A 57,671-nucleotide genomic window follows, 5' to 3' on the forward strand; every position below is an offset into this window, starting at 1 on the left:
ACAATTACCATATACCGTTACGTAACGTTAGGTTCAAGTAAAAAGATCTAATACACTAAATTAGATAAAAGAGTGAGTAGTAAAAACCTTGCTAGCACAAGTCTTTTACTACTCACGCTTTTACATGGAAACTATAATTTTTTACTTAATATTTCTCCGGGCAATCCGTCTATTTCACAAACAATTTCAGATATGAAACCTTGATTACTTAATATTTTTCTAGAAGCAACGTTTTCTGGATCAATGATAGCTTGTATTTTCTCTAACCCTAGTAGGCTTGCTATCTCAATTAATTGATTTGCTACACCAGTTCCATAACCTCTTCCCCAATATTTTGGAAGTATCATATAGCCTATTTCTGCTTCATTAGGTTGTTTTTCATTCAAAGTTTAATGAGCAAGTCCAATAAATTTTTGATCTAAATCCATAGATATTTTGTATGAACCATAATCGTTATTTTTTTTATTATAGGTTACTAATTTTTGGAAATTTGTTTTGGCTTCTTCATAGGGAATAGCTCTTTCAGTGATTTGAGACATAACACGATCATTTGAAACAAGTTGATAATAATAGTCAAAATCATCTTCCTTAAACTTCAATAGATTTAATTTCATTAGGACCTCCAATTGAATTCAATAGTTACTCATTTATTTATTGTTATTATATCTCAGAAGTAAGTAATTAATACTCTATAATTTTACACCTACGATACATGAAATTGGATAAAATCCTGTATCGATAATCCTATCTCTATAGGGTTCCTTTTTTATTTCGCCCACCAATATATGATTTTGCATCATAATAAACAGAATCCTGTATCGATTTTGCGAAAGGAGAGGGTTCTTAAATGGGGTTGACGTCCAACCATTAAGAAGACAACAAGAAATAAAAAAAATATTATTCTGTTTAAGGCGCAATAAAAACGTGAATCGAGATTTTTTTCTATTTTTTTTAGAGGCATGAATAGAGTTCTTCTAATAAATTGTAAAAAATAGGCGTTATCCAAATGAACTGCATAAATAATCGTTTTTTTCTTGACACAGATAGCCGTTTCGTTGTATGATATTTTTGTTGCTGAAAACCAGCAATTGATTTTTGGAGGGGTAGCGAAGTGGCTAAACGCGGCGGACTGTAAATCCGCTCCTTCGGGTTCGGCAGTTCGAATCTGCCCCCCTCCATTATTTATGGGCTGTAGCCAAGCGGTAAGGCAAGGGACTTTGACTCCCTCATGCGTTGGTTCGAATCCAGCTAGCCCAGTTGTAAATTAACCTATGTGTGGTTTTGATGGCAAGAAGGACACACCTGTTCCCATGCCGAACACAGCAGTTAAGCTTCTTAGCGCCGAAGGTAGTGAAGGGTTTCCCTTTGTGAGACTAGGACGAAGCCATGCTAGTTTAATTTACGAGTCATTAGCTCAGTTGGTAGAGCATCTGACTTTTAATCAGAGGGTCGCAGGTTCGAATCCTGCATGACTCATTATAGTGAGACGGAACCATCAATCAGGAAAATAACTGATTGGTGTTTTTTTTTGTGATAGCGGAAAAGCAGTCCTGCCGCGAGGGAAGCACGTCTAAAGAGTGGAAGTAAAGGTAGTTTATCTTATTTGCGTAACGTTTTCTGAACCTTTTTTTCAAATAGTAACGTAAAATAGCATTGCGTGCTTTTATGGATTCAATTTTAGATAATAGGGAATGTAATTTACTCTTGCGTGACATTTTAGCAGAATAATGGTTCATTAAGGTACACAAAGGTTACCGGATGAATTTATTTTATTGTTTTTCCAGCTGTTCACCCTCATTTACAGGAAAAAAATGAATGAGAAAAAGATCTCAGGTCGTACAATGAAATAGCGTCATTCAAATTAATTTATGCTATAATATGGACTGAGTGACAATTTTACCCTTTTGGAGGTGTCCACATGTCAATAGATTGGTCACTACTTTTTACATGGCGCTCGTTTGTCAATTTAATAGATATCCTGATTGTTGCATTTTTCATTTATCAGCTCATTATTGTAGTTAGAGGAACAAGAGCTGTTCAGTTGTTAAAAGGAATTTCCATTATTGTACTTATAAAAATTGGAAGTTACTTCTTCCAGCTTCAAACGGTAGAATGGATTGTGGATTTAGTGATTCAGTGGGCTGTATTGGCTTTGATCATTATTTTCCAGCCTGAAATGCGCAGAGGTTTAGAGCATCTAGGAAGAGGTTCTTTATTCAATCGTATGAAAAAGAAAAAAGATCCTGGCGAAGAACTTGTATCAAGTATACTAAAGTCTGTTCAATACATGAGTAAACGCCGAATAGGTGCGTTAATGGCTATTGAAATGGAAACAGGGCTAGAAGAATATATTAACACGGGGATTCCTTTGAGTGCAGATATCTCTGGGGAGTTATTGATCAATATATTTATCCCGAATACTCCGTTACATGATGGAGCAGTTATCATTCAAGATTTTAAAATTGCTTCAGCAGCAAGCTATTTACCACTATCGGAAAGCTCGTTGATTTCTAAAGAGTTAGGAACTCGCCATAGAGCAGCCATTGGGTTGAGCGAAGTATCTGACGCCTTGACCATTATTGTTTCTGAAGAAACTGGCGGGGTGAGTATTACACAAAACGGCAACTTGTACCGTGACTTATCGAAAGAAGATTTTGAGGTATTCTTAACAAAAGCCTTAGTAACGAATGATGAAGAACAAACAAGCAACCCTATTCAAACTTTCTTTAATAGTTTTAAAAAGGGGGCTTCTAAAAAATGATTGAAAAAGTAACGAATTCTCCTTGGTTCCTACGGATTGTAGCACTAGCATTTGCGATATTATTGTTTGCGTATGTAAATAATGAAAACAACAGACAGTTTAGTACAAACAATCGATCAGGAGGAGCTACGGTAAATAGTTCTGAAATGATCACCGATTTGCCTGTTATTGTGAATATTGATCAAGAAAAGTATTTTGTAACAGGTGTACCTGAATCAGTGTCTATTTTGTTAGAAGGATCTACTGCGATCTTATTAAACACATTGACTACTGAAAGTTTTGATATTGTAACACCCGATTTAAATGAATTAGGTGAGGGAACTTTCACGATAGAGTTGATACCATCTGGCTTATCTGATGAACTGGAATACACGCTTTATCCTTCAGAGGTGACGATCAATATCGAAGAACGTGCCAGCGATAACTATGATGTATCTGTTTTATTTGATGAGGAATCTTTAGCAAGAGGATATGAAGCTGGGACTCCAATTGTGGATACAGAGACAGTTCTTGTTGAAGGAGCAGCTTCTACATTAGAACAGATCGCAAATGTCCAAGTCAGACTTTCAGAGGAAGAAAACATCAATTCCGACATCAGTGAAACACTGCCGGTTATTGTGACAGATGCTGAGGGAAATCAACTAGATGTTGAAGTGACACCTAGTGAAGTCAATGTAACGATTCCAGTCTCTTCAAATAATAAGGACTTGCCTATGTCACTAATCCAAACCGGTACGCCCGTAGAAGGTTATACGTATGAGCTGGAATTTGCTGAAGGCACGGAAACGATAGCAAACCTTGTGGCGGAAGACAGTGTTTTGGAGGCCTTAACAGATCTGGAAGTACCCGTGGATATTACAGGCATAACTGAGACGTCTACTGTAGAAATCGCAGTACCTATACCGAATAATGCGACATCAGTGTTGCCGGAGACGATAGAAGTAGATGTTACGGTAACTGTTGATGAAGAAGCAGGGAATTCTGATCCGATTGATGAACCAGATCCGCCAACGAATGAGACTTCAGGTTCTACATCCGAAAGTAGTGCTGAATCTGAAAACAGTGCCGAGAGCAGTGCAGAGTCTGAAAGCAGTGAAACTACGGAAAGCTCCGGCAGCTCAGAAAGTTCAGCATCTTCTGATCAAAGTACAGAAGAGAGTACAGAAGAAGACAACAGTGAATAACGAAAAAAGTGTTTGAGTGAATAGTGATTAAAATGATGATTCAATACAAAAATAAGCAATCGATTCAATTACTGAAAAGGAGCTTTTGAAAAATGGGAAAATATTTTGGAACTGATGGAGTAAGAGGGGTTGCAAACTCAGAACTTACACCAGAACTAGCATTTAAACTTGGAAGATACGGTGGCTATGTGCTATCACAACATACAGAGGGAGACGAACAACCTCGTGTTTTGGTGGGTAGAGATACACGCATGTCCGGACAATTATTGGAGTATGCATTGATTTCTGGGTTGATGTCTGTAGGAATCGAAGTTCTTAAGCTAGGCGTTATCAGTACGCCGGGAGTAGCTTATTTAACAAGAGTACAAGGAGCAGCAGCTGGAGTAATGATCTCAGCGTCTCATAATCCGGCTCCAGATAATGGTATCAAATTCTTTGGTTCAGATGGATTCAAATTATCAGATGATCAAGAAGATGAAATTGAAGTATTTTTAGACCAAGATGAAGACGAACTACCACGTCCAAGCGCAGCAGGACTGGGAAGTGTTGAAGATTACAAAGAAGGTTCTCAAAAGTACACACAATTCTTACAACAAACCATTGCAGGTGATTTGAATGGATTGCAAGTTTGTCTAGATGGAGCAAATGGCGCTACAAGCCCATTGATCAATCGTTTGTTTGCTGATTTAGAAACTGAATTTGACGTTATGGGTATTTCTCCCAATGGACTGAATATCAATGACGGAGTAGGGTCCACACACCCTCAAAAATTAGCTGAAATGGTTGTCGAAAAAGGTGCAGATGCTGGCTTAGCATTTGACGGCGATGGCGACCGGATTATTGCTGTAGACGAATTAGGAAATATTGTTGATGGCGATAAAATCATGTATATTTGCGGTAAACACATGAAAGACAAAGGTCATTTGAAAAAAGATACAATTGTTTCAACAGTCATGAGTAATTTAGGATTCCACAAAGCTGTGGAATCTGCTGGAATGAAAGCCTTGAAAACTAAGGTTGGAGACCGCTATGTAGTAGAAGAAATGCGTAAAAACGACTACAATTTAGGTGGGGAACAATCAGGACATATGGTATTCTTAGATTACCATACAACGGGTGATGGCTTACTTTCTGCGGTTCAATTATTGAACGTTATGAAAGAAACCGGAAAAAAATTATCTGAATTGGCTGAAGAAGTTACAGAGTATCCTCAAAAGCTGGTAAATATAAGAGTCAGCGATAAAAATGGCGCTATGGAAGTTCCAGCTATCAAGAAAGCTATTGAAGAAGTAGAAGCTGAAATGGCAGGCAATGGGCGCGTATTGGTTCGTCCGAGCGGAACAGAACCCTTATTGCGTGTAATGGCTGAAGCACCGTCTGAAGAAAAAGTAAACAACTATGTTGATCGTATCGCAGCGGTTGTTAGAGAAGAAATTGGTTTAGACTAAGCTAAACAGAAAGAGCAGAAATCCGCGTAATGGGGTTTCTGCTCTTTCTGTTATAGGAAAGGATGTAGTAGAATGAATCAATCAGAACGTAAAGTAGTATTGAATATTGCTTGCAGTTTGGACGGATATATCGCTACTGAAGAAGAAAGCCTGGATTGGCTTTTTAAGATAGAAGGGCAAGAGGAAGCAAACAAAGGAATAGCAGAGTTTGACCAGACAGTAGACACCGTTATTATGGGCAGAAGAACGTTTGACTGGGTAATGAAAGAAACGAAAGGCGAGAATCCATATAAAGATAAAATGACGTATGTGTATTCTTACACAGCCAACGAGTCGTTTGAAAATGTTCATTATACAAAAGAAGAACCAAAGCGCCTAATTGAAGTCATGAAGAGCCAAAAAGGAAAAAATATTTGGTTAATGGGCGGCGGAGTAGTCATCCGTGATTTTTTAGAAGCGGATTTAGTAGATGAATTAATTATTACAATCGCACCTGTACTGTTAGGTGAGGGAATATCTTTATTTAACAATGGGAATTATCATTCAGAGTGGACGTTAAAAAGAACACGCCAGATGGGCCAATTTGCTGAATTAAATTTAACAAGAAAATAAAAGGACCTCACTGATTAAAGAAAGCGACTTTCATTTTTTAATCAATCTGATGAACAAATCTATGGCAAAAAGCAGAAGACAAGTTTAACTGTCTTCTGCTTTTTTACTATAGAACCGTTGCTTGTTATTTATTGTCAAAACGTTCGGGATTCCATCCTGTACGCTCGTTTTTGTTTAAGGCATTGATTTTATGCATATCTTCTTCAGTTAGTTCGAAATCAAAAATAGCTGCATTTTGTTGAATGCGTTCTTGATGAACGGACTTAGGTATCGTTACCACGCCGATTTGCATATCCCAACGTAAAATGATTTGGGCTACTGTTTTGTTGTATTTATCTGCAATTTCTTTGAGGTCCTGGTTGTCTAAGATTTTACCGCTGCCTAGTGGAGAATAAGCTTCCACTACAATATCATTTTCGGCGCAATATGTGCGCAAAGATTCTTGGTTTAATAGCGGATGCAATTCGATTTGGTTCACCATAGGCTTGATGCGAGCGGTACGCATTAATTTTTCAAAATGGTGCTTGTGGAAGTTACATACACCAATGGCGCGTATCTTTTTGCTTTCGTATAATTCTTCCATAGCTTTCCAAGTATCATTAAATGAATCAGCTACCGGCCAATGGATCAAATACAAATCAATGTAATCCAAACCTAATTTATTCAAACTGGTTTCAAAAGCTTCTAATGTAGTTTCATATCCTTGATCTGAATTGGCTACTTTAGTAGTAACGAAAATGTCCTCTCGTTTTACGCCCGCTTCTTTGATGGCTTGGCCTACACCTGTTTCATTACCATACCCAGCAGCGGTATCTATCATAATGTAACCTGTGTCTAAAGCCGTTTTTACAGATTGGACAACCTCTTGACCATCCTCAACTTGCCACACTCCTAAACCTAATCTGGGCATTTCTACCCCATTTGCTAGTGTTACAGTTTCTTTGATATTCACATGACTAACCTCCTGAGAAAGAATAAGTTAAGTATATACTTCTTTGAGTAAAAAAAGTATATACTTCTGCTTTTTTATTGAAAATAAAATTTGAGCTAGAACGCCTTGTTCCACTCTCTTAGACGAGTTGCACAAGGCAACTCTCACTACCAAAATAGAAACGACGAAAGTTAGGTAAAGTGAACACCTAACTTTCGTCGTTTCTATTTTGTCCGGAGAGCTAAACGCCTTGTTCCACTCTCTTATTCTTAGTGTGTTTCGAACCAGTTTAGAACAGCTTTCAATCGTTGGATTCTTAAATTTGGTAGTCCATTGCGTGACAACCCATGGCTGGATTTAGGGAAGGTCATGAATTGAGTATCGACGTCTTGACGTTTCATGGCGACATAGAATTGTTCGCCTTGTTCTTTTGGACAACGCAGATCTTCGTCACTGTGCATCACTAAAATAGGTGTTTTAGCTTTATGTGCATGAGCTAGAGGAGACATTTCCCATAATTTTTCCACATCATCTAATTCATGCTGCAATTGGAATTTGACAAAGAAGGGCCCAATGTCGCTGGTTCCATAGAAGCTGATCCAGTTAGAAATGGAGCGTTGGGTCACGGCTGCTTTGAAACGGTCGGTATGTCCAACGATCCAGTTGGTCATAAAACCACCGTAACTTCCTCCAGCTACATAAACTTCCTCTTGATTGATCTCTGGATGGGCATCCAGCACAGCGTCTGTTCCCAGCATCAAGTCTTCAAAATCTTTATTCCCATAATCGCCTAAAATAGAAGCCACAAATTGCTGTCCATAGCCATTTCCGCCACGAGGATTTAACATAATGACTCCATATCCTTTAGCAGCCAGTGTTTGCATTTCATGGAAGAATGTTTCACCATAACTCACTTGAGGTCCACCGTGAATGTATAAAACAGCTGGATGAGAAGCTGCTTTTTCTAAAGGAGCTAAGTACCAACCTTGAATATCCCAATCATCAGCACCTTTGTACCAAAACATTTCAGGCTCCACAATGGTGTGTTCTTTTTCAAAGGATTCATTTGGGTTGTATACAGCTTCGAGATTGCCTGTTTCTAGATCAATGAATCCTAATCCGCTTGGTTTAGTGGTGGTAGAATAGGTTACTACTATTGTTTGGCTATTTGGAATCAAACTTCCATCCGTTAAATGCATCGGCTCGTCAAAAAGAGTCGAAGTTTCTGCTGACCGGTTTCCTTTGTACAGCTTGATTTTACCGTGTTCAGTAGTTGAAAACAGGTATTCTTCCTCGTTCAGCCAAATAGGATCGATACCAGCAGCTTGTTGTTGAAAATCACCAACTAGTACATCGCCAATCTCAATATCTTGTTTGGCTGTTAGACAGGTCAATTGATGTGAAATAAGGTCGTATCCATATAATTTATTCTGTGTGACAAAAGCATATTCAAAATCATTTCCGACTAATAGCAGGTAATCCTCTTTTGGTGACATCGCTCCGAAACCAAAACTGCCTTGAGGAATGGATGTAGTCAATGAATGACTTTCTTTTGTAGCTATATCGTACCAATAGACGGTTGCTCCATAATCCCATTCATCATCTGGATCTAATTCATCGGCATAAATCAGATAACTTTCATCTTTAGCGACATAATTCAAAGCGAAACTTTCTTTTCTTGTCAGAATAGTATGGCTGTTTTTAGTAGCTATATCGACCTTTTTGACATGGTATTGCTGATTTTCCGGCAATAATCCAGCACCATCTAGTTTATAGGTCAAGTTGGTGATGATGGTAGCCTCTGGTAATTTATCCGATTCTTCCTTTTTGCTGTCCTTTTTATCTCCGCTCAATTCCTCTTCTAATTCTAGTTCAGCAGAAGTTTGATAATAGATACTTGAACCAGTACTAGACCAATAATAAGTTGAAACCCCTTCTTTTTCTTCCGTCAATTGAATAGGGCTTCCACCATCTAAAGGCATGACCATAAGTTGCATCTTTTTATCTGTGGTTCCGTTAGATAAGTAAGACAACCATTTGTTATTCGGAGAAATTTTGATAGCCGTATTCACTGAACCAGTATCTCCCCAGTTTAGTCGTTGTTTCGTTAAATGATTTAAACTTTTGATCCCAGTTCGGTATAGATTTTCTTTTTTATCGATTTGTGTCTCCAAATAAAAAATAGTATCCTTCCAAACGACAGGTTGAGAGACATTTTTCAACTCAAATAAACTTTCCGTAGTGATTTTTTTCATCTTTATCCTCCTATATGTAATAAAAGAAGTATTGAATTAAAATCTCAATATATTCTAATGATTATCTTAGTGTATTATCATTATTATCCTTCTTCTAGTTCTATATTTCAAGAGGAAATCTAATGAGTAGTTAAATTATCCTATTGGCTAATGCGACAATAAAATGATAAATTAATGTCAAACAACTTGGAGTCTTTTTAGAATTTTTTTGAAATATAAGATACTTGTTGGACAAATTAAGGGAGGAAAGTTGAAATGAGTATTGTAGAAATTAAAGGACTAACCAAAAAGTTTGGGAAATTTATAGCGTTGAATAATATTGACTTGATCATGAACGAAGGCGAAATTTACGGATTTATTGGACCAAACGGGGCTGGAAAATCTACGACTATCCGTGTGTTATTAGGACTATTGAAGCCTACTGAAGGACAAGTAACTATCTTTGGAAAAGATGCTTGGCGCGATTCAGTCGAGATACATAAACGGATTGCCTATGTGCCAGGAGATGCCAATTTATGGCCCAATTTGACTGGAGGACAAGTAATTGATTTGTTCTTGAAGATGCGTGGGAGGGAAATTAATCCAACTAAACGAGATAGATTAATCCAACACTTTGACTTGGACCCCTCTAAAAAATGCCGCACCTATTCAAAAGGAAATCGCCAAAAAATTGCTCTTATTTCTGCTTTTGCATCAGATGCAGATTTATATATTTTAGATGAACCTACTTCTGGACTAGATCCATTAATGGAACGCATCTTTCAAGAATACGTTTTAGAAGCTAAGGAGCAAGGAAAAAGTGTCTTACTATCAAGTCATATCTTATCTGAAGTAGAAACATTATGCGACCGAGTCGCTATTATTCGGGAAGGTGAAATGATAGAAAAAGGCACTTTAACCGAATTACGTCATCTTACACGTACGAAATTTACAGTTGAAACAGCAAAAGAATTGACAGGGTTAACTGAACTGAAAGGCATCCATGATGTGTATCAAAATGAAACGGGTTGGCATTTCCAAGTAGATACAGAACAAATGGCAGAGACAATAGAGTACATCAGTAATTTTGGTGTCTTAAAGTTAGAAAGTACTGCACCAACACTAGAAGATTTATTTATGCGTCATTATGAAGGGGAATCTTCCGCACAAGAACTTAAAGGTGGAGGTGTTCATTAATGGGAAAGCAGTTGTTTAAAGAAACCCGAAAGATAACAAAATTGCTGCTGCGCCAGAATCAATTCAAAATTTTTCTTTGGTTAATAGGGGTGGTAGGGATTACATTAACTGTAGCGAATGTGTATCCTACAGTTTATGTAACTCAAGAAGACATTATGGGATTTGCTTTAACTATGGAGAATCCGGCAATGAATGCAATGTTAGGTCCTAATTATGCTATAGAGGATTACAATATTGGGGCGGTTTTTGCAAATGAGATGTTATTATTTACAGTTATTGCTGTTGGTGTCATGAATATTTTATTGGTCAGTTCTAGTACACGAGATGACGAAGAAGAAGGACGCTTAGAAATGGTTCGAGCTTTGCCAGTTGGCCGTTTAGCATACTTAACTGCTTCTGGAATAATGATTGCTATTGTGGATGGGATTCTCTTTCTTTTAACGGCTGTTGGGTTAGGCTTTGTTTCTGCATCAGGAATGATCTGGGAAGCTTCTTTTCTCTATGGTACTTTATTAGGAGTAACTGGTCTATTCTTTGCTGCTTTGACAGCATTATGTGCCCAATTAGCAGAAACTTCTAAAGGAGCAACCGCTTTGTCATTAGGCGTTTTAATTGCAGCATACGTTATTCGCGCAATTGGAGATGTAAATAGTGAAGGGTTAGCTTTGCTTTCTCCACTAGGTTGGGTTGTTCGTACAGAAGTTTTCGTGAATAACAACTGGTGGCCAATAGGAGCTTTGTTGTCTAGCACAATAGTACTGCTAATAGCAGCTCTCTACTTGAATCTAAAAAGAGATATCAATACAGGATTGCTTCCTGATCGCAAAGGTAAAGTACATGCATCTAGATTTTTAAAAACACCTATTGGTTTAACATGGCATTTAGAAAAAACGAATTTAATTGCTTGGACGGTAGTCTTGTTTTTGTTAAGTGCAGCTTTCGGTGCCATATTAGGAGAGTTAGAAGTCTATTTTTCAGATATGGATATTATTCAAGCTTACTTTTCTGAAGAATCGGGGATTTCTTTAACAGAACAGTTTATAGCGTTACTGATAAGTATTATGTCTGTCTTTACCGCAGTACCAGTTATGTCGATTATTTTGAAACTAAAAAAAGAAGAAAAACAGGGCCGTGTAGAAAATTATTACAGTCGTGCAGTATCGCGGAATACAATCTTATCTAGTTACTATATGATTTCATTGGTCTCTGTAATTGTGATGCAAGTTATGACAGGGCTAGGGTTGTATTTAACGGCGAATCAAGTTTTAGAAGAAGGTCTTGAATTGAGTATGATTATGAAAACCACACTTGTCTATGTACCAGCAATTTGGCTTGTCATAGGACTGGCTACACTGTTGGTCGGTGTTTTCCCAAAAGGAGGCAGTTTGGCTTGGTTCTATATTATATTTTCGTTCATTGTGATTTATATAGGCGATTTAGTTGATTTTCCAGATTGGGTGATTAATTTTTCAGCTTTTACTCATGTTCCTCAAATTCCAATTGAAGAGATGGATTGGAAAGCTTTAAGTAGTTTAAGTGGTATTGCAGTTGTATTAACTCTAATTGGACTTATAGGATATAACAAACGAGATATTCAAAACCAATGATCCATTTGCTCAAATAGGAGTGAGAGAGAAAGACAACCAATTCTCCAACTTAGATTAAACAATCAACTGTGTTCAATTAATAGAAAGTGAACTTTTTGTTTGTGATGAGAATGCCTTAGAGTACTGGTATTTTTTAAGTGAGATATGCACCAGACAAGCATCACTTGGTGAAATGCAGTTGATCTATAATTAGGATGAATTCTTGATTGGTATAACTATAGAACCTCATCATTGTCAGGAAAGGCACACTTTTAAAATAGACTCATAACGAACAGCAATATTTTTTCTTTGGTTAATATCGACGATGTGGATGTTAACTGGATTTAAACGATATAAAAAAGCGAGAAGCCACTTACAAAGTGGTCTCTCGCTTTTTGCTTCCTAGAAGCTTTGTTCCGTTCTTCTCTCTAGTCATTTCGTCTGCCGCCTCCGAATAGGAGAACGAGTCTTAGAACTTGCAAGAAAGAGGCGACTGCAGCAGCAACATATGTTAAGGCTGCGGCACGTAGAACATGTCTGGCTTGGTCTAATTCCTCAGGAGTTAAAATTTGTTGGCTGTCTAATATGGCGATAGCGCGATTTGATGCATCAAATTCAACGGGTAAAGTAACCAATTGGAATACTAAAGTCAACGAGAAAAATAGGATCCCAATATTGATCAGTGATTGATTTCCGCCGAAGATAACTCCTGCTAGAATCAATGGGAATGAGATTCCTTGACCAAAGTTGGCTACAGGAACCAAAGTACTTCTTAATTTAAGTGGAAAATAACTTACCTGGTCTTGAATAGCATGACCAGTCTCATGAGCGGCTACACCGATCGCTGCTACAGAAGTTGAGTTGTAAGTAGCATCTGATAAACGCAAAATATTGTTTTGAGAATCGTAATGGTCGGTCAAGTCGCCTTGAACACGATCTAAGGCCACGTCTTGTAAACCTGCATTATCTAAAATATTTCGAGAAACTTCCCATGCAGTAAGTCCTCTGGAATTTCCTATATCTGAATATTTATTGTACGTGCTGCGCACATAACTGCTTGCAATACCGGAAATCACTAATCCAATGAGAATAAAAATCATCGTTGGGTCCCAAAAAAAGTAAAATGGCATAATATTCTCCTTTCATTCCAATCATTCTGTCTTATTATATGTTTATCTTACCATGAAAAGTATAAAAGTAAATTTAACAAAAAGAATAAAGTCTTAAATACAGACTCACTGATAGACAGTATACCAGTCATATGTGAAACTTTTGTAACGTCAATTTGAAATATTAAATTTTTTTAAAAAAAGGCCGATAAGATAAACAACTAGATGTTAAAAAAACTCTTTAACTCAGAAGATAAAGCTGCTGAGTTAAAGAGAGAAATTGTATCGGTTTAAACATAAAATAGAATGGAGAGAAACATTAACCCGGTTCCTAATAAAACAAACAGGTGCCATACTACATGCATGTACTTAACATTTCGTAAACTGTAAAAAATCGTTCCAATGATATAAGCGGCTCCACCAGCAACCAATAAATACAAACCGTTTGTTCCCAGGCCTTCATATAAAGGTTTAAACGTAAAGACACAGAGCAATCCCATTCCAATATAAACTAGGGTAGAAACATTTGGGAATTTTTCCACAGCCACGCTCTTGAAAATGATACCAGATAGAGCAATGACCCAAACGATACTAAACATTGTCCATCCTAAAGTTCCGCCGATGGTTACTAAGTAATAAGGGGTATACGTTCCTGCGATCAACACATAAATACTGCTGTGGTCAAATATTTTGAATAACCTTCTGACACGGGTAAAACTCAAACTATGATACAAGGTAGAACATAAATACAACAGAATGAGACTTGATCCATAAACAATGTAAGAGGCAAGTTCTATTGTGGAACCACTTTGAGAACCTTTCATAAGTAACAATACCAGACCAGCTATGCTCAACAAGACTCCGATTCCATGAGTAACCGCATTTAAAACCTCATTGCGAATCAAGTATTTTTTTGTAAATGTGGGTGTCTTGACCAAAGTAAATAACCTCCTTAAGAAAAATAAAACGGTACAAGAACTACGATAACCTGTCATGAACTTAATTATAGTAAAATAGTTGTACTCGTTCAACAAATTCATTTTAACACACGGTTATAGATGTGTCACTATCTAGTTATCGAAACTAGATAAAAATTTTAGCAGGATATTGTTTTTTGTTTCTTTGAATACGTAGTAAACTAAAGATACTTTAAAGATAACGAAAGCAATGGTAAAGCGAGCAACAAAAATAACGAAAATACTCATCGAACAATGTCAGCACCGTTCTAAAGTATTTTCGTTTCCGGGGGTATATTCATAAGAAATGCTCTACTTTCTATATTTTAAGTAATGTAACAGCCTTATAAATTTACATTAAGGCATATCTGTCTTAGGATGCAAGAATGCCCATCACTTTTCCGAACGAACAACAATTTTTGAATATTCATAAGGTATAAATCATTTAACGTTAAATCGTTTTTTCTTAAAATTTTTTCTAAAGGAATATCTACTTCTCCATCAGCGTTTAAAATAAAGTCTTCCTGATCGATCTCTAATTCAATTTCAGCATCGCATTTGATTAAGACATAGGCATACCGGACATTTATTTTGTTTTTTACTGTATCCATGACCATTCACTCCTTTAGTACATAAAGGCAACTTTGTTCTTCACATTTGAACTTAGCTGTTTTTAAAGATTTAAATATTGTCATATAAGACAAGAAATAACCAATGGATCACAAAAAATACAAAAGAGGAGTAGATTAGGATAAAGGGTTCGAATACAATTCGTGAGGGTTGTAGGTTCACAAATGACAGAAACTCCTCTTTTGCATTTATTTATTCGACTGACTAGAATAGGGCTGGAAGTAATGCGTATGTTCCATAAACAACAGGAGGAGCGCCAACGGTAACAAGAACACCTAAGATATTAAAGAAATTCTTTTTGATAAATTTTTTCATCAATACCACCTAGCCTTTCTTAAGATAAATTTAGTGTACTACAAAAAAATGAAAAAAGTATATATGTGTCATATAAAGGAAAGTGAGGAACAAGTCTATGGAAAAAAATTATGGCCAAGTACTAAGACGAATGCGCGAAGAAAAAGGGTACTCCTTACGACAAGTTTCTAATGGGATCTTATCGACTTCTTTTTTATCCAAGTTCGAACGCGGCGAATCGAATATTTCGCTGAGTCATTTTGTTAACGTTATTGAACGAATGAACATTTCTCTAGATGAATTTATTTTTTCTGCCAATGAGTATAAACCCAATGAATTGGATAGTTTAATGTCTGAAATTGCGTCAGCCTATCAACGCAACAATACATCAAAATTAAAAATGATCACCAATAAAGAGTATCAAAAATGGGAAGAGTACGGTTTAGATGCCTATCTGTGCAATTCCATTATGGCAGAAGCAAAAATGTTGAATTTACAAAGAAAAGAAATCGACAAGAAAAAAAGGGAGTACTTAGCGAATTACTTATTCAATGTAGAATTGTGGGGAAATTATGAATTGGTGATTTATGCCAATGCTTTGACTGTTTTCCCGCCTGAAACCGTTATTGCGCTTTCTAAAGAAGTGGTTAAAAAGACCTCTATGTATAAATTAGTGAATAAAAATTTCGTGCAGACATTAGGGATTCTGATCAATACAACGATTGTCTGTTTAGAATCAAACCTGCTTAATGATGCTTTGTATTTTATTTTAACGTTGGAGAATATGCACATGGCTGAAAATTTATTTTATGAACGTACTCTTCTGGTTTTCTTTAAAGGAATTTATGAAATTAAAAAAGGCAACATAGAAGCTGGAGAAGAGCTCTCTCGAAAAGCCATCACGACAATGTATACGATTGGTTCAGAGGATTTAGCTATTAGCTACGAAGAATATTTAGAAAGTATGCTGATCCTTCAAATCAAAGAAACACCTATTTAAAAATAAACAACACTTAAATTCCACTATATGACAAAATTCGGTTTAGTAGTGCTTTAAATAATATGGTATCATGTGAGTGAATCAAGAATAAGGATTTTTATTTTGAAAAGAGAATAATTAAGGAGAACGTATCATGTTGTGGATGTGGATATTTGTAGGTATTTTACTCGTGGCTATTGCCGCACTAGTGTATTTTAACGAAGGTGGGCCGGCAACAATCGAGATCTTTGTAATGATTGGTTTATTTGTATTGTTTATGGTGTTGGATTTATGGCAGATCAGTGCAGTTATTGTGCTGGTTTGGGGATATCGTCAATATTTAAAAAACAAACGAAAAAATAAATGACTTAAAAAGAGCCTAGTGAAGACTAGTACAGCTGTATTTAGAGTTGGCTTATAGGACGCGAAAAAGCAGAAGAAAAGATAATTTATTCTTCTGCTTTTTATTTCGGCTTTGTTTCAACCTTTTTTAACAAGGATGAATCATTTAGGAAGAAAAAATATTTCCGCTAATGGGTAGAGAAATAAAGCATGGGGGTTAAAATAAGAAAGATGTTGTCGCCTATTTAAAACGGTGCAACATCTTTTTTTAATGAAAAGATGATAAAATAATTAGGTTAAACTCATTTTTAAAACAGCTACATAAAAGGGTTTTGAAGGTTTTAAATTAAAATAAGACTAAAATGATGTTAGAAAACATAACATTAGATGTTATGTTCTAATTGATTTATAATAAACCTGTATCTATAATTTGGTTTTAAGTAAAAAAACTTTAAACCGTACAAAAACTATGGACTAAAAGTTTTTTCAAAAGGAGATGAGCAGAATTGATTCAGTTACAGAATGTAAACAAATATTTTGGTGACCACCATGTATTAAAAGACATTAATTTAGAGGTGGCAGAAGGAGAAAAAATCGTCATTATAGGACCTTCTGGGTCTGGTAAAAGTACAACTGTCAGATGCATGAATTTTCTTGAAGAACCCACATCAGGAGAAGTTTTTATTGAAGGATACCAAGTAAATGCAAGAAATAAACTAGAAGTTGTGCGGAATTCATCGGCAATGGTTTTTCAACAGTTCAACCTCTATCCGCATATGACAGTGTTAGAAAATCTGACAATTGGTCCGATAAAATTGCAAAAAAAATCAAAAAAAGAAGCAGAAGAGACAGCTTATCGGTATCTAGATATCGTAGGGTTAAGAGAAAAAGCGCTGGTTTACCCTTCAACACTATCTGGTGGACAGCAACAAAGAGTCGCAATTGCCAGAGCACTTTGCTCAGAAAAAAAGATTATTTTATTCGATGAACCAACTTCTGCTTTAGATCCTGAAACGGTACAAGAAGTATTAGATGTCATGATCCAGTTATCGAATATGAATATCACGATGGTCGTGGTGACGCACGAGATAGGATTTGCTAAACAAGTCGCAGATCGTGTTATCTTTATGGACGAGGGGACTATTCTTGAAGTAGGATCGCCGGAGCATTTCTTTGAAAATCCGACTCATGAACGAACGAAAGCATTTTTAAGCAAAATTTTACGATAAAAATAGAGATTTATTTAGGGGGAAAAAGAGATGAAAAAAAGAAATTTATTTGCGACAGTAATGTTATCTAGTTTATTATTTTTAGGAGCCTGCTCGTCAGAAGAAGGTTCTGCAACGGAAGCTGCAAATGGATCTGATCAAGTAACGATTGAATCGATCAAGGAAGCTGGCGTTTTAAAAGTAGGGGTCAAAGAAGATGTTCCGAATTTTGGTTTGAAGAATACGGAAACTGGGGAGACAGAAGGATTTGAAATCGATATTGCTAAGAAAATAGCGGAAGATATCCTTGGTGATCCAGATGCTATTGAATTGACACCTGTTACGGCTAAGACACGTGGTCCATTGTTGGACAATGGAGAAGTTGACATGATCATCGCCACTTTTACGGTGACTGAAGAACGGAAAGAAACCTATAACTTTACAGATGCTTATTATGAAGATGCAGTTGGTTTGCTGGTCAAAAAAGATAAGAACTACGAAGGTTTGAAAGATATGGATGGAGCGACTATCGGTGTATCTCAAAGTTCTACTACAGCAGATGCCATCAAAGCAGAAGCTGAACCATATGATATCACATTGGACTTTTCCGAATATGCCACTTATCCGGAAATCAAAGCGGCACTAGACTCAGGCCGCGTAGATGCGTTCAGTGTGGACAGATCTATTTTGGCTGGTTACTTGGATGATTCTACGGAGGTTTTGCCAGATCGTTTTGCGACTCAAGACTATGGAATCGCTACTAAGAAAACAAACACAGAATTAGCAGAGCACACAAATGAGTTAATCACTACATGGGGAGAAAATGGTACTCTTGATGGATTGGTTTCAGAGTGGGGACTGAATGAATAATGAACAGCACAAATCCATTCGCTCTTTGGAGATGGGAGGCTCTTTTTCAAAATATCGATAATCTTGGAGCTGGTTTTTTTAGGACACTTCAAGTAGCCATCTTAGCATTAATAGTATCGTTGATCGTAGGTATGTTCGTTGGGATCTTATCCACAGCCCAAAACTGGGTTCCGCGTTCCATTGCTCGAGTGTATGTGGAGATCTTTCAAAATATTCCGCTTGTGATCCAAATTTTCTTCATGTATAACGGGTTAGCCATGGCGGGTATAGTGTTGAGTGAATTTACTATAGGGGTAGTAGGTGTTGGGCTGTATCATGGGGCATATGTAGGAGAAGTAGTTCGTGCAGGTATTTTATCGATGCCTAAGGGCCAACATGAGGCAGCTTATTCTCAAGGATTTAACTACGCACAAACGATGCGTTACATTATCTTGCCGCAAATGGTGAAAAGCATTTTGCCACCATTAACGAATCAAGCGGTCAATCTCATTAAAAATACATCCGTGTTAGCGATCATTGCTGGAGCAGACTTGATGTATGCGGCTGATTCTTATGCTGCTTCTTCCTTAAATTACGGACCGGCATATGTCTTAGCCGGGTTATTGTACTTCTTACTTTGTTTCCCGCTGGCCACATTCTCAAGGAAATATGAAGAGAAGCTGAAAAAGAATGATGCCATAGTGGTGGATGTTCCGGAGGTGATGGAATGATCGAATCTATAAGAACTGTCTTTACCCAACCTAATGTCTTATTTTTATTAAATGGCTTAAAAACATCTTTACTGATTTCTTTAGCAGTCGTGATCCTTTCCATCCTATTCGGGACCCTTTTAGGGTTGGTTAGAAATTACGAAAAGAAATTTTTTGGCAAATTAGCCGGTTTTTATATTGAATTGTTTCGCAATACGCCGTTGCTTTTATGGATGCTGGGTTGTGCATTTCTGATTCCGGGAAGTACAATTTTAGTGAAAGGTTCTCTAGCTTTATTTTTGTATACAGCTGCAGTAGTAGCTGAAATTGTACGTGGAGGATTAAATTCGATACCAGAAGGCCAATTTGAAGCCGCTCATTCTCAAGGGTTTTCTTTTTTTCAATCCTTAATGTATATTATTCTGCCTCAAACGTTCAAAAAAATTATTCCTTCTTTGTTGTCACAAGTGATAACAACCATTAAGGATACTTCTTTCCTTGCTGGTTTAGGAATAATGGAATTTACTCGAAGCGGACAAGTTATTTTAGGAAAAGCCACAAAAACTTCTGAAGTCTTTTTGATTTATGGTTTTTTAGCTTTAGTGTACTTTATGATCTGTTTCTTGCTTTCTATTTTAGTAAGGAATTGGCACAATAGAAATTCTGAAAATGTGTAGCAGTTGTTCAAAAAGTTGAAGACCTTATATGAGTTAACGTTCAGTTGTTGATAAATTAAACAAGAACGAAACGATTTTTTATTCTGTTTGCCTAAAAAGCACTCTACCGTTGTATAGTAGAGTGCTTTTGGTTATTTCGCAGGATTCGTATAATCAAATTGATTGACGATTTCTGTTAAAGATTGGTTTAAAGTAATTGCAGGACGACCCATAAGTTTTTGCAGATCCTCACTTTCAACGTCTAAATCGCCATGGCGAATCGATTGTTGGATCTCTACAGAAAATTCAGCCATGATATCGGGGGTTCCATTAGCGATCAGAACTTCTTGATAAGTACGGTCATTTACATTCCGTACAATCACTCGACGCCCCAATATATTGGTTAATTCTCTAGCCATATCTGCATAACTGGAAGGCTTTCCAGAAAGTTCATAAATTTTATTTTCATGTCCTGATGAGGATAATACAGCTGCAGCAGCCTCTGCATAATCCACGCGTGGTACCCATCCAACACGGCCATCTTCAGCAGATGTCAGAACAGGACCACCTTCTAATACATTTTTAACGGTTCCAATTTCATTTTCGATGTACCAATTGTTTCGTAAAAAGGTAAACGGAATACCACTGTCTCGAATGAGTTGTTCTGTCTGGCGGTGAACTTCAGCAACTGGCAAAGTGCTTTCTTGTGGTTTTGAAATACTCGTATAGACGATCGATCCTACTCCGCATTTCTCAGCAGCATAAATCGCGTTAGAATGTTGACGAATTCGGGTTTCATCATCTCCTTGAGAAGAAATCAGCAGCAATTTATCGATTCCTGAGAAAGCTCGTTCCAAAGAAGCTGGATCTTCATAATCTGCTTGTCGAACATCCACGCCTTCTTCTTTTAGGCCGGCAGCTTTTTCTGGATCTCTGGCAGAAATCACTAAGTCTTCTACAGATGCTCTTTCCAGCAAAGCCTCCATTACTTTAACACCCAGCATACCGGTTGCTCCCGTAACTAAAATTTTCATTTCCATCCCTCCAAAAGAAATCCGATTTCTTATTTTAATTATACGCAGAATCAAGAAAAAAGAGAAATCTAAAGCCGTCAAAAAAAGCCCAATGCATCGAGCATCGAGCTTTACTATGAATTGGGAAAGATTAGTTCAATTTAACCGCTGTTCCACTGCATGTTACCATGATCATTCCGTTGTCGGCGCCTAATGTTTCATAGTCCATCTTTACACCGATAACTGCATCCGCTCCCATTTCCGTGGCACGATTTGCCATTTCATCTAGAGCATTTTCACGTGCTTGCAGGATTTCGTCTTCATATCCTTGTGAACGTCCACCGAAAAAGTTGCGCATTCCTGCACCCAAGTCTTTTAAAAAATTGATTCCAGAGATAACTTCGCCAAAAACGATTCCTTCGTATGAAGCAATCGTTCTGCCTTCCACATTACCAGTTGTTGTGATGATCATTTAAATCCCTCCAAAAAAATGTAATGGTATACAACTAATAGTATACCATTACATAACTAAAGTTGTACATTATCCATTAACGACAGAGCCGCCGTTTACATGCAAGACTTGGCCTGTCACATAACTGGAGTCCGAACTGGCCAGGTAAACATAAGTAGGTGCCAGTTCAAAAGCTTCCCCAGCTCTCTTCATAGGGACAGATGCTCCAAATTCTTCTTTATCAGTAGTTCCTGTAGTGGCCGGAATCAAAGGCGTCCAAATCGGACCAGGGGCAACAGCGTTTACCCGAATGTGTTTATCCAAAAACTCGGTATTTTGAGCCAAAGATCTCGTAAAGGAAACAATCGCTCCTTTAGTAGAAGAATAATCGAGTAGAGAAGGGTTTCCTTTGTAAGCTGTGACGGATGTACTATTGATCACTATTCCACCTTCATTAAAATGCGGCAGAACAGCTTTTGCGAAATAAAACATCGAGAAAATGTTGGTTCGGAAAGTTCGATGCAGTTGTTCTACCGAAATATCTGTAATTGACTCTTTTGTCAGTTGTTCTGCAGCATTATTTACTAAAATATCAATTCCACCATATTCAGCAACCGTTTTATCTACTACTTCTTGGACAAAATCGTCGTCGCCCACATCACCAGTAAACCACAAAACTGATCCGCTTAACTCTTCCACGCGTTGTTTTACTTCAGCTGCATCTTCATGTTCTTCAATGTCCACTAAAGCCAACTTAGCACCTTCTTGGGCAAATGCAACAGCAACTGCGGCACCGATTCCGCTGTCAGCTCCGGTAACGATCGCTACTTTGTCTTTCAGTTTTCCGGCTGCTTTGTAATCTGGATTTTCAATTAATGGTTCTGGACTCATATTTCCCGACTTATCTGGCTGTAAATAATTTTCCTTTGGAGCTTGAGTATCAAGTTTCTTTTCATCTGCCATTAAAAACACCATCCTTATCACAGTTTTAATCAATGCCAGAATAGCAGGTAAATGATTAGAATTCAAACCAAAAGACTCTGCAAGAGAGTCTTTTTACGGACTTCATAATTGGTTTATGAAAGTAAAAAAAGTATACTGAATATAGGAAACATTCGTCATTAAGGAGGATATACCGTGCCAAAAATAAAGAGAAAAGAACACAAATTGGATACCGGAAAAGATGAAGATGTTGAATTGAAAGCTGGACGATTAAGGATTTATTTTCAAAATCGATACAATCTCATCTCTTTAATCAATGACTTTTTAGTAGGAATTATGTATATTTTCGGGAGCTTGGCTCCAATGATGGGATTTCCAAGTCAGTATGGTACTTACCTTTATCTAGCAGGAGGTATCTTTTTGATGATGCGCCCAGTACTGAAGATCCTTCACAATATTTATATTTATACAGATGTGGATTACATTGATGAAGAAGAACTAAAAGCTAGAGAAGAGGAGGAGGAGAGAAAAAAGCAAGAGACTGAAGGAGAAGACCAAGAAGATGAAGAGAAAAAACAAGAAGACCAAGAGTACAATGAAGAATATTATGGGGATGATAAGAACGAAGAGTACGAGAAACACGATGATGCGTAAATCAGCGTTATAGATAACAAATTTCTTCGTGGAAAGAAGGTCGGAACAAATGAAATGGACCAAATTTTTTAAAGGACAGGTACAAAATTTAACAGATGCAATCAGTCGCTTTCCATTATCCGTCGTATTTTTAGTCATTGCTACGAGTATTTTATCTCTTAATATACAGTCGGAAGAGTTTGATTATTATGAGCTGGTGATCGCCAGTTTTGTAGGAGCTTTAGCTGCAGCAGTAGCACAAATGGTTTTTGAACGATTTTTCTCTCACAGAGAAAAACTGCGTTGGATGATTCTTTCACCTGCGCTTTTGTTAGCTATTATTTACTATTTTACTCTGAATGTTGAAACAGATGTTTTTTCACTTGAAGTAGTGATCCGGACAACGGTCTTATCGTTTGCGCTGCTCATTGCGTTTATATGGATTCCAAGTATTCGCAATCGGTTGTCATTCAGTGATTCTTTTACCGCTACTTTCAAAGCCTTGTTTACAACTATTTTATTTTCTGTCGTTTTGACAATAGGGATCATGTCTATTTTATCGGCCATCAATGTTTTACTGTTTACAGTGGACTATCGCGTGTTTGCCCATGCTGCAAATGTAGTGGCGTCATTATTTGCACCGATTTTCTTCTTATCGGATATCCCGCATTATACTGCGACAATTGAGCAGGATGCTGTGAAAGAAGAATTGTCTCCAGAAGTTGAAACAGCCATCAGTGTTCCAAAAATAATGGAAGTATTGCTGTCTTATATCATTATTCCAATCACTATGGTTTTTACCATTATACTAGCACTGTATATTGTTCTGAATATAGGAAGAGATTTTTGGGTAGATAATTTACTGGAACCCATGCTGGTCAGTTATGCCATAGTGGTGATATTAGTGATGCTGCTGATTGGAAGGTTGGAAAACAAAATGGTGACTAGTTTCAGGCTGGTATTTCCAAAAGTCCTCTTCTTTATCGTTCTGCTCCAAACAGTAGCTTCTATTATACAAATCAATGAAAAAGGGCTGACCATTGGCCGTTACTACGTTATTCTATTTGGAGTTTTTGCGATCATCGCCAGTGTTATTTTCAGTATTTGGCCAAAACAAAAAAATGGGCTAGTAGCGATTGTACTGATTGTTTTTTCTGTCATCTCGATTGTTCCCCCAGTAGACGCTTTTACGGTCAGCAAAAATGGGCAAATGGCTTTTCTAAGATCTGTGTTGAATGATAACAACATGCTTGCGGAAAATACCATTGTCCCTAATGCAGATGTACCGGAGAATGAGCAGCGGAAAATTGTAGAAACCGTCAATGACTTAGAGAGTAACGGCTATATTGATGAAGTTGGATTTCTGCCGAAAGATTTTCAATCCTCGGTAGATTTTGAAGAAACATTTGGTTTCAACCAATATGGAGCAGCAACTGAAGTATTCAGCTACCATTATTTTGAATGGGGAAATGGTACGGTGTTAGATGTTTCCAATTATCAAACCATGTCAAAAATACAAGTAGATACCCTGTCACAAGGTACGAATGCAGAAACTGTTCAAACTATTGAGATAGAGGAAGTTGCGTATCAATTAGAGGTAACTGAAGAAGAAAATAGTGTGCTGCTCTCTTTGAAGGATGAGGAAGGAAATACATTGATCAGTACGAATGTAACAGAAATGACCAATGAATTGAATCAATCTCCTGATGCAGTTTCACAAGAGTTGACCTTAGATCAGGCACTGATTGAAAGCGAAAATGAGGGAGCTTTGATGGACATATTAGTGACCCAATTGGATTTCAATAACAATGGAGAATTTTATATGGAACTATTTGCTTTGATTCATGTCAAATAAAAGAGTGAGGAGTAGATTGTGGTGTGTGGAAGATACTCATTTGAAGCTAGTCAGAAAGAACTGATAGCACGGTATCGATTGAAAGAAGCAGATTTTAATTACGGTGCTAAAGAAGAAATTTACCCGACAACTATTTCACCCATTATTCTTCCAGACAAAAAATCAGCTTTACTGACTTGGGGATTTTCTCCGAGTTTTGCAAAAGGTCCGCTGATTAATGCAAGAGGAGAGTCTATTTTAGAGAAGCCGACATTTAGTAAAGCGTTTAGAACCAATCGTTGCTTGGTACCTGCTACGTCCTTTTTTGAATGGGAAAAGATTGGCAATCATAAAGAAAAACGCAAAATTTCTGTCAAAGACCAATCGATTTTTTCCATAGCGGGTATATGTGATCTTTTTATAGACAAAAACGGGAAAGAAGCATGGATGTATTCTATTATTACGACCGAAGCCAATGAAGCAATGAAAAAAATCCATGATCGAATGCCTGTTATCTTATTACCTGAAAATGAAGCAGATTATCTGGACTTAAACCAAGATCCTAAAACAGTTCATCAATTGTTGCGACCTTTTGAAAAAGAGTTGAGTATTGTGTGAAGCAGAATGAAAAAAAAGCTGGGTTTTCTCCAGCTTTTTTTATTTGGCTGAAAGTTCTGAATATTCTATTAGTACAACTTGAATTACTGAAGGCAAAAGTGTATCGTTGAAGTTATGATCTTGCGCTGCTTGACAATAGATAGTTTTAAGCTGGCAAGTAAGCACGAAGCGAAAATTTATAAGGAGAGAAGCAAACGTGAAAAAAACAGAAATCCGGAATCGAATTATCCGGAAATCAAAAGGAAAAGCTCAAACCGTTTTTAAAAGCATGATCAAGGATCCATTAAAGTTGGACATCCTGAATATTGCTTGGCCTGTCTTAATGGAATTAGTGTTAAGTTCTATATTTGGTATGATCGATATGATGATGCTGGGAAATATTCCAGATAACAACTATGCGGCTGCGGCTGTTTCATCTGTGGGTTTGACTAATCAGCCTTTATTTTTAGCGCTGTCTGTAGTACAAGCGTTGAATGTCGGTGGTACAGCCATGATAGCTCGTTATTATGGAGCAGGCGAAAAGAAGCGAATGGAAAATGTTTTGAAACACGTTATGTTGTTCGGTCTGTTTTTCTCGATCCCTATTTCTGTATTCGGGTTGTTGAATGCGGAAACTATTTTGACGTTCATGGGTGGAGAACCTCATGCCGTTGCTATTGGAGCAAGTTATTTTAGAGTCATTTGTATCAGCTACTTATTCCAATCGTTTAACATTAGTATTACAGGAGCCCTTCGTGGGATTGGCCAAACGCAAATTCCAATGCGCATCAATATCTTGGTAAACTTTTTAAATGTTATCGGGAACGCTATATTGATTTATGGTCTACTAGGTATACCCGCTTTAGGAGTCGTTGGAGCTGCAACTTCAACAGCTGCAGCGAATCTGATTGCCAGTACATTACTGGTACGTTTCCTGATGAAAGGGAACAGTGAACTCCCCTTTTCATTCAAACGCAAATTTACATTTGATAAACGGACTTTGAAAAATTTAGTTCGTATCGGGATGCCTTCCGCCATTGAACAATTGATTTTGCGTGCGGGAGTTATTCTGTTCATTCAAATCGTCTCCAGTCTCGGGACTGTTATTTTTGCTGCACATCAAATTGGAATGAATATATTAAGTCTGTCATTTACTACAGGGCAAGCCTTTGGTATATCTTCATCTTCATTGGTTGGACGTTCTTTAGGCAAAAAGGATACCGATCTGGCTGCGGAATACGCTAAGAAAACGAGTGCCATGGGGGCCATTACGGGTTTGGTAGTAGGAACAGCTTTATTTATCGGTTCGGAAGTCTTTGTTGGATTTTATTCCAATGACTCAGCGATTATCGAAAATGCTTCACTGGCCTTAAAAATCATTGCTGTTGTTCAGCCGTTCCAAACACATCAATTGATCGTTGCCGGTTCTTTACGAGGTGCAGGAGATACCATGTTCCCATTAATCTCTACCTTTGTTGGAGTATTGATCGTTCGTGTACTATCCGCGTACTTTTTTGTATTTATTCTAGATCTTGGTCTGTTAGGAGCCTGGATGGGTATCGTCTTAGATCAATTCCTAAGATGGGTCTTAGTAGGTCTGCGCTTTAAATCGGGAAAATGGAAACATATAGTGATTCATTAAAAGTGTCACGTATAATTCGTTTAAGAGCAGAACATGGAGCCGTATGGATAAACTTTCGCAAAAAAGCAAATTACTTTGATCAGAAAAACCTTATTCATAGCAAATTATGCGACAAATCAGTATACTTTATTAAACGATATATTTTACTGAAAGTAGGGTTGTTATGAAATTATACATTCGAGCAAAACGTTTTTCTTTAAGAGATGGTTTGATTGTACGAAATGAAAAAGATGAGCCCATTTACGAAATCAAAAGCGAATGGTTGTCATTTGGACGAAAGGTACATATCTATGATCAGCAGAATGAAGAAGTAGCTTCTATTGAAGAAAAGAAGTTCGGTTTTTCAGCGAAATACGCAATCAGTCAATTAGATACCAATGTAGCTGTCGTCAAAAAAGAAAACAATCTGGTTGCTTCGGATTATGATATTGATAAACTCAACTGGAAGATCAAAGGCAACGTGGAAGACAATGAGTACAAGATCAAAGAACGTTTACGGACAGTAGCCGAATTGAAGAAAAAATGGTTCTCAGTCGGTGAATCGTATGTACTAGAAGTGGAAGAAGAACAAGATTCTGTGGTGGCTTTAGCTGTTGTAGTGGCTATTTGGAGCTTGCAAGCAGATGCTGAAGAAAAAGAAGATGAATAGAAAAAATCCTCGCCAACTAATTTCTGGCGGGGATTTTTATGATCTTTTGAAAAAAGACTAGATATCTAATTGGAAATATGCTGTAAGTGAGCCCTTTTTACCTGTGTGGTGCCATTCATGGTATTGAGCAAACACCTGCATCACATCGCCTTCTGCTCTATCCACTAATTCTTTCACCGCTAAAAAACTCCTCCAATAATCATACATGATACTGGTCATGTTGCCTTTATAAGTACTATTGCCGAATTCACTCAAAGAATGGTGCCCATATTTTCCTTTGAATTCTTTGACTAAAGTTCGTTCGACAGTACTGATCTCATCAAATTCTTCCTCAGTTAACAAAAACTTCCGTGGCAAATAAAAACACATTCCTTCTTCGAACCAAATATCTTTTTCCCAGTTTCCGTCATCAAATCCTTCTAAGAACAAATCGCTGTGATGAGTCAATTCATGTGCTAAAATCTCCATCATTTGGCTTTCCATATTCCGTTCATAATAATTTTTGATGACCGGCAAATCACGTCCATCCAATTGCTCATAGAAAATAGTTTTCCAATCCTCCATAACGGGTGACATGTAAATAACGTCTTTTCTCGTATAGGCTGGAATCGGAATCGTAGAAAAAATAGTTGTAGCTAATTCAGTGGATGTCCAAACGATAGCTTTAGGACTTTCTTTTAAAGCGAATGATTGTTGGAGATACACTTCATACGGTTGAAGTTGTTGGAACATCGACTGGATGATTTTTCTATGGGGTTCTACTTGAGTTAAATCTTCAAAAGCAAAAATCTGTTTCATAAATACAATCCTTTCCTTAAAAGTCAATTAATCGTACATTTCTTTTTTGATTTTATCTTGGATCATTACCACGTTTGTTTTCAGTAGATGTTCTCCATACGCAGGGTCAATACATTCCTTCCAATATTCCAAGTGTTTTTTATCGACATCAGCAGTAGAAAATTCCACTTCATTAGGAGACATTCCTTGATAAGAAACCCAGTATAAATACATTGTTCCTTCGATAATTTCTTCAAATATTGACTCTACATACATTTTTTCACCGGGCAGAGTTTCGATGACTTCAGCTAAATGATGGTTTAAAAAAAGCATCCATTCTCGAGCAGTGTCTTCTTTTCCGGATTTTACTCTAAAACGTTCTAATTCCACATGTAACTGTCCCATTGTAGTCCTCTCCTTAAAGAATAATTAAGTTAAGTATAGCAAAAAACAGCCATAATGGATAAGGATTTTAGAAAGATAAAATATTTAGTAAACTTTACTTGAATTTGTTTACTAGATGGAATAAAATAGAATCAAAGAGAACTTGAAAGCGTTTTTAATAAAAGGAGGCAGTCAAACACATGCAATTAGATCAGTTAACAGAAACATTCGAACAATTATATGGAAAGAAAGAAATCCATTCTTTTTTCGCACCAGGAAGAATTAATTTGATAGGGGAGCATACAGATTACAATGGAGGGAACGTTTTTCCCTGTGCTATTACTTTGGGGACTTACGGCATAGCCAGTAAACGGGAAGATACCACAGTAAAGTTGTATTCTGAAAATTTTCCAGAAGCAGGAGTTATTTCATTTGATTTGAGTGAATTGAGCTATAAAAAAGAAGATAACTGGGCGAACTATCCTAAAGGTGTCATCAAGTTCTTGAAAGAATCAGGACATGCTATTTCTACTGGTTTAGAAATGGTCATTTGTGGAACGATTCCTAATGGTGCAGGCTTATCTTCTTCAGCATCTATCGAATTATTGATGGGAGTAGTATTAGAGGAATTGTTTGATTTGAAGGTCGAACGGTTAGAGTTGATTCAAATTGGGAAAAAAGTAGAAAATGAATTTATTGGGGTCAACTCAGGAATCATGGATCAATTTGCCGTGGGGATGGGTCAAAAGAATAGAGCTATTTTATTGGATACAAATACTTTAGAGTATGAAATGGTGCCTGTTGAATTGACTGATCATGTCATCATGATCATGAATTCAAAGAAAAGACGTGAGCTGGCTGATTCAAAATACAATGAACGTCGAAGCGAATGCGAACAAGCTTTAAGCGAGTTGCAAACGGTGTTGGCTATTCAATCATTGGGTGACCTGGATGAAGCCACTTTTGAAGCCAATAAGCAAGTTATCTCCAGCGAAGTTTTGGCGAGACGCGCGAAACATGCTGTGTACGAAAACCAACGGACGCTAAAAGCTACGGAAGCGTTGAAAGCAGGAGATTTGATTACTTTTGGCAAATTAATGAATGAATCCCACTTATCTACTCAAGAAGATTACGAAGTGACTGGTATAGAGTTAGATACCTTGGTACATAGTGCTTGGGAACAGCCTGGAGTGATCGGAGCACGTATGACAGGAGCTGGATTTGGCGGCTGTGCTATTGCCATCGTTCAAAAAGACAGTACTGAAACGTTTATCCAACAGGTTGGAGCTGAATATGAAAGTAATATCGGCTATGCAGCTGAATTTTACATTGCGGAAATCAGTGATGGAGCTAAAGTACGATAAAAATGACTCGAAAAGGAGCAAAATAGTGATTGATCAAGCTATAATCGATTTTATTGAAATTGGGATACGGAAACAAAAAATGGCTAAAGTAGATCGTGTATACAAAACGAATCAATTGTTGGCTTTATTGCATAAAATAGACTTTGAACCTTCTATTGTCCACAGCACACCGCTGCCATCTGTTTTAGAAGTATTGGATGAACTGGTCAATTATGCGGCAACAACTGGAAGAATCGAAGATAGCCCATCCCATAGAGACGTATTGGAAGCAGAAATAATGGATTTAGTGACACCATTGCCTTCAAAAGTAAACGATGATTTCTGGAGTTTGTATGAAAACAGCCCTAAAGAAGCTACGGATTACTTTTATGGATTAAGCCAATCAAACAATTATATCAAAACAAGAAGTATTGCCAAAAATATCCATTTTTTGAAAGAAACAGAGTATGGCGATCTGGAAATCACCATCAATCTTTCCAAACCCGAAAAGGATTCAAAAGAGATCGTTTTAGCTAAAAACGCAGTCAGTTCCAGTTATCCAGCATGTTTATTGTGTATGGAAAATGAAGGATATGAAGGACATGCAACACATCCAGGAAGAGCCAACCACCGCTTAGTCCGCATGTCTGTCAATCATGAAACATGGGGCTTCCAGTACTCTCCTTATTCTTATTACAATGAGCACGCTATATTCTTATCTGAAGAACATCGCCCAATGGATGTAAACGGGGAGGCTTATCGAAACCTGTTGAACATTGTAGAAACTTTGCCGCATTATTTCGTAGGATCGAATGCTGGATTGCCAATCGTTGGCGGATCGATTTTAACACATGATCATTATCAAGGAGGTCGGCACACATTTCCAATGGAAAAAGCAGAAACGAATGTACCTTTTTCTTTAGATCAGTATCCTGAAGTAACATGTGGAATTGTAAAATGGCCGATGTCTGTTATTCGTCTGAAAAGCAAACAACCTGAAGCATTAGTTGAAGCGGGCAGTTATATTCTGGGGAAATGGGAACAGTACAGCGATGAATCAGCAGAAATTAGAGCATACTCTGGAGAAGAACCCCATAATGCTATTACCCCTATCGCTCGTCAAAAAAACGGCGTATTTGAATTGGATTTAGTACTACGCAACAATCGAACATCAGCAGAGTTTCCGGATGGAATCTTTCATCCGCATCCTGATGTGCAGCACATCAAAAAAGAAAATATTGGTTTGATAGAAGTCATGGGTCTAGCAATTTTGCCGCCTCGACTAGAAACGGAATTAAAAGAAGTGGAGCAGTATTTACTGGATCAACCCAACACAATCGCAGATTACCATAAAGAATGGGCGGATGAGTTAAAAGCAACTCAACACATCACGAAGGAAACGGTTGGAAAAGTGATTCAAGAGGGTGTGGGCTCTGTATTTTTACGGGTGTTGGAAGATGCAGGTGTGTATAAAGCAACAGACGATGGTAAAGAAGCCTTTAAAAGATTTGTAGAGACACTTTAAATTGCACAGTGGGGAGTGAAATAAAATGGAATTTGAGAAGAAATTTTTTGGAGACTTGTCAGGAGAAACGGTTTATGAGTACACGCTCACAAATAGTCAGGGTGTGTCCCTGTCTGCTTTGAACTTAGGAGGAGTAGTGACTTCAATCAAAACACCAGACAAACGTGGAGCTCTAGCCAATATCACATTAGGTTTCGATAATGTGGAAGATTATTTAACTTATCGGCCTTTCTATGGAGCACTAGTAGGGCGCGTGGCAGGAAGAATTGCAAAAGGGGAATTTTCTATTGAAGGCAAAAAATATCAATTGCAAGTAAATGAAGGAGAGAACCATCATCACGGAGGAAACCCTGCATTTGAGTCTCACCTTTGGGAAGTTTCTATAGAAGAAGAGGAAGCTGCTGCACATTTGATCTTTAAGTATTTTAGTCCAGCTGGAGAAAATGGATATCCAGGCAATGTTACTGTTACAGTAACGTACACGTTGTCCGAAGCCAATGAATGGAAAATCACTTATGAAGCTGAAACGGATGAGCCTACTTTATTCAATCCTACCAATCATGTGTACTTTAATTTGACGGGCGACCATACTAAAACCATTCGTGATCATGAACTGCAAATCAATAGTGACTTAGTAGGAGAATTGAAAGAGGATGGAATTCCAACAGGGAAAATGCTGCCTGTTAATGATACTGATTTTGATTTGAGAGAAGCTGCACCGTTGAGTAGAGGAATCGACAGCGAACACCCTCAATTAGAAAGCAACGAGGGATTTGACCATCCATTTTTCTTATCGCATAGAGGCTCTCAACCAGATGCTGTATTATATGATCCTGAAAGTGGCAGAAAAGTTGTTGTTACAACGGATTGTGATGCGGTAGTTATTTTTACTCACAATGGGGTCAGCGGTGATTACCGAATCGATGGAAAAACAGTTCAGCCATATGCAGGAGTAGCGATGGAAACACAAGCTATGCCGGACGCGATCAATCAAGAAAATTTCGGGGATGTCATCTTGTATCCAGGTGAACCATTCCGATCCGAAACCATTTATCAATTTGAATAAAAAGAGGACTTAGAATAAAGTCAGAAAAGTGGTGATAAAATGGCGACGATTAAAGAAATCGCTGAAAAAGCTGGTGTATCCAGCGCAACAGTTTCACGTGTATTGAATTATGATGAGAGTCTTTCCGTCAGCGATGATACTAAAAAACGCATTTTTGAGACAGCAGAAAATTTGAATTATTCTAAATTCCAAAAGAAGAAAAAGCTGAAACAAGGGAAAATTGCCATTGTACAATGGTATACAGAAAAAGAAGAACTCAATGATTTGTATTATTTATCGATCCGCTTAGGGGTGGAGAAAAAAGCAGCAGAAGAAGGGTATGAAATCGTTCGGCTGTTTCAAGACTCAAAGTCTGAGATAACTTCAGAGGTATCGGGGATCATAGCTATTGGGAAATTCAGTGAGCAAGAAATCAACAAGCTGAGTAAATGGACAAAAAATATTTGTTTTGTAGATTCAAATCAGCTGTCTCGTAAATTAGATTCTGTCGAAGTAGATTTTGAGCAGGCAGTTTCAGAAGTTGTGGATTATTTAATAGATCATGAACATCAGAAAATCGGTTTTATCGGAGGACAAGAAAGTTATGCAGATCAATCGGCTGTAGTTGCTGATAAACGACAAATGATTTTCGCACAGTTGCTCGATAAACAAGCCTTGTATAATGAAAAGTACTTTTTTGTGGCTGATTCTTATCATGTCAGTGAGGGGGAAAAAACGATGCAGCAAGCAATCGATTTTCTAGGTGATGACTTTCCAACGGCTTTTTTTGTAGCTAATGATGCATTAGCTATAGGTAGCTTAAGAACTCTGCAGGAAAATAGCGTGTCAGTTCCAGATGATGTATGTATTATCGGCTTTAACGATGCAAGTGTAGCGAAATATGTCTTTCCCACATTAAGCACGGTAAGAGTTGAAACAGAACTGATGGGAGAAACAGCGTTTGAACTTCTGATAGATCGGATGACTACAGAGCGAACAGTCGCTAAAAAAATTACTCTGACAACGGAATTGATGGTGCGAGAAAGTTCACAAAAATAATTGTTGCATGCAATAAAGAGAGCCTAATTAGACTCTCTTTTATTGTATACAGATAATAAACTTTGAGTGACTGCTTCTTCGGGCTATAAGTTCCTTAAAATTACTTAACCAACCCTGCTTTTTTAAAAGCATCATCTTGAGGTTCATAACCTATTGCGATTCTTGCTTGATCGATATCTAAGCGCGGGAATGTATTGTTGGATAGACCATTCACTACTAATGCTGGTTCTTTAAGTTCAGCTTTCAAGCAGCAATCCATTAAGTGACACATGTCACGATTGGATAAGTACATGGCTAATCCGCTGACATCTGTATTTGCGTCAAATTCGCTGTCGTCTTCTTTATAGTCTCCAATCCGTAAACCAATTGATTCCACGCCTTGTTCAAAAGCAAAATAAGAAGCTAGAGCTTCGATATAAACTTTTGATACACCATACAAGTCGCTAGGACGAGGGATATCAGAGATTTTTACTTGTACATTGGAAGGATAAGCATCTGAAGCATGAATAGAACTTGCATAGATGACACGTTTTAATGACGAACTTTTCGCTGCTGCATCAAATAAGTTGTATGGAAGTTTATAATTCAAGTCCAATAAACTATCATAAAAACCAGCAGTTGCATCTGCTTGTCCGGCCAATTGAATCACATAATCAATATCCTCTAACAGACCATCCCAACTGCTTTGTTCTACCAAATCTAATTCTTTGATTTCCATTTCTTTGAACAATTCTTTTTCCTTATCATCAAAGGATCGGTTTACTAACACTAATTCATGATTCGGATGTAAATGTTCAGCTAGATTTTTTCCGATACTTCCAGTAGCACCTGTGATTAAAATTTTTGCCATAGTCGTTCCTCCCGAAATTGAAATAATATTCAAGAAAAGTTATCTAAAAAAGGCAGACCAAAATTTCTTATGGTCTTGCCTTTTTTTGAATATCCATCAAATGTCATTCTTTTATTTATTATTCTGTGACAATAAAAGAATTCATCTTAGTGGTTGTCGTTTTTTTTATGATCCATATCATCTTTAAATTCGCCGACTTTTTTCTCTACGTCGCCTTTAGCTTTTTGTGCTTTTCCTTCGACTTGTTTGGACTTATCATCTGTCATATCGCCGTAAGTGTCTTTTGCGCCACCTACTGCTTTATCTTTTAGTCCTTCTGCTTTATCTTTCCAGCTTTCCTTTTTGTCTGCCATTCTTATTTCCTCCTCTTAGTAAATTTTATAAAAATAGGTTAAACCAATTGTTGGATCTGAATGCATGAACTATCTTATACCAAAATATTATCGCTTGAGAGGCAGAAAGGCAAATAAAAAGCCTTACAGGATAAAACTATGGTTGCAAAAGACAGAAAGTACGTAGTTGCTTAATATTCCCGCGTTTTTATGCTAAAATAATGGCATAGAGATTACGGAAATGAGGAAAATAGTGCATGAAATTATTGGCCATAGACACTTCTAATCAAGCAATGAGTATTGCAGTAATGGAAAACGAAACATTAATTGGCGAATTAACAACCAATTTAAAAAGAAACCACAGTGAACGTTTGATGCCTGCTATTGACGCATTAATGAAAGAACTGAGTTTGGAGATACAAGAAATCGATCGAGTTGCGGTGGCTAAAGGCCCAGGCTCTTATACTGGCTTACGAATTGGAGTAACAACTGCAAAAACGTTAGCTTGGACATTGAACATAGAATTAACAGGTATTTCTAGTTTGAAAGTCCTCGCTGCAAATGTAAATCCTACTGATCAGTATATTGTTCCTGTCATGGATGCCAGAAGAGGCAATATTTATACGGGATTGTATCAGTATCAAAAAGGTGTCCTGGTCGAGGCAGAGCCTAACACTCATATCTCAGCAGATAAATGGGCTGAATACTTGAGCCGCAAAGAAGGCCAATTTATTTTAGTAGGCGAAGACTATAGTAAACATTTGGAAACATTTGAAAAACAGTTAATGGGACGTGTCAGTATTGCATCACCGCAACAACAAGTACCAAAAGCTAGTGTGCTGGGAATATTAAGCTTAGCTAGTGAAGTTGAGGAGGTTCATACTTTTACTCCCGATTACTTGAAATTAGCTGAAGCTGAAGAAAATTGGCGTGCTGCACATCCTGATTTAGTGGAGGATAACTATGTTGAAAAAATTTAGAGATTGGTTAACCAGTGGAGTAAGTACAGTGTCTATTTCAGAAACGATACCTAAAACGAAAGTTTCCCATCGAGTTCAGCTTAGTCAGTCTCATCTTATCTTGGGTGATGGAGCAATGTTTGAAACAGCGATTGGGGAGGACCGGGATGTAGAAACCTTATTGGCTATCCAGACCGCTTGTTACAATGGAGAGACGCCTTGGAACGCTTCTGCACTGCACCACGAATTAAAGCGAAATACAAATGCATTGTATATTGTGATTCGCCAAATTTCAAAACCAGTAGCCTTTATTGGTGCTTGGTTAGTGGAAAAAGAAGCTCATATCACCAATGTAGCAGTTGTTCCAGAATTTCAACGAAAAGGAATCGCTACATGGATGATACAGGAATTAGAGCGTATATCCGCGGCAGAAGGCATGGAAGTTCTCAGTTTAGAAGTGCGTGTATCCAATGAAAAAGCACAACGTTTGTATCACCAATTAGGATTTTCAGAAGGAAAAGTCAAAAAATTCTATTATTCAAACGATCATGAAGATGCTCTTGAAATGAGCAAACAACTTGTAAAAAGCGAGGTAGCCAGCCTTGAAAGATAATCAAGATTTATCAAGGTTTGGAGATGTACATCTATCTTTTGAACCAACAGATATCCCCCCTCCCAACAAGTTATTCGAACTGGCAAATGAAAATTACAGCACAGGCTCACCTTGGAGTGTCAGTGGGTTTGCAGAGGATTTAAAAACAGCTCATGCTTATTATGGAATGGTCTTATCTGATAAAGAATGTGTCGGTTTTGTAGGCTACCACAGCCTATTAGGAGAAGCTGAAATCACTAATTTTGTAGTAGCGAAGAACTTTCAGCGACGAGGGATAGCTTTAAGGCTGCTGCGAAGTTGCCTAGAAAAACTGTCTGCTGAGAAGGTTGAACAAGTCTTTCTAGAAGTTCGTGAAAGCAATCAAAGCGCAATCGGTTTGTATCAAAAAAGCGGATTTATGAATATCGGTACACGAAAGAATTATTATGCACAATCTAAAGAAAATGCTGTGATTATGCAACTAACCCTTAAATAACTTAAAGTCTAAAATGAGAAAGAGTGAAATAAATTAAAATGGAAAAGAAATTGATTCTTGCTATTGAATCGAGTTGTGATGAAACAAGCGCATCGGTTGTAGAAAATGGAGATACTGTTTTATCCAATATCGTAGCTTCCCAAATAAAAAGTCATATGCGTTTTGGAGGAGTTGTTCCAGAGATTGCCAGCCGGCACCATGTAGAACAGATTACACAGATCATTGAAGAAGCGATGGAAGAAGCTGACGTTACCTATGAAGATCTAGCTGGAGTAGCCGTCACTGAAGGACCTGGTTTAGTTGGTGCTTTATTGATCGGAGTAAATGCTGCCAAAGCAATTGCTTACGCACACAAATTACCTTTAATCGCTGTCAATCATATGGCCGGTCACATCTATGCCAATAAATTTGTGCACACTATGAGATTCCCACTAATGGCGCTTGTAGTAAGCGGTGGGCATACTGAATTGGTTTATATGGCTGAAGACGGTTCTTACGAAATTGTAGGCGAAACCCGAGATGACGCAGCCGGAGAAGCGTATGACAAAATCGGCCGTGTTCTAGGACTGCCGTATCCGGGTGGGAAAGCTATCGATCAAATGGCCCATGAAGGCCAAGACGTTTACAATTTTCCAAGAGCTATGATCAAAGAAGATAATTATGATTTTAGTTTCAGCGGACTGAAAAGTGCTTTTATCAATAAAGTGCATAACGCTCAACAAAAAGGGGAAGAATTGAATAACAATGATTTAGCGGCTAGCTTCCAAGCTAGTGTGGTCGAAGTATTGGTCACAAAAACTCTGCGAGCTGCTAAAGAATATCGTGTCAAACAGCTTCTTTTAGCAGGCGGTGTAGCAGCTAATAAAGGTTTGAGAGAAGCTCTTACGAAAGCTATGAAAGAAGAACTTCCTGAAGTAGAGTTGGTTATTCCGCCACTCTCTCTATGTGGAGATAATGCCGCTATGATCGGGGCTGCGGGATTTGTGGAACTGACTAAACATCAATTTGCAGGATATGAGTTGAATGCAAAACCTGGTCTATTGTTAGGCTGATTCTCAATAAAAGATAAATTAACTGAAAGTTAGAAATTTCCGCTACTCTAATTTTCGGTTTTTTTGTATTTATATTAATAATAAGGACTTTTTATTTTATTTTAAGTTTAAAACACGAACTATAAATTATAATACGATTAGAAATGTAAAGTTTTTAAATCTTTGCTTATTTTTTTGTTGTAAGATGTGTTCATGAAAGATCATACGAAACAAAAAACTTTGGGGGTAAAGAGTGTGAATAAAAGAAAAGTAACAGGAATAATGTCATTCGGATTAGTTTCGGGATTAATGCTTGCAGCTTGTGGAAACAAAACAGAAGCAACAGATAACGGCAGCACAGAATCTATAGAAACGAGCGATTATTCCATTGTGATGGTAACTGACAGTGGTGGAGTTGATGATGGTTCCTTTAACCAATCTGCATGGGAAGGTATGATTGAGTGGGGGGAAGAAACAAATGGTCTTGAAGGTGAGAACTATGCGTACATTGCTTCTAATGAAGATTCAGAATACATACCCAACTTAAATCAAGCCATCATGAATGACTTTGATATCATTTTTGGTGTTGGATTTAAATTAAAAGATTCTATTAAAGAAATTGCTGCAGGCAATCCTGAGCAGCAATTTGTGATTACCGATGATAGTATAGAAGGACTTGATAATGTAGCTTCAGTTCTTTTTAAAGATCAAGAAAATGCATTCCTAGCAGGAGTTTCTGCTGCACTATCAACTGAAACAGGGAAAATCGGATTTGTAGCTGGACAAGAAAGTGAAGTTTTAGATCGATTTGAAGCCGGCTTTTTAGCAGGAGTTCAGGCAGCGGATCCAAGTGTTGAAGTTCAAGTAGAGTATGTCGGCTCTTTTGCAGATACATCAAAAGCCAGACAAATTGCCGCAGGAATGTATTCTAACGGAATCGATGTGATTTACCAAGGAGCAGGAGATGCTGGTAATGGTGTCTTTTCTGAAGCAAGAGATCGTATGAATGCCAACCCGGATGAGCAAATTTGGGTCATCGGTAGTGATCGTGATCAAACAGAAGAAGGGAACTATGGAGGCGGTAATTTAACATTAACGTCTTCCATTAAAGGTTTAGGAACAGCTATCAAATCAGTTGCGCATGATACAATGGAAGGCAATTTCCCAGGAGGTAAAATCACTCAATTAGGACTGAAAGAAGAGGCTATCTATATGACACGAGGCAATTTGAGCGAAGAGGTCTGGACAGCTGTTGAAGAATTCAAAGAGCAAATTATCAATGGAGACATTGTTGTACCGACAAATCCTGATGAAGTGACTGCGCCAGAATAAAGGCATGCGAACGGGTACAAATTTGAAGACATTTGCAGGAGGAAACGATGAAAAGAGTCATTATTGATACAGATACAGCTGGAGACGATACAATAGCTATTCTAACAGCGCTGCACTACTTTAAAGTTGAAGGAGTAACGGTGGCTGGAGGGAATGTCGACTTTGAACAAGAAGTAGAAAATGCGCTTTACACAGTTCAAATGGCAAAATCTGACTACCATGTGCCGGTATACAAAGGCTATGAAAGACCCATTATGGCAGTTGGAGTAGAGAAGCATATTACGATTGAGGATATTCATGGGAAATATGGCATGGGCGATTCTTATTTTGAAAAAACCGAACAACGTCCTGAAAAAGAACACGCTGTTGATTTCATTATTGATACAGTCAAAGCAAACCCCGGCGAGATCTCTTTATTGGCGATTGCTCCTCTAACCAATATTGCGATGGCCATCAAAAAAGATCCTACAATTGTTAAAGACATCCCTCATCTTTATATTATGGGAGGTTTAAACAATACGTTAGGAAATATTACGGCAGCAGCAGAGTATAATTTCTATGTAGATCCAGAAGCTGCCAGAATTGTCATGCATTCTGGTGTTCCTATCACTATGGTGGGCTGGGATATGTGTAAAAAACATTCCGTAATGAAAAAAGAGGACCAAACGGAGATTCAAGCGCTAGGAACAGCAGGATCTAAATTTTACATGGATGTAAATAGTGCAGTTATACGTTATGATCAAGAAATTCATAAGTTAGACGGGATTACTCACCCTGATACATTACTCGTTGCTATAGCTGCAGATGAAAGTATCATGACAGGCTCTGATATGTATTATGTAGATATTGAAGTACATGGTGAGCTGACCAGAGGCTACGATTTAGTGGATGTCTCAAACTTTACCGGCAAAACACCGAATGTGCGTGTGTGTGAAGAAGTAGATAGAGACAAATTTAAAGCCAGTTTATTAGATGTTTTAAAAGCTATTTAGATAGAAAAAGAAGCAGCGACCTCCAAGTTAGAGTGAAATCTAATTTTTTGTGGGGGTTGCTTTTTCTGTGGCGGAGTAAAGGGTGTATTTTGAAGTGAGTTTGAACATCAAGGTTAAAGTTGTCTTGATGAAGAAAGAGGCTTGAACATCAAGGTTAAAACCGCCTTGATGAAGAATTGAGATTGAACATCAAGAGTAAAACCGTCTTGATGAAGAAAGAGGCTTGAACATCAAGGTTGAAGTTGTCTTGATGAAGAAAGAGGCTTGAACATCAAGGTTAAAACCGCCTTGATGAAGAATTGAGATTGAACATCAAGAGTAAAACCGTCTTGATGAAGAATTGAGATTGAACATCAAGAGTAAAACCGTCTTGATGAAGAATTGAGATTGAACATCAAGAGTAAAATCGTCTTGATGAAGAAAGAGGTTTGAACATCAAGGTTAAAACCGCCTTGATGAAGAATTGAGATTGAACATCAAGAGTAAAACCGTCTTGATGAAGAAAGAGGCTTGAACATCAAGGTTAAAACCGCCTTGATGAAGAATTGAGATTGAACATCAAGAGTAAAACCGCCTTGATGAAGAATTGAGATTGAACATCAAGAGTAAAACCGTCTTGATGAAGAAAGAGGCTTGAACATCAAGGTTAAAACCGCCTTGATAAAGAATTGAGATTGAACATCAAGAGTAAAACCGTCTTGATGAAGAAAGAGGTTTGAACATCAAGGTTAAAACCGCCTTGATGAAGAATTGAGATTGAACATAAAAAGTAAGATTGGCTGGTTTGAGTCCGGTATTCAACCGAACTCAAACCAGCCAATCAGCTGTATAATAAGAACTCTAACTATTAGGGCACCAAGCCAACCCGAGCTTCTTATTTAAAGGACTTCTTAGATTAATTCTTCAAGAGTTAACGTCGTTTCTTCCCATTCTTCCATGAGTGTTTCATACTGTTCATTCAACAGTTGAAGTTTATCATTGATTTCTTGGACTTTTAAATGATCTTCATAGACTTCTGGTTTGGTCAATTCAGTTTCTAAATTTTCGATACTAGGCTCCAATTCAGAAGTTTCCTGTTCAATGGCTTCGATTCGACGGGTCAGCTGTCGAACCAATTTTTGATTTTCTTTATTGATTTCACGTTTTTTTGAAGGGGCGGTAGAAGCGGAATCTTTCCCAGAACTGTTTTCCGTTCCCTGTGCTTCTTCATCTGCAAGTCGTTTCAATTCTTCTTGCTCAGCTTTTTTTTCTAGGTAGTAATCATAATCGCCTAAGTAAGCTGTGCTTCCTTCTGCAGACAGTTCAATTACTTTAGACGCAATCCGATTGATGAAATAGCGGTCATGAGAAACAAAAAGCAGTGTGCCGTCGAAATCGATCAACGCATTTTCAAGTACTTCTTTACTATCTATATCTAAATGATTTGTAGGTTCATCCAGAATTAAGAAGTTGTCTTGATTCATAGACAATTTAGCTAATGCCAAACGAGCTTTTTCTCCACCGCTTAAAGAAGTGACGGCTTTTTCAACATCTTCTCCGGAAAATAAAAAGCTGCCTAAAATAGATCGGATATCTTTTTCGGGAGTAGTAGGGTGTTCATCCCAAAGTTCGGCCAATACAGATTTAGAAGAATGCAATTCAGCTTGTTCTTGATCGTAATAGCCAACTTCCACATTTGTTCCGTATCGCTTTTCACCTTTCATAAGAGGGAGTTCTTCGAGTAAGGATTTCAGCAGTGTGGATTTTCCCACACCATTTGGTCCGACTAAAGCTATAGCATCGTATTTTCGGATATCCATATTGATCGGTTCAGATAAAATCGTTTGGTCATATCCGATAGCTCCGTTTTCTAATGACATCACGACATTTCCGCTTTCTTTGGCAGGATGGAAGCTGAATGTAGCTGATTTTTCTTCGCCTTGAGGTTTATCTAAACGGTCTATTTTTTCCAATTGTTTCCGACGACTCTGAGCACGTTTGGTAGTAGAAGCGCGGACTAAGTTGCGGTTTACAAAATCTTCTAACTTGGTAATTTCTTTTTGCTGTTTCTCAAATTCTTTCCATTCTTTTTCAAGTTGTGCAGCTTTCAAGTCTAAATATTTACTATAATTTCCTTTATAATGGTGCATTTTTTGACGGCTTAAGTCATAGACTTCATTAACTACTTTATCTAAGAAATAACGGTCATGAGAAACGATCAGCAACGCACCAGTATAAGTTTGCAAGTAGTTCTCTAACCAGTTTAATGTTTCGATATCCAAATGGTTGGTAGGCTCATCTAAAATCAATAAGTCTTTTTTTTGCAACAATAATTTCGCTAAAGCTAAACGCGTTTTTTGGCCACCTGAGAGTTGATTGATGGATTTAGCATAATCCTCTTCAAAAAAGCGGAAACCATGTAAAACAGAGCGGATCTCTGCTTCATAACCATAACCATTTTGCTCTCGAAAATCGTGCTGCATTTGATCATACTGTTTTAAGGTTTCATGATAGAGTTCCTCATCGGCTAATAAAGAAGGATCCCCTAACATTTCTTCGGTATGACGCATTTTCTTTTCTAATTGGATCACATGTTGGAAAACTTCCAACATTTCATCCCAAATGGATTGAGTAGAGTCAAGGCCAGTATTTTGTGCTAAGTAGCCGATAGTCACTTGTTTTCCTTTTGAAATTTGTCCAGCATCCGGAGGTTCAATATCTGCGATGATTTTTAACAGAGTTGATTTGCCGGCACCGTTTCGTCCCACAAGGGCAATACGTGAATTTTCTTGTACTTCTAAATAAATATTCTCAAACAATACATCTGCACCAAAATAACGTGCAACGTGTTGAGCTTGTAATAGAATCATTTTGTTGTCCTCATTTCTTATCTCTGCTCTTTCACTTAGTTTAGCATATTCTGTCTTTAAGTGGGAGAGTGTCTGGAAGGCTGGACTAACAAAAAGAAAGCCGGTTCACAATGTTCTTTGTGAATTTTGTATGGATAAGAAAATAAGCGAAAAAAAATATTGAAATGACCGTTTAAAAAAGCTGGTAATTTAATAAGAAGATGTTATAATCTTATTATGTGAAACTCGACAATTTGTGAAACAAATAATTTGTTAACGAATATTGTGAATTTTGAATAAAAGAAAGTGAGTGAAGTGAACGATGGGTTCAACGAATACAATACCCAAAGCGACGGCAAAGAGATTACCGATTTATTATAGATATTTACGGTATTTGCATGAAGATGGAAAAGAACGTGTGTCATCAACTGAATTAAGTGAAGCTGTGAAAGTAGATAGCGCTACGATTCGACGCGATTTTTCATATTTCGGAGCTCTAGGAAAAAGAGGTTATGGATACGATGTTGAAACGCTGATGCATTTTTTCAGTAAAACATTGAAACAAGACCGACTAACGAACGTGGCATTAATTGGTGTGGGTAACTTAGGACATGCTTTATTAAATTACAATTTCCATCAAGGGAACAACATGCGCATCAGTGCTGCCTTTGATATCAACAAGGATATTGTAGGAACGATTCAATCTGGAGTACCGGTTTATCCAATGGAAGACATGGTACAACAGTTGAAAATGCAACAAATCGATGTAGTTATGCTGACTGTACCTACTTCAGCAGCTCAAGATGCTGCAAATAATCTCGTTGAAGCTGGCGTTAAAGGAATACTGAACTTTACACCGATTCGTATTTCCGTACCAGAAGAAGTTCGAGTACAAAACGTGGATTTAGCGAATGAATTGCAGACTCTTATCTATTTTATCGATCACTATAAAGCAGACTCAGACAGTGATGATACTTTATTGCTATTAGATTAAAAAAAGCAACAAACCTATTTACGGTTTGTTGCCTTTTTTTAGTTTGAGATAGATTTGTAAAATCTTCGTAGCTCTTACCACATCTCGTGTGGCAAACAATACAAAAATGATAGAGAAGAATCCCCAACCAAATTCACCAACGTAGTCAATTGCAAACCAGATAAAAATAGCTGCAAGAACATAATTGAAAACAATTTGAATAATAAAATCTCTTTTTTTCATGAACGTTAAAAGTTCCTTTCTACTATAAACACTATTAGTATAGCCATAAGTTAGCTACTGTAACGGTAGCATTCATTAAAGCGTGAGCAATAATTGGAGCAGCAATCGATTTTGTTTTCCAGTACAAATAGCAGAAAACAAACCCCATAATCGAATAAAGCAAGTAATGACCATCAAAGTGAATAAAGGCAAATATCAATGAACTGATCACAGCAGCACCGATTCCTCCAGTAATGTCATAAAGATAACCAAAGATAGCTTTCCTAAATACAAACTCTTCCATAATAGGACCAAAGATAGCTACTAGAATCAAGAAAATAGGGTATTTATTCACAGTGAAAACGAGCTCTGCAGTGTTTTGTGACCCTAAAGGTGTATTGAGCAAGAATGTTTCGATAAATACAGCTAAGTATTGACCAACAAAAGCTAAAAACATTCCTCCTACTCCCCAAAAAACAATCGATTTTTTAGAATTGCTGGGCGTTTTCTCTAGACTATTATCAAATGTAGACCGATGATTAACGATAAACATTAGGATAGCTCCAATCACGAAACCGGCGATAGTACCATAAATGCTGGCGTCTGCTACAGCTTTAGCTGGTACAAAAAACAACACTATCACTGGGAAAAATTGAGCTATAATATAGATGAGAATGATTTTTGCATATGGAGACTTAATTAAATTCTTCATGTGTTTAAAACCTTCTTTAAGTAATTATTTACAGTTGCACTAAAAAAGAACAAGACTATATAAAGTGAGCAATGCACCTTTGTAATGGTACTGCATTTGGACGTAAAACAGTTTTAAAAAAAGATGTTCAATAAACAGTATAACATAAGTCTCATACCACTAAAGCAATTTTTGCTTTCTTCTTGAAGTATTTCTTCCTTAAATAAAAGGGCACTCTTTTTCTTTTTCAAGAGTAAAAAATACTTGCAAAATTTTTACAGTTTGATATGATGAAGAAGTGATTTAGCACTCTTTTAGAGTGAGTGCTAACAAAGAAAAACTATAATTGGAGGGATTTACGTGTTAAGACCTTTAGGAGATCGTGTCATCATTAAAGTCACAAAAGAAGAAGAAACAACAGCAAGTGGTATCGTTTTGGCTGGTACAGCAAAAGAAAAACCACAAACTGGTGAAGTAGTTGCTGTTGGTGCTGGGCGTATACTCGATAACGGAACAAAAGCTGAGCTTTCAGTTGTCGTTGGAAATACAGTATTTTTCGAAAAATACGCTGGTTCTGAAGTGAAGTATGATGGTACTGAATATTTAGTGATCAAAGAGAGCGATATCATCGCAATCGTAGACTAAACGTAAATAAAGACATGTACACGAATAAAAATCAATCTGATGAGGTGAAAGAAAATGACTAAAGATATTAAATTTTCTGAAGACGCACGTGCTGCATTATTACGTGGAGTAGATAAATTAGCAGATACTGTTAAAGTAACACTTGGACCCAAAGGAAGAAATGTAGTTTTAGACAAATCTTACGGTTCGCCATTAATCACTAATGATGGAGTGACGATCGCAAAAGAAATCGAATTAGAAGACCGCTTTGAAAACATGGGAGCTCAATTAGTTTCTGAAGTAGCTTCAAGAACCAATGATACAGCTGGTGATGGTACAACTACTGCCACTGTTTTAACCCAAGCGATTGTTCGCGAAGGAATGAAAAACGTTACTGCAGGCGCAAACCCGGTAGGGATTCGAGCTGGAATTGAATTAGCCACTAAAGTAGCTGTTAAGGAATTATTAGCTGTTTCTCGTAAAGTGGAAACAAAAGAATCCATTTCACAAATCGCTTCTATCTCTTCAGGAGATCCAGAAATCGGTGCTTTATTAGCAGACGCTATGGAAAAAGTGGGCAACGATGGTGTTATCACGATCGAAGAATCTAAAGGAATCGAAACTGAACTAGATGTTGTAGAAGGTATGCAATTTGATCGTGGATACTTGTCACAATACATGGTTACAGATAACGATAAAATGGAAGCTAACTTAGAAAATCCATACATTTTGATTACCGATAAAAAAATCTCAAACATTCAAGATATTCTTCCATTATTGGAACAAATCTTGCAACAAGGTCGTCCGTTGTTGATTATTGCTGAAGATATTGATGGCGAAGCATTGCCTACATTAGTCTTGAACAAATTACGCGGTACCTTCAATGTTGCAGCTGTTAAAGCTCCTGGATTTGGGGATCGTCGTAAAGCGATGTTAGAAGACATTGCTATTTTAACTGGTGGTACTGTAATCACAGAAGACCTAGGTCTTGAATTGAAAGATACTACAGTAGAACAATTAGGACATGCAAGTAAAGTGGCTGTTACTAAAGATGCGACAACTATTGTAGAAGGCGCTGGTTCAACAGATACGATCAGCCAACGTGTAGCATTATTGAGAGCTCAAGCAGAAGAAACAACTTCTGAATTTGACAAAGAAAAATTACAAGAACGTATTGCAAAATTAGCTGGTGGAGTTGCCGTTATTCGTGTGGGTGCTGCAACAGAAACTGAATTAAGAGAACGTAAATTACGTATTGAAGATGCTTTGAATGCAGCACGTGCAGCTGTTGAAGAAGGAATCATCGCTGGTGGTGGGACTGCTTATATCAACGTTCAAAGCAAAGTTGCTGAAATTGAAGCTGTAGGCGACGTTGCAACAGGTGTGAAAATCGTTGTTCGTGCGTTAGAAGAGCCAATTCGCCAAATCGCTGCAAATGCAGGAATGGAAGGTTCAGTAATTGTTGAAAAAATGAAAACTGCTGAACCAGGTGTTGGATACAATGCGGCAACAGACGAATGGGTAAACATGATTGAGGCTGGAATTACAGACCCAACTAAAGTGACTCGTTCAGCTCTACAAAATGCTGCAAGTGTAGCGGCATTATTGTTAACGACTGAAGCCGTAGTAGCAGATCATCCAGAACCAGCAGCACCAGCAGCTCCAGGAATGGACCCAAGCATGGGCGGTATGATGTAAGAAAGTTATTTTAAGATTATTGAACAAGGGAGTGAGGCAAAAGCCTCACTCCCTTGTTTTTTTCGATTATTTTCAGTTCTCCACTATTTAACGTTGGTAAGTAAAAATTCATTTCTTTACCAATGTTAGAATATACGAGAATTTTAGTGTTTATGGTTATCTCTGGATAGTAATCCAAAAAATTTCAAGCAGTATAAAGCACATAGACCAACGATGATATACACAATTTTAGATAAGAGAGTGTCTTGTCCGCCAAATAAAGTAGCTACTAAGTCAAATTCAAAAAGTCCAACCAACAACCAATTCAAACCACCAACGATCAATAAAGCTAAAGCAATACTGTCTAGAGTTTTCATCCGGTATCCCTCCCTGTTTAGTATGACTTTTAAATCACTCTAAAAATAACAGGGATACTGTTGATTGTCCAATGAATTGATTAGAAGAATATCTAACAGTTAAAGGTGTTTTATATTGGCTCTTCATCTTCTAGCGTTGGTAAAGAAATTTCCTCCGGCCTATGGTGTTGCTTATGGAAAGCCATGGGAACGCCTTGAGCTGAAAGCCACATCTCAAGGCTTGCAAGCTTCAAACTTAGCGTAACGGCTAAAGCCTAACGCTAAGTAATTCCCATTGCTTCCTTTTTCATGGCTACAACCAACCCCATAGTCCTCCATAAATTTCTAGGAATGAGCTTCTAAAAGGTTTAGAATTAAGTTTTTTTTACTTACCAACGTCAAATATTGTAGAACCTTTATATTCGATAGGCTAAACGCCTTGTTCCGCGCTCTCAATAATCATTGCGATGCCTATTCCGCCTCCTACGCATAGTGTGGCTAGGCCGCGCTTTTTGTTGTTTTGTTTCATCGCATTTAAAAGAGTGACTAAAATGCGTGAGCCCGAGGCGCCGATTGGGTGTCCTAATGCGATAGCACCGCCATGGATATTGACTTTCTCAGTAGGAAGTTCTAAATCGCGCACCGAAGCAATGCTTTGGGAAGCAAAAGCTTCATTGAATTCATATAAATCGATGTCTTCTTTTGTGAAATTCGTTTTTTCAAATACTTTTTGAACAGCAGTATATGGTGCATAACCCATGATTTCAGGATCGGTTCCCACTTCTGAATACCCTTTGATCGTTGCTAAATAAGGGATGTTTCGTTTTTCAGATTCAGTTTTAGCCATCAGCAAGATTGCGGCTGCACCGTCGTTAATGCCAGAAGCATTTCCAGCTGTTACGGTTCCCTCTTTTTTAAAAGCCGGCCGTAGTTTTTGCAATTTTTTTATGGTTGTTTCTTTGTGAGGATATTCATCTTCTGAGATGAGTTGTGTTTCACGTTTTATTTGGACAGATACTGGAACGATCTCATCCTTGAACCAGTCATTTTCTTGAGCTGTTGCGGTTTTGATTTGTGAATCCAAGGCAAATTGGTCTTGTTCTTCACGGCTCACATGATACCGTTCAGCCACATTTTCGGCTGTGATTCCCATATGCTGCTGATTGAAAGCATCTGTCAGACCATCATGTACCAAGCTGTCGACGGCGTTGGTATCGCCTAATTTGCTGCCAAAACGTTGATTTTTTAATAAATAAGGAGCTTGAGACATATTTTCTGTTCCACCAGCCAACACGACTTTGGCATCTCCAACTTGAATAGCTTGGCTGGCTAAAATAACAGCTTTCAATCCTGAACCGCACACTTCATTTATCGTCATAGCAGGGATAGTATTGGGAATTCCAGAATGAATAGAGATTTGGCGTGCAGGGTTTTGTCCCAAACCTGCCTGTAAGACATTACCAAAAATCACTGAGTCCACATCTTCCGGCTGCAAATGAGAGCGGTGTAAGACTTCTGTAGCAGCCACGGTGCCCAGTTGAACAGCTGAAGTATCTTTAAATTGACCTCCTAAAGACCCGATTGGTGTACGGACTGCACTGACAATTACTACTTCTTCCATAATTGATCTCCTCCAACTAATTTTTATACGATTAAGTATTGATACGTCTATTTTACGATAAACTGAGCCGAATACACTATAAGATTTCCTTAAAACTATCATTTTGCCCAATTTCATAAGTTATTGTTAAATTTCATTTGTCTCAGTTGTGTTCTCAAGAAAGTTGTTTTATCGTTAAAGATGGAGAAGATTCGGAGAGCAATTGATTACGAATAAAAGGGGAGATCAACTTGAATATAGGGATAGATAAAATTGGTTTTTATACACCTCATACATTTATTGATATGGAGAAGTTGGCAGAAGCTCGAGGAGTGGATCCAGCAAAATACACGATTGGTATCGGACAGGAACAAATGGCCGTTTCACCGGTTACTCAAGATTCAGTAACATTAGCTGCAAATGCAGCCTTAAGAATATTAGATAAAGAAAATTTGGAAAAAATCGATTTGGTTATTTTTGGTACAGAATCAGGAGTCGATAGCTCTAAATCAGGAGCTGTTTATGTGCATGATTTGCTGGGCATTCAATCCAGCGCTCGTTCGATTGAAATCAAACAAGCCTGTTATGGAGCTACAGCAGGAATCCAGTTAGCTAAAGGGCATATTGCTTTGAATCCAGAGAGTCAGGTATTGGTATTAGGTTCAGATATTTCTAGATACGGCTTGAGAACTTCAGGAGAAGTAACTCAAGGAGCCGGAGCTGTAGCAATGGTCATTAGTGCTGACCCTCGTATTTTAAGTTTAGGCGACCAAAGTGCTTATCTGACAAATGATATCATGGATTTTTGGAGACCAACTTATTCGGATACCGCTTATGTAGACGGCAAATTTTCAAACGAACAGTACATTGCTTTCTTTTTAAACACCTGGGAACAATTCAAATCACAATTAGATATGACGATAGCGGATTTTGAAGCCCTGTGTTTCCATTTGCCTTATACAAAAATGGGTATGAAAGCGATGCGGGAAATATTTGATGAAGGTACTGAAGAAGATCAAAAACGGTTAACGGACCATTACCAAAAGAGTACGGTGTACAACAAAAGTGTTGGAAATATCTATACAGGTTCATTGTATTTGAGTTTGATTTCGTTACTGGAACAGGACGTCAGCTTAAAAGCTGGAGATCGAATTGGATTGTTTAGTTATGGTTCTGGAGCAGTTGGTGAATTCTTTACTGGAATACTTCAATCGGAATTCAGAAATGCTTTAGCAGAAGCGGATCATAAGAATTTATTTGCGGAACGAGAAGAAGTTTCGATTGAAAAGTATGAAGCGATTTTTAGTGAAACATTGCCAGTAGATGGATCAAATCTACAACTGGATATCGAAAAAGACCCAGCAATGATTTGTGTTGCGGGAATCAAAGAGCATAAGAGAGTGTATGTCAATAAAAGCAGATAATCTCAAAAAAGGCAATCCCAAAATAAACAGGGGCTGCCTTTTTTGAGATTCAGTTTATGAAGCAGACCCTAAATCATCTAATCCTACTTGAATTTTGAGACTGCTCCTCTTTTTATTGACGGTATTCTTTTAACAATTTCTCAGCAGTGGCTAAATTCATGTTTTCAGCTTGTTTTAATTTACGCGACAACCAGTTGATTTCTTCGCCTTTAGCGCCTGCACTGATAGCCAAAGAGCGAGACTGCAATCCCATATGTCCTTTTTGAATGCCGTCTGTGACGAGTGCTTTGACAGCCGCTAGATTTTGAGCCAAGCCAACAGACACGATGATTGATTCCAATTCAGCTGCATTTTCATAGTGCAAAATAGTTTTGGTCATTTTAGCGGCTGGATGGAATGAGATTGAACCACCAACTGTTCCGATGGGTAAAGGAAGCGTCAAATTCCCTAACAAGTCGCCATTTTTCGCTTTCTCCCATTTGGTCAATGAACGATACTGACCACTTCTGGAGGCATATGCATGGATACCAGCAGAAATAGCGCGCCAGTCATTCCCGGAAGCAATAATAACGCCATCAATTCCATTCATAATGCCTTTGTTGTGCGTCACAGCACGATAAGGATCCGCATAAGCAAATTGGTAAGCGTCAATGATGCGGTCACGCACTTCTTCGCCGCTAAACTTTCCTTTTTGCAACTGCTCAACTGGAATGCGGCAAGTAGCAGTTGCCAGACATTCTGTCGCATAATTGGAAAGAATCCCCATCAGTGCCCGGCTCTGCGCCAAATCCTCTACGTAAGGAATAATGCCTTCCATCATCGTATTGATAATATTGGCTCCCATGGCTTCTAAGGTTTTAACATGCAAATGAAGCACAATAAATTCAGGCGCATATTCTAGTTCGTCAGCTTTAATATGGCGAATGTCTAGTTTTACGGCTCCGCCCCCGCGTTTCACAATAGAAGGGTGAGCTTCATTAGCTATCTGTAAGATCTCAGCTTCTTTTTCAGCAAGCAATTGAAGAGTTTCCATTATGTGTGGGGGATTCTTCAAAGCCACCTGACCGATCATTGTCCGATCAGTCGTAGTCGTTGTAAAACCACCAGTGTGCTTGACGATTTTCGCAGCTGAACTGGCAGCGGCAATCACAGAAGGTTCTTCGATTGCCATCGGAACCACATATTCTTTGCCATCAATCAAAAAGTTTAAAGCAACTCCGTAAGGCAATTCATAAGTGGCCAGCTGGTTTTCAATCATATTGTCCGCTACGTCATTGGACAAATGCAACCCTGATTCCAACTGACTTTTTTCTTCGGCAGATAAAACTCCAGCTTGTCTTAAAGCAGAGATACGGCTAGATTTAGTTTTAGCATAAAACTTATTTAAATACGAGTAGTCCATCATAATCTCCTTTGAACAGTGATGTGTATAGATTTATAGTAGCACATTCAAAAAAACTAAGCACCAGTAAAGAAAATTAGTTTAAAAAACAAGTCAATTGATGAGGTAGTTATGACAAAGCTATAGGTTTAAATGATAGTGTTGGTGTAGTTAATAAAAGAGCAGATAAATTAGATGGGATTATTAGATAGATGGGGATTAGCTCATAGAATAATCGGTAATCAGGTTTCTTTTATGAGATAGAGAGGAGTTAACTCATAAAAGGACCGGGAAATAGGGGTTCAATTATTAGATAGAACGGGGTTAGTTCACAATAGAACTGGGAAATAGGATTCAATTATTAGATAGAGAGGCGTTAGCTCACAAATGAACTGGGAATCAGTATTCTATCATTAAATAGAGCGGGGTTAATTTACAAAAGAACTAGAAATCAGCAGCAATTGTTAGATAGCAAAAGCCTAGCTAACAAAAAAAGCAGGAATCCTTCTAGAATGATGAATTAACCTCTCCCTGCTAACTAGTGCAACGATGCGAAAAAAAGCCAAGCACTTTGAGAGATTACTTTACCTGCTTAAGCACAATAACTCTTCAAAATCCTTAGCTACCTAAAATGCACATTAAAAACATTACCAACGAATCTTATCGATCGTCTCCAATAACAATTTTGTATTAGCTTCACTAAGACCCCAGTGAGTGATTTCCTCTTTAATATCCGGCAACTTGCCGCGCTCGCGGACGAATCCGTTCAATCGAGCAGCAATAGTAGATTGGATAAATGAGGATTCATCTGGGAAAAGATTTTTGATCACCTCAGTGGCTCCTTTAAAGCGCCTTAAAAAGTATTTTTGATGGTGATTTTCAGCTGTATAAAAGTGGTTGAAAGTTTGGAATTCAGTTTGGATTTCTTTTCCTTGGGCTTGCTCGTATTCGGAACGAATCTCTTTAGCCGTCTTATACTGTGTTTCATTTTGATAAAACAAAATAGAGATATACTGGCGCTCTTTATAAAAGCGATCTTTAGCAGCGTCGTGGTTTTCCCAAAACAAATGGACTAATTGATCATAAGAAATGATTTCAGGGTCAAAAGTGAGGTGTATTGTTTCAGAATGATTGCCTATTTTTCGATAAGTAGGATCCTTACTAGTTCCGCCAGCGTAACCGACTTCGGTTTGAATCACTCCAGGTAAACTTCCAAAAAAACTATCCGGGCCCCAGAAGCAGCCCATACTAAAAGTAGCTTGTTCTAGAACTGAAGCGTGCTCATTCAAGTCTATCATTTTGCTCACCTCGCTATTTCTTTATTCCTCTTCCACAATATGCTGTACACGTCCTACTTGATCGCCTTCTTGAAGCATGACTTTGATGCCGTGCGGATGACTTTGACTGTTGGTCAAGAGACGTTTGACATGTCCACGAGTCAATTTTCCGGTACGTTGATCTTTTTTAAGAACGATATCGACCAGTGCCCCTATTTTAATAGTACTGCGTTTTTTTCCATCCATATTCAAATTGCTCCCTTATAACTAGTTTGTAGTTCCTATTATACAGAAAAGAAGCTGCGGGTTCTTCTTTTTTGCTGAATTCAAAATACCTATTCGTTAAAAATTATGGTAACATTGCGATGAAGTAGCTGTATGCAATCAGCAGAATGAGGAACAGGTGATGTGAAATGGTAACCATCAATGATATTGCCAAAAAAGCGGGGGTAGCTAAAAGTACAGTATCTCGCTATTTGAATGGCGGTTCGGTGAGTCAAAAAACAAAGGATAAAATAGAAAAAATAGTCAACGAAACAGGGTATTCACCCAATACATTTGCTCAAAGTTTAAAAGCTAAACACACTAAAATGGTTGGAGTCATTGTCCCCAGATTGGATTCTTATTCTGCAAATGAAGTCATCACCAGTATTGATAGAAAATTAACAGCAACAGGATATCAATTACTGATTACTAACACGGATCAAAGTGTTGAAAGAGAAATTGAAAATATTTATACATTGGCGAAACAAAAAGTCGCTGGAATTATACTAATGGCTACGGTAGTGACAGAAGAACACCGTAAAGCTATCAAAGAGGTAGACGTGCCTGTGTTGCTGCTAGGGCAGCAAGCGGAAGGATTGCATTCAATAGGGCATGAAGAATATAAAGCTGGATATGCAATGGGAAAACTTGCAGGCAGCTTAGGACATAAGGATTTTTTGTATTTTTCTGTCTTCAAAGAAGATATCGCAGTGGGCCAACTAAGAGCAAATGGAGTGCTGGAAGCTTTGAGAGAATGGCCGGATAGTCAAACAGAGGTAATAGAAACCAGTTTTTCTTTCCAACAAGCTTATGAATTAGCCTTGGATATCTTGCCAAAAACCAAAGCTACTTATGTATTATGTGCCACAGACAATATTGCGATGGCTGTGTTAAAAGCAGCACATACTTTAAATTTAGCGATCCCGAAAGATTTTTCGCTTTCAGGGTTTGGAGGATATGAAGTGACATCTATTGTTTCGCCTTCTATTACCACAGTAAAATACGGGTACAAAGAACTTGGTGAAACTGCGGTAAATCAACTCTGCCACTTAATAAATGGAGAAAAAGCAGAAAAGAATGTACTGATTCCGAATACATTGATCAAAAGGGAATCCACAGTTCCAAAATAAATAATCAAGAGAAATCTCTTGACAACTCTTTTTGGAACCGGTATCATGAACGTAAATAGAACCGGTTCCAAAAAATAGGAGGGAATAAAAATGGCAACGAATAAAGAAATTGCTGAAGATGTGGTGGAAGCGCTAGGTGGAAAAGAAAATATTCAATCTGTTACCCATTGTGCAACGAGATTGAGAGTTATCGTCAACGACAAAGAAAAAATACAAGAAGATAAAGTAGACGATATCGAGAAAGTAAAAGGAGCCTTCTTCAATTCAGGACAATACCAGATTATCTTCGGTACTGGGACAGTCAATAAAATTTACGAAGAAGTAACCGGATTAGGTGTTTCGGAGCAAACTTCCGGAGAAACCAAAGCTCAAAAAAACGAAGGCAAAAATGGTTTCCAACGAGCTATTCGGACATTTGGAGATGTGTTTGTGCCGATTATTCCAGTATTGGTGGCCACCGGGTTGTTCATGGGATTGCGTGGATTACTGACACAAGAACAGGTTTTAGCTGTATTTGGTTTAGTTCCTGAAGACATTAGTGCGAACTTTTTATTGTATACTCAAGTTTTAACCGATACGGCTTTTGCTTTTTTACCGGCTTTAGTAGCGTGGTCTTCCTTTAAAGTTTTTGGCGGATCGCCAGTTATTGGTATTGTATTAGGCTTAATGTTGGTTAATCCAGCTCTTCCAAATGCTTATGAAGTTGCTGCTGGAACAGCAGATCCAATCACCATGTTTGGCTTCATCCCCGTTGTTGGGTACCAAGGAACTGTATTGCCAGCCTTTATTGCTGGATTTATGGGTGCTAAATTTGAACGTATTGTACGCAAAAGAGTACCGGAATATCTTGATTTATTGATTACACCATTTGCAACGTTGCTTGTAATGAGTATTTTGTCATTATTCGTTATTGGACCTGTATTCCACTCATTAGAAACGGTTGTATTGGATGCAACGATTTGGTTGTTGCAATTGCCATTCGGTATTGCTGGATTGGTCATTGGTGGACTCAACCAATTGATTGTAGTCACTGGAGTACACCATATCTTTAATTTCTTGGAAGTACAGCTCTTAGCAAATACAGGAGTGAATTCATATAATGCGATTATCACATGTAGTGTAGCAGCTCAAGGTGGAGCAACATTAGCGGTAGGAATGAAAACAAAATCCAAAAAATTAAAAGCTTTAGCTTTCCCTTCTACTTTATCAGCGTTCTTAGGAATTACTGAGCCCGCTATTTTCGGGGTGAATTTGCGCTATGTGAAACCTTTCTTGTTTGGTTTAGTCGGTGGTGGAGTTGGCGGGATGTTAGCTGACTTATTGAATTTAGAAGGAACAGGGATGTCGGTTACGGTTATTCCTGGAGCATTGTTGTATTTAAACGAACAATTTATCTGGTACCTTATAGTTAACGCAGTTGCAATTGCTGTAGCTTTCGCTTTAACGTATCTGTTCGGATTTTCAGATAAAGAAGTTGCAAAGGACTAAGCAATGAAAGGAAGAAATGATTTGTCGAGTAAGTCAGAAACAGAAAAATATTCATTGAAGTACCATATTGTTCCACCAAAAGGGTTATTGAATGATCCGAATGGACTGATTCAATACAAGGGAATTTACCATGTGTTTTTCCAGTGGAATCAACACGATACCGTTCACAAAAACAAAAGCTGGGGACATGTCACTTCAAAAGATTTGATTCATTGGGATTACCATGAGGCTGCTTTGGTGCCGGATGAGTGGTATGACAAAGACGGCGTATATTCTGGCAGTGCAGTCTCCTTTGATGACAAATTGTATCTGTTTTATACTGGAAATGTAAGAGGAGCTGAAGGGAAGCGAGAAAGCTACCAGTGTTTAGCTGTGTCGGAAGACGGGTTCACATTTGAGAAAAAAAGGCCATTGTTCAATCATCCAAGAGGTTACACAGGTCATGTAAGAGATCCGAAAGTATGGCAAGACGGCGTTGGGACGTGGTGGATGGTGTTAGGAGCACAAAAAGAGGATCTATCAGGAGACACTATTCTTTATCAATCCACTAATTTGCTGGATTGGGAATTCAAGGGATCATTTGTGGAAGAAAAACTTTCTCTGGGATACATGTGGGAATGTCCAGATGTATTGCGTTTCACAGAAAAGGATGTCTTTATTTTCTCTCCACAAGGCTTGGAAACGAAAGGAAAAGAGTTCCAAAATATTTATCAAACGGGTTATTTAACCGGAAAGCTGACTTCCAATGGAACTTTTGCGCCAGATAAGAAGGCGTTTAAAGAATTGGATAGAGGCTTTGAATTTTACGCTCCTCAAAGTTTTACGGATGTTTCAGGCAGGGTAATCTCATTTGGTTGGGCCGGAGTGATGTACCCGGAAGTCGAAGCAGCGGTCCCAACACGAAAAGATGGCTGGCTGCACGCGTTATCTGTCCCAAGGGAAGTCACTTATGTGGATGGTGCGCTTAAACAACAACCTGTAATAGAGTTGGAACAATTGAGACAGCCAAACCCAACAGTGATAAATGATGCTGCACAGCAAACGATTGAATTGCCTTCATTACAAAACGAGTTGCTGATCGATTGGGAAAATACCCCTAAAGACTTCTGCCTTCACATTCGTAAGGGTGTAACGATGCAGTACCATCATGGGAATAACCGATTTGTAGTCAGTCGCACTAATTGGCTCACGAAAGAACGAGAAGAGCGAGAAGTAAAAATAGAAAAAGGATTAAAAAATATCCGTTTGTTGTTAGAAAGTTCTTTAATAGAGTTGTTTATTAATGACGGGGAAGAAGTATTTACCTTACGTTATTTCATAGAAGAAGAAAGCCGTCAATTAGTGATATCAACAGGTGATGAGATAGAAAATAGGACTATTTCATTGTATGAATTAAGCGTTTAGCAAAATAGACTGAGATAAGCACAATTTGCTTATCTCAGTCTGTTTTCTACATTTCTCTTATAGATCTAAGGTTTCGTTGGCATTTTCTCCCGGTTTCACCGAGTCTTTATTTCCAACAACTTTTTTAAAGAAGTTGGCAACAGATTTGGTAGTATCGCCTGTATCCCA

General features: G+C 37.8%; 55 protein-coding genes, 3 tRNA genes, 1 rRNA gene and 2 pseudogenes (1 of these 61 running past the window's edge). 38 read left to right on the forward strand and 23 right to left on the reverse strand.

Translation table 11 applies throughout. The annotated features are described in order from the left end of the window. Positions 1 to 131: 131 nt before the first annotated feature. Both ACEN4L_RS02535 and ACEN4L_RS02540 read right to left on the reverse strand, forming a co-directional pair. Complete coding sequence (locus tag ACEN4L_RS02535; RefSeq protein ID WP_407095786.1) at positions 132 to 386, reverse strand: GNAT family N-acetyltransferase; N-acetyltransferase; 255 nt, start codon at positions 384 to 386, stop codon at positions 132 to 134. A 3-nt stretch (positions 387 to 389) separates the two neighbouring features. Next, the gene (locus tag ACEN4L_RS02540; RefSeq protein ID WP_407095787.1) at positions 390 to 614 is read right to left on the reverse strand and encodes a hypothetical protein; all 225 of its coding nucleotides are present in this window, start codon (positions 612 to 614) and stop codon (positions 390 to 392) included. A gap of 483 nt (positions 615 to 1,097) precedes the next feature. Here ACEN4L_RS02540 and ACEN4L_RS02545 point away from each other — a divergent pair. The 8 genes from ACEN4L_RS02545 (at position 1,098) to ACEN4L_RS02580 (ending at position 6,005) form a co-directional block, all read left to right on the forward strand. Further along, positions 1,098 to 1,178: transfer RNA gene (locus ACEN4L_RS02545), tRNA-Tyr, on the forward strand. Between the two features lie 7 nt (positions 1,179 to 1,185). Beyond that, positions 1,186 to 1,257: transfer RNA gene (locus ACEN4L_RS02550), tRNA-Gln, on the forward strand. 17 nt (positions 1,258 to 1,274) lie between these two features. Then, positions 1,275 to 1,390: ribosomal RNA gene (rrf, locus tag ACEN4L_RS02555) — 5S ribosomal RNA — on the forward strand. A gap of 13 nt (positions 1,391 to 1,403) precedes the next feature. Continuing rightward, positions 1,404 to 1,476 (forward strand) — tRNA-Lys (locus ACEN4L_RS02560). 442 nt (positions 1,477 to 1,918) lie between these two features. Beyond that, the gene (gene cdaA, locus ACEN4L_RS02565; RefSeq protein ID WP_407095788.1) at positions 1,919 to 2,761 is read left to right on the forward strand and encodes a diadenylate cyclase CdaA; all 843 of its coding nucleotides are present in this window, start codon (positions 1,919 to 1,921) and stop codon (positions 2,759 to 2,761) included. Then, positions 2,758 to 3,945, forward strand: coding sequence for a YbbR-like domain-containing protein (locus ACEN4L_RS02570; RefSeq protein WP_407095789.1), 1,188 nt, complete (start codon positions 2,758 to 2,760; stop codon positions 3,943 to 3,945). Before cdaA ends, ACEN4L_RS02570 begins: the two co-directional genes overlap by 4 nt. Positions 3,946 to 4,037: 92 nt before the next feature. Further along, complete coding sequence (gene glmM, locus ACEN4L_RS02575; protein ID WP_407095790.1) at positions 4,038 to 5,393, forward strand: phosphoglucosamine mutase; 1,356 nt, start codon at positions 4,038 to 4,040, stop codon at positions 5,391 to 5,393. A gap of 72 nt (positions 5,394 to 5,465) precedes the next feature. Further along, entirely contained in the window at positions 5,466 to 6,005 is a 540-nt protein-coding gene (locus ACEN4L_RS02580) for a dihydrofolate reductase family protein (protein WP_407095791.1), read from the forward strand. A gap of 124 nt (positions 6,006 to 6,129) precedes the next feature. On the opposite strand, the gene ACEN4L_RS02585 is transcribed toward ACEN4L_RS02580, so the two are convergent. Together ACEN4L_RS02585 and ACEN4L_RS02590 are read right to left on the reverse strand one after the other, a co-directional pair. Further along, positions 6,130 to 6,957: an aldo/keto reductase gene (locus ACEN4L_RS02585; protein WP_407095792.1), complete on the reverse strand. Its 828-nt coding sequence runs from the start codon at positions 6,955 to 6,957 to the stop codon at positions 6,130 to 6,132. Between the two features lie 248 nt (positions 6,958 to 7,205). Continuing rightward, positions 7,206 to 9,191, reverse strand: a complete 1,986-nt coding sequence (locus ACEN4L_RS02590) for a S9 family peptidase (RefSeq protein ID WP_407095793.1) — start codon at positions 9,189 to 9,191, stop codon at positions 7,206 to 7,208. A 255-nt stretch (positions 9,192 to 9,446) separates the two neighbouring features. Between ACEN4L_RS02590 and ACEN4L_RS02595 the strand changes: the two genes are divergently transcribed. Together ACEN4L_RS02595 and ACEN4L_RS02600 are read left to right on the forward strand one after the other, a co-directional pair. Continuing rightward, positions 9,447 to 10,367 (forward strand): ATP-binding cassette domain-containing protein, encoded by a 921-nt coding sequence (locus tag ACEN4L_RS02595; protein WP_407095794.1) that lies wholly within the window; start codon positions 9,447 to 9,449, stop codon positions 10,365 to 10,367. Then, entirely contained in the window at positions 10,367 to 11,974 is a 1,608-nt protein-coding gene (locus tag ACEN4L_RS02600; protein ID WP_407095795.1) for an ABC transporter permease, read from the forward strand. Before ACEN4L_RS02595 ends, ACEN4L_RS02600 begins: the two co-directional genes overlap by 1 nt. 407 nt (positions 11,975 to 12,381) lie before the next feature. On the opposite strand, the gene ACEN4L_RS02605 is transcribed toward ACEN4L_RS02600, so the two are convergent. The 3 genes from ACEN4L_RS02605 to ACEN4L_RS02615 all read right to left on the reverse strand — a co-directional run bounded on the left by ACEN4L_RS02605 (position 12,382) and on the right by ACEN4L_RS02615 (position 14,629). Continuing rightward, on the reverse strand, positions 12,382 to 13,083 hold the full coding sequence (locus ACEN4L_RS02605; protein WP_407095796.1) for a zinc metallopeptidase: 702 nt from the start codon (positions 13,081 to 13,083) through the stop codon (positions 12,382 to 12,384). A gap of 269 nt (positions 13,084 to 13,352) precedes the next feature. Next, positions 13,353 to 14,057, reverse strand: a complete 705-nt coding sequence (locus ACEN4L_RS02610; RefSeq protein ID WP_407095797.1) for a hemolysin III family protein — start codon at positions 14,055 to 14,057, stop codon at positions 13,353 to 13,355. Between the two features lie 305 nt (positions 14,058 to 14,362). Beyond that, positions 14,363 to 14,629, reverse strand: a complete 267-nt coding sequence (locus tag ACEN4L_RS02615; RefSeq protein WP_407095798.1) for a hypothetical protein — start codon at positions 14,627 to 14,629, stop codon at positions 14,363 to 14,365. Positions 14,630 to 15,060: 431 nt separating this feature from the next. On the opposite strand from ACEN4L_RS02615, the gene ACEN4L_RS02620 reads away from it, so the two are divergent. From ACEN4L_RS02620 to ACEN4L_RS02645, 6 genes are all read left to right on the forward strand, one after another. Then, entirely contained in the window at positions 15,061 to 15,942 is an 882-nt protein-coding gene (locus ACEN4L_RS02620) for a helix-turn-helix domain-containing protein (RefSeq protein WP_407095799.1), read from the forward strand. Positions 15,943 to 16,075: 133 nt separating this feature from the next. Next, entirely contained in the window at positions 16,076 to 16,288 is a 213-nt protein-coding gene (locus ACEN4L_RS02625) for a hypothetical protein (RefSeq protein WP_407095800.1), read from the forward strand. Between the two features lie 481 nt (positions 16,289 to 16,769). Then, positions 16,770 to 17,492 carry an amino acid ABC transporter ATP-binding protein gene (locus tag ACEN4L_RS02630; RefSeq protein WP_407095801.1) on the forward strand — a complete coding sequence of 241 codons (723 nt, stop codon included), beginning with the start codon at positions 16,770 to 16,772 and terminating at the stop codon, positions 17,490 to 17,492. A 30-nt stretch (positions 17,493 to 17,522) separates the two neighbouring features. Further along, a complete protein-coding gene (locus ACEN4L_RS02635) occupies positions 17,523 to 18,341 on the forward strand; it encodes a transporter substrate-binding domain-containing protein (protein ID WP_407095802.1) in 819 nt (272 codons plus the stop codon). Continuing rightward, positions 18,341 to 19,051: an amino acid ABC transporter permease gene (locus ACEN4L_RS02640; RefSeq protein WP_407095803.1), complete on the forward strand. Its 711-nt coding sequence runs from the start codon at positions 18,341 to 18,343 to the stop codon at positions 19,049 to 19,051. The genes ACEN4L_RS02635 and ACEN4L_RS02640 overlap by 1 nt, the downstream gene beginning before the upstream one ends. Next, positions 19,048 to 19,707, forward strand: coding sequence for an amino acid ABC transporter permease (locus ACEN4L_RS02645; RefSeq protein WP_407095804.1), 660 nt, complete (start codon positions 19,048 to 19,050; stop codon positions 19,705 to 19,707). The genes ACEN4L_RS02640 and ACEN4L_RS02645 overlap by 4 nt, the downstream gene beginning before the upstream one ends. A gap of 131 nt (positions 19,708 to 19,838) precedes the next feature. Here ACEN4L_RS02645 and ACEN4L_RS02650 read toward each other — a convergent pair whose 3' ends face one another. From ACEN4L_RS02650 to ACEN4L_RS02660, 3 genes are all read right to left on the reverse strand, one after another. Continuing rightward, complete coding sequence (locus ACEN4L_RS02650) at positions 19,839 to 20,720, reverse strand: SDR family oxidoreductase (protein ID WP_407095805.1); 882 nt, start codon at positions 20,718 to 20,720, stop codon at positions 19,839 to 19,841. Positions 20,721 to 20,850: 130 nt separating this feature from the next. Continuing rightward, complete coding sequence (locus ACEN4L_RS02655) at positions 20,851 to 21,171, reverse strand: putative heavy metal-binding protein (RefSeq protein WP_407095806.1); 321 nt, start codon at positions 21,169 to 21,171, stop codon at positions 20,851 to 20,853. A 69-nt stretch (positions 21,172 to 21,240) separates the two neighbouring features. Beyond that, positions 21,241 to 22,113 carry an SDR family oxidoreductase gene (locus ACEN4L_RS02660; RefSeq protein ID WP_407095807.1) on the reverse strand — a complete coding sequence of 291 codons (873 nt, stop codon included), beginning with the start codon at positions 22,111 to 22,113 and terminating at the stop codon, positions 21,241 to 21,243. 174 nt (positions 22,114 to 22,287) lie between these two features. On the opposite strand from ACEN4L_RS02660, the pseudogene ACEN4L_RS02665 reads away from it, so the two are divergent. From ACEN4L_RS02665 to ACEN4L_RS02685, 5 genes and pseudogenes are all read left to right on the forward strand, one after another. Then, positions 22,288 to 22,566 (forward strand): annotated as a pseudogene (locus ACEN4L_RS02665) (YrhK family protein); the annotation flags it as partial. A gap of 229 nt (positions 22,567 to 22,795) precedes the next feature. After that, the gene (locus ACEN4L_RS02670; RefSeq protein ID WP_407095808.1) at positions 22,796 to 24,580 is read left to right on the forward strand and encodes a DUF4153 domain-containing protein; all 1,785 of its coding nucleotides are present in this window, start codon (positions 22,796 to 22,798) and stop codon (positions 24,578 to 24,580) included. 18 nt (positions 24,581 to 24,598) lie between these two features. Continuing rightward, positions 24,599 to 25,177 carry an SOS response-associated peptidase gene (locus ACEN4L_RS02675; RefSeq protein ID WP_407095809.1) on the forward strand — a complete coding sequence of 193 codons (579 nt, stop codon included), beginning with the start codon at positions 24,599 to 24,601 and terminating at the stop codon, positions 25,175 to 25,177. 196 nt (positions 25,178 to 25,373) lie between these two features. Then, positions 25,374 to 26,798, forward strand: a complete 1,425-nt coding sequence (locus ACEN4L_RS02680; protein WP_407095810.1) for an MATE family efflux transporter — start codon at positions 25,374 to 25,376, stop codon at positions 26,796 to 26,798. Positions 26,799 to 26,961: 163 nt separating this feature from the next. Then, on the forward strand, positions 26,962 to 27,447 hold the full coding sequence (locus ACEN4L_RS02685) for an LURP-one-related/scramblase family protein (protein ID WP_407095811.1): 486 nt from the start codon (positions 26,962 to 26,964) through the stop codon (positions 27,445 to 27,447). Between the two features lie 57 nt (positions 27,448 to 27,504). On the opposite strand, the gene ACEN4L_RS02690 is transcribed toward ACEN4L_RS02685, so the two are convergent. Together ACEN4L_RS02690 and ACEN4L_RS02695 are read right to left on the reverse strand one after the other, a co-directional pair. Next, entirely contained in the window at positions 27,505 to 28,245 is a 741-nt protein-coding gene (locus ACEN4L_RS02690; protein ID WP_407095812.1) for a hypothetical protein, read from the reverse strand. Between the two features lie 27 nt (positions 28,246 to 28,272). After that, positions 28,273 to 28,629 (reverse strand): DUF6176 family protein, encoded by a 357-nt coding sequence (locus ACEN4L_RS02695; RefSeq protein WP_407095813.1) that lies wholly within the window; start codon positions 28,627 to 28,629, stop codon positions 28,273 to 28,275. A gap of 179 nt (positions 28,630 to 28,808) precedes the next feature. Between ACEN4L_RS02695 and ACEN4L_RS02700 the strand changes: the two genes are divergently transcribed. Genes ACEN4L_RS02700 through ACEN4L_RS02715 form a run of 4 tightly spaced genes read left to right on the forward strand, consistent with a single transcriptional unit; the run spans position 28,809 to position 33,580 of the window. Further along, positions 28,809 to 29,972, forward strand: a complete 1,164-nt coding sequence (locus ACEN4L_RS02700; protein WP_407095814.1) for a galactokinase — start codon at positions 28,809 to 28,811, stop codon at positions 29,970 to 29,972. Positions 29,973 to 29,994: 22 nt separating this feature from the next. Further along, on the forward strand, positions 29,995 to 31,476 hold the full coding sequence (gene galT / locus ACEN4L_RS02705) for a UDP-glucose--hexose-1-phosphate uridylyltransferase (protein ID WP_407095938.1): 1,482 nt from the start codon (positions 29,995 to 29,997) through the stop codon (positions 31,474 to 31,476). Positions 31,477 to 31,501: 25 nt separating this feature from the next. After that, positions 31,502 to 32,542 carry an aldose epimerase family protein gene (locus tag ACEN4L_RS02710; RefSeq protein WP_407095815.1) on the forward strand — a complete coding sequence of 347 codons (1,041 nt, stop codon included), beginning with the start codon at positions 31,502 to 31,504 and terminating at the stop codon, positions 32,540 to 32,542. Between the two features lie 39 nt (positions 32,543 to 32,581). Beyond that, the gene (locus ACEN4L_RS02715; protein WP_407095816.1) at positions 32,582 to 33,580 is read left to right on the forward strand and encodes a LacI family DNA-binding transcriptional regulator; all 999 of its coding nucleotides are present in this window, start codon (positions 32,582 to 32,584) and stop codon (positions 33,578 to 33,580) included. Positions 33,581 to 33,680: 100 nt separating this feature from the next. Here the strand turns inward: ACEN4L_RS02715 and ACEN4L_RS02720 are convergent, their stop codons facing one another. Continuing rightward, complete coding sequence (locus ACEN4L_RS02720) at positions 33,681 to 34,430, reverse strand: NAD-dependent epimerase/dehydratase family protein (protein WP_407095817.1); 750 nt, start codon at positions 34,428 to 34,430, stop codon at positions 33,681 to 33,683. Positions 34,431 to 34,576: 146 nt separating this feature from the next. Beyond that, positions 34,577 to 34,783 carry a CsbD family protein gene (locus tag ACEN4L_RS02725; RefSeq protein ID WP_407095818.1) on the reverse strand — a complete coding sequence of 69 codons (207 nt, stop codon included), beginning with the start codon at positions 34,781 to 34,783 and terminating at the stop codon, positions 34,577 to 34,579. A gap of 236 nt (positions 34,784 to 35,019) precedes the next feature. On the opposite strand from ACEN4L_RS02725, the gene tsaB reads away from it, so the two are divergent. From tsaB to ACEN4L_RS02755, 6 genes are all read left to right on the forward strand, one after another. Further along, positions 35,020 to 35,742: a tRNA (adenosine(37)-N6)-threonylcarbamoyltransferase complex dimerization subunit type 1 TsaB gene (gene tsaB, locus ACEN4L_RS02730; RefSeq protein WP_407095819.1), complete on the forward strand. Its 723-nt coding sequence runs from the start codon at positions 35,020 to 35,022 to the stop codon at positions 35,740 to 35,742. Further along, on the forward strand, positions 35,726 to 36,334 hold the full coding sequence (gene rimI, locus ACEN4L_RS02735) for a ribosomal protein S18-alanine N-acetyltransferase (RefSeq protein ID WP_407095820.1): 609 nt from the start codon (positions 35,726 to 35,728) through the stop codon (positions 36,332 to 36,334). Before tsaB ends, rimI (ACEN4L_RS02735) begins: the two co-directional genes overlap by 17 nt. Next, a complete protein-coding gene (rimI, locus tag ACEN4L_RS02740; RefSeq protein WP_407095821.1) occupies positions 36,324 to 36,809 on the forward strand; it encodes a ribosomal protein S18-alanine N-acetyltransferase in 486 nt (161 codons plus the stop codon). Before rimI (ACEN4L_RS02735) ends, rimI (ACEN4L_RS02740) begins: the two co-directional genes overlap by 11 nt. Before the next feature lie 38 nt (positions 36,810 to 36,847). Continuing rightward, positions 36,848 to 37,861, forward strand: coding sequence for a tRNA (adenosine(37)-N6)-threonylcarbamoyltransferase complex transferase subunit TsaD (tsaD, locus tag ACEN4L_RS02745; protein ID WP_407095822.1), 1,014 nt, complete (start codon positions 36,848 to 36,850; stop codon positions 37,859 to 37,861). Between the two features lie 234 nt (positions 37,862 to 38,095). After that, positions 38,096 to 39,172 carry a BMP family protein gene (locus tag ACEN4L_RS02750; protein ID WP_407095823.1) on the forward strand — a complete coding sequence of 359 codons (1,077 nt, stop codon included), beginning with the start codon at positions 38,096 to 38,098 and terminating at the stop codon, positions 39,170 to 39,172. A gap of 47 nt (positions 39,173 to 39,219) precedes the next feature. Then, a complete protein-coding gene (locus tag ACEN4L_RS02755; protein WP_407095824.1) occupies positions 39,220 to 40,164 on the forward strand; it encodes a nucleoside hydrolase in 945 nt (314 codons plus the stop codon). An 890-nt stretch (positions 40,165 to 41,054) separates the two neighbouring features. Here ACEN4L_RS02755 and ACEN4L_RS02760 read toward each other — a convergent pair. Further along, on the reverse strand, positions 41,055 to 43,013 hold the full coding sequence (locus ACEN4L_RS02760; protein WP_407095825.1) for an ABC-F family ATP-binding cassette domain-containing protein: 1,959 nt from the start codon (positions 43,011 to 43,013) through the stop codon (positions 41,055 to 41,057). Positions 43,014 to 43,314: 301 nt separating this feature from the next. Between ACEN4L_RS02760 and ACEN4L_RS02765 the strand changes: the two genes are divergently transcribed. Continuing rightward, the gene (locus ACEN4L_RS02765) at positions 43,315 to 43,986 is read left to right on the forward strand and encodes a redox-sensing transcriptional repressor Rex (protein ID WP_407095826.1); all 672 of its coding nucleotides are present in this window, start codon (positions 43,315 to 43,317) and stop codon (positions 43,984 to 43,986) included. An 18-nt stretch (positions 43,987 to 44,004) separates the two neighbouring features. Here the strand turns inward: ACEN4L_RS02765 and ACEN4L_RS02770 are convergent, their stop codons facing one another. After that, positions 44,005 to 44,208: a YdiK family protein gene (locus ACEN4L_RS02770; protein WP_407095827.1), complete on the reverse strand. Its 204-nt coding sequence runs from the start codon at positions 44,206 to 44,208 to the stop codon at positions 44,005 to 44,007. Between the two features lie 34 nt (positions 44,209 to 44,242). Continuing rightward, complete coding sequence (locus tag ACEN4L_RS02775; protein ID WP_407095828.1) at positions 44,243 to 44,899, reverse strand: CPBP family intramembrane glutamic endopeptidase; 657 nt, start codon at positions 44,897 to 44,899, stop codon at positions 44,243 to 44,245. A gap of 339 nt (positions 44,900 to 45,238) precedes the next feature. On the opposite strand from ACEN4L_RS02775, the gene groES reads away from it, so the two are divergent. Beyond that, positions 45,239 to 45,523 (forward strand): co-chaperone GroES, encoded by a 285-nt coding sequence (groES, locus tag ACEN4L_RS02780; RefSeq protein ID WP_407095829.1) that lies wholly within the window; start codon positions 45,239 to 45,241, stop codon positions 45,521 to 45,523. 54 nt (positions 45,524 to 45,577) lie between these two features. Then, entirely contained in the window at positions 45,578 to 47,200 is a 1,623-nt protein-coding gene (gene groL, locus ACEN4L_RS02785) for a chaperonin GroEL (protein ID WP_407095830.1), read from the forward strand. 143 nt (positions 47,201 to 47,343) lie between these two features. Here the strand turns inward: groL and ACEN4L_RS02790 are convergent, their stop codons facing one another. Then, complete coding sequence (locus ACEN4L_RS02790; protein WP_407095831.1) at positions 47,344 to 47,556, reverse strand: DUF378 domain-containing protein; 213 nt, start codon at positions 47,554 to 47,556, stop codon at positions 47,344 to 47,346. Positions 47,557 to 47,965: 409 nt separating this feature from the next. Next, a complete protein-coding gene (locus ACEN4L_RS02795) occupies positions 47,966 to 49,156 on the reverse strand; it encodes an acetyl-CoA C-acetyltransferase (RefSeq protein ID WP_407095832.1) in 1,191 nt (396 codons plus the stop codon). A gap of 230 nt (positions 49,157 to 49,386) precedes the next feature. Here ACEN4L_RS02795 and ACEN4L_RS02800 point away from each other — a divergent pair, with 230 nt between their 5' ends. After that, positions 49,387 to 50,559 (forward strand): hydroxymethylglutaryl-CoA synthase, encoded by a 1,173-nt coding sequence (locus tag ACEN4L_RS02800; RefSeq protein WP_407095833.1) that lies wholly within the window; start codon positions 49,387 to 49,389, stop codon positions 50,557 to 50,559. 112 nt (positions 50,560 to 50,671) lie between these two features. Here the strand turns inward: ACEN4L_RS02800 and ACEN4L_RS02805 are convergent, their stop codons facing one another. The 3 genes from ACEN4L_RS02805 to ACEN4L_RS02815 all read right to left on the reverse strand — a co-directional run bounded on the left by ACEN4L_RS02805 (position 50,672) and on the right by ACEN4L_RS02815 (position 53,463). Next, entirely contained in the window at positions 50,672 to 51,964 is a 1,293-nt protein-coding gene (locus ACEN4L_RS02805; protein ID WP_407095834.1) for a hydroxymethylglutaryl-CoA reductase, degradative, read from the reverse strand. Between the two features lie 623 nt (positions 51,965 to 52,587). Beyond that, positions 52,588 to 53,238 (reverse strand): peptide-methionine (S)-S-oxide reductase MsrA, encoded by a 651-nt coding sequence (msrA, locus tag ACEN4L_RS02810; RefSeq protein ID WP_407095835.1) that lies wholly within the window; start codon positions 53,236 to 53,238, stop codon positions 52,588 to 52,590. Positions 53,239 to 53,259: 21 nt separating this feature from the next. Further along, positions 53,260 to 53,463, reverse strand: a complete 204-nt coding sequence (locus tag ACEN4L_RS02815; protein ID WP_407095836.1) for a YwbE family protein — start codon at positions 53,461 to 53,463, stop codon at positions 53,260 to 53,262. 167 nt (positions 53,464 to 53,630) lie between these two features. Here ACEN4L_RS02815 and ACEN4L_RS02820 point away from each other — a divergent pair, with 167 nt between their 5' ends. The 3 genes and pseudogenes from ACEN4L_RS02820 (at position 53,631) to ACEN4L_RS02830 (ending at position 57,503) form a co-directional block, all read left to right on the forward strand. Next, positions 53,631 to 54,611, forward strand: a complete 981-nt coding sequence (locus ACEN4L_RS02820) for a LacI family DNA-binding transcriptional regulator (protein ID WP_407095837.1) — start codon at positions 53,631 to 53,633, stop codon at positions 54,609 to 54,611. Positions 54,612 to 54,701: 90 nt separating this feature from the next. Next, a pseudogene (locus ACEN4L_RS02825) lies at positions 54,702 to 56,084 on the forward strand (sucrose-specific PTS transporter subunit IIBC); the annotation flags it as partial. 36 nt (positions 56,085 to 56,120) lie between these two features. Beyond that, positions 56,121 to 57,503: a glycoside hydrolase family 32 protein gene (locus tag ACEN4L_RS02830; RefSeq protein ID WP_407123578.1), complete on the forward strand. Its 1,383-nt coding sequence runs from the start codon at positions 56,121 to 56,123 to the stop codon at positions 57,501 to 57,503. A 57-nt stretch (positions 57,504 to 57,560) separates the two neighbouring features. On the opposite strand, the gene ACEN4L_RS02835 is transcribed toward ACEN4L_RS02830, so the two are convergent. Then, on the reverse strand, positions 57,561 to 57,671 hold the final stretch of the coding sequence (locus ACEN4L_RS02835; RefSeq protein ID WP_407095839.1) for a pyridoxamine 5'-phosphate oxidase family protein. The gene runs 393 nt beyond the window's last position; only the last 111 of its 504 coding nucleotides appear in the window; its start codon lies beyond the right edge, outside the window; its stop codon occupies positions 57,561 to 57,563.

Origin of the sequence: Desemzia sp. FAM 23988 (assembly GCF_045528365.1) — a bacterium.
Classification (GTDB): Bacteria; Bacillota; Bacilli; order Lactobacillales; family Carnobacteriaceae; genus Desemzia.

Excerpts from the sequence above, each read along its gene's own strand:
- ACEN4L_RS02540 (WP_407095787.1), bottom strand. The coding sequence starts at position 614 with ATGAAATTAAATCTATTGAAGTTTAAGGAAGATGATTTTGACTATTAT.
- cdaA (WP_407095788.1), top strand. The coding sequence starts at position 1,919 with ATGTCAATAGATTGGTCACTACTTTTTACATGGCGCTCGTTTGTCAAT.
- ACEN4L_RS02570 (WP_407095789.1), top strand. The coding sequence starts at position 2,758 with ATGATTGAAAAAGTAACGAATTCTCCTTGGTTCCTACGGATTGTAGCA.
- glmM (WP_407095790.1), top strand. The coding sequence starts at position 4,038 with ATGGGAAAATATTTTGGAACTGATGGAGTAAGAGGGGTTGCAAACTCA.
- ACEN4L_RS02580 (WP_407095791.1), top strand. The coding sequence starts at position 5,466 with ATGAATCAATCAGAACGTAAAGTAGTATTGAATATTGCTTGCAGTTTG.
- ACEN4L_RS02590 (WP_407095793.1), bottom strand. The coding sequence starts at position 9,191 with ATGAAAAAAATCACTACGGAAAGTTTATTTGAGTTGAAAAATGTCTCT.
- ACEN4L_RS02595 (WP_407095794.1), top strand. The coding sequence starts at position 9,447 with ATGAGTATTGTAGAAATTAAAGGACTAACCAAAAAGTTTGGGAAATTT.
- ACEN4L_RS02600 (WP_407095795.1), top strand. The coding sequence starts at position 10,367 with ATGGGAAAGCAGTTGTTTAAAGAAACCCGAAAGATAACAAAATTGCTG.
- ACEN4L_RS02605 (WP_407095796.1), bottom strand. The coding sequence starts at position 13,083 with ATGCCATTTTACTTTTTTTGGGACCCAACGATGATTTTTATTCTCATT.
- ACEN4L_RS02610 (WP_407095797.1), bottom strand. The coding sequence starts at position 14,057 with ATGACAGGTTATCGTAGTTCTTGTACCGTTTTATTTTTCTTAAGGAGG.
- ACEN4L_RS02615 (WP_407095798.1), bottom strand. The coding sequence starts at position 14,629 with ATGGATACAGTAAAAAACAAAATAAATGTCCGGTATGCCTATGTCTTA.
- ACEN4L_RS02620 (WP_407095799.1), top strand. The coding sequence starts at position 15,061 with ATGGAAAAAAATTATGGCCAAGTACTAAGACGAATGCGCGAAGAAAAA.
- ACEN4L_RS02625 (WP_407095800.1), top strand. The coding sequence starts at position 16,076 with ATGTTGTGGATGTGGATATTTGTAGGTATTTTACTCGTGGCTATTGCC.
- ACEN4L_RS02635 (WP_407095802.1), top strand. The coding sequence starts at position 17,523 with ATGAAAAAAAGAAATTTATTTGCGACAGTAATGTTATCTAGTTTATTA.
- ACEN4L_RS02640 (WP_407095803.1), top strand. The coding sequence starts at position 18,341 with ATGAACAGCACAAATCCATTCGCTCTTTGGAGATGGGAGGCTCTTTTT.
- ACEN4L_RS02645 (WP_407095804.1), top strand. The coding sequence starts at position 19,048 with ATGATCGAATCTATAAGAACTGTCTTTACCCAACCTAATGTCTTATTT.
- ACEN4L_RS02650 (WP_407095805.1), bottom strand. The coding sequence starts at position 20,720 with ATGAAAATTTTAGTTACGGGAGCAACCGGTATGCTGGGTGTTAAAGTA.
- ACEN4L_RS02655 (WP_407095806.1), bottom strand. The coding sequence starts at position 21,171 with ATGATCATCACAACAACTGGTAATGTGGAAGGCAGAACGATTGCTTCA.
- ACEN4L_RS02660 (WP_407095807.1), bottom strand. The coding sequence starts at position 22,113 with ATGGCAGATGAAAAGAAACTTGATACTCAAGCTCCAAAGGAAAATTAT.
- ACEN4L_RS02670 (WP_407095808.1), top strand. The coding sequence starts at position 22,796 with ATGAAATGGACCAAATTTTTTAAAGGACAGGTACAAAATTTAACAGAT.
- ACEN4L_RS02685 (WP_407095811.1), top strand. The coding sequence starts at position 26,962 with ATGAAATTATACATTCGAGCAAAACGTTTTTCTTTAAGAGATGGTTTG.
- ACEN4L_RS02690 (WP_407095812.1), bottom strand. The coding sequence starts at position 28,245 with ATGAAACAGATTTTTGCTTTTGAAGATTTAACTCAAGTAGAACCCCAT.
- ACEN4L_RS02695 (WP_407095813.1), bottom strand. The coding sequence starts at position 28,629 with ATGGGACAGTTACATGTGGAATTAGAACGTTTTAGAGTAAAATCCGGA.
- ACEN4L_RS02700 (WP_407095814.1), top strand. The coding sequence starts at position 28,809 with ATGCAATTAGATCAGTTAACAGAAACATTCGAACAATTATATGGAAAG.
- ACEN4L_RS02710 (WP_407095815.1), top strand. The coding sequence starts at position 31,502 with ATGGAATTTGAGAAGAAATTTTTTGGAGACTTGTCAGGAGAAACGGTT.
- ACEN4L_RS02715 (WP_407095816.1), top strand. The coding sequence starts at position 32,582 with ATGGCGACGATTAAAGAAATCGCTGAAAAAGCTGGTGTATCCAGCGCA.
- ACEN4L_RS02720 (WP_407095817.1), bottom strand. The coding sequence starts at position 34,430 with ATGGCAAAAATTTTAATCACAGGTGCTACTGGAAGTATCGGAAAAAAT.
- ACEN4L_RS02725 (WP_407095818.1), bottom strand. The coding sequence starts at position 34,783 with ATGGCAGACAAAAAGGAAAGCTGGAAAGATAAAGCAGAAGGACTAAAA.
- tsaB (WP_407095819.1), top strand. The coding sequence starts at position 35,020 with ATGAAATTATTGGCCATAGACACTTCTAATCAAGCAATGAGTATTGCA.
- rimI (WP_407095820.1), top strand. The coding sequence starts at position 35,726 with ATGTTGAAAAAATTTAGAGATTGGTTAACCAGTGGAGTAAGTACAGTG.
- tsaD (WP_407095822.1), top strand. The coding sequence starts at position 36,848 with ATGGAAAAGAAATTGATTCTTGCTATTGAATCGAGTTGTGATGAAACA.
- ACEN4L_RS02755 (WP_407095824.1), top strand. The coding sequence starts at position 39,220 with ATGAAAAGAGTCATTATTGATACAGATACAGCTGGAGACGATACAATA.
- ACEN4L_RS02760 (WP_407095825.1), bottom strand. The coding sequence starts at position 43,013 with ATGATTCTATTACAAGCTCAACACGTTGCACGTTATTTTGGTGCAGAT.
- ACEN4L_RS02765 (WP_407095826.1), top strand. The coding sequence starts at position 43,315 with ATGGGTTCAACGAATACAATACCCAAAGCGACGGCAAAGAGATTACCG.
- ACEN4L_RS02770 (WP_407095827.1), bottom strand. The coding sequence starts at position 44,208 with ATGAAAAAAAGAGATTTTATTATTCAAATTGTTTTCAATTATGTTCTT.
- ACEN4L_RS02775 (WP_407095828.1), bottom strand. The coding sequence starts at position 44,899 with ATGAAGAATTTAATTAAGTCTCCATATGCAAAAATCATTCTCATCTAT.
- groL (WP_407095830.1), top strand. The coding sequence starts at position 45,578 with ATGACTAAAGATATTAAATTTTCTGAAGACGCACGTGCTGCATTATTA.
- ACEN4L_RS02790 (WP_407095831.1), bottom strand. The coding sequence starts at position 47,556 with ATGAAAACTCTAGACAGTATTGCTTTAGCTTTATTGATCGTTGGTGGT.
- ACEN4L_RS02795 (WP_407095832.1), bottom strand. The coding sequence starts at position 49,156 with ATGGAAGAAGTAGTAATTGTCAGTGCAGTCCGTACACCAATCGGGTCT.
- ACEN4L_RS02805 (WP_407095834.1), bottom strand. The coding sequence starts at position 51,964 with ATGATGGACTACTCGTATTTAAATAAGTTTTATGCTAAAACTAAATCT.
- msrA (WP_407095835.1), bottom strand. The coding sequence starts at position 53,238 with ATGATAGACTTGAATGAGCACGCTTCAGTTCTAGAACAAGCTACTTTT.
- ACEN4L_RS02815 (WP_407095836.1), bottom strand. The coding sequence starts at position 53,463 with ATGGATGGAAAAAAACGCAGTACTATTAAAATAGGGGCACTGGTCGAT.
- ACEN4L_RS02820 (WP_407095837.1), top strand. The coding sequence starts at position 53,631 with ATGGTAACCATCAATGATATTGCCAAAAAAGCGGGGGTAGCTAAAAGT.